General features: G+C 59.1%; 60 protein-coding genes, 2 tRNA genes and 1 other RNA gene (2 of these 63 running past the window's edge). 45 read left to right on the top strand and 18 right to left on the bottom strand.

Annotated features, from left to right (window positions below; all coding sequences use genetic code 11):
• Positions 1-131, bottom strand: partial view of a DUF5798 family protein gene (locus tag OOF89_RS12635; RefSeq protein ID WP_266076687.1) — the start only. 163 nt of this gene lie to the left of the window's left edge; the window shows 131 of its 294 coding nt (coding positions 1-131); the start codon lies at positions 129-131; its stop codon lies beyond the left edge, outside the window.
• A gap of 81 nt (positions 132-212) precedes the next feature.
• Here OOF89_RS12635 and OOF89_RS12630 point away from each other — a divergent pair, with 81 nt between their 5' ends.
• The 3 genes from OOF89_RS12630 (at position 213) to ffs (ending at position 1436) form a co-directional block, all read left to right on the top strand.
• Positions 213-617 carry a DUF7548 family protein gene (locus OOF89_RS12630; RefSeq protein WP_266076684.1) on the top strand — a complete coding sequence of 135 codons (405 nt, stop codon included), beginning with the start codon at positions 213-215 and terminating at the stop codon, positions 615-617.
• An 81-nt stretch (positions 618-698) separates the two neighbouring features.
• Positions 699-1028, top strand: coding sequence for a DUF5658 family protein (locus OOF89_RS12625; protein ID WP_266076681.1), 330 nt, complete (start codon positions 699-701; stop codon positions 1026-1028).
• A 96-nt stretch (positions 1029-1124) separates the two neighbouring features.
• Positions 1125-1436, top strand: an RNA gene (gene ffs / locus OOF89_RS12620) — signal recognition particle sRNA.
• 36 nt (positions 1437-1472) lie between these two features.
• On the opposite strand, the gene OOF89_RS12615 is transcribed toward ffs, so the two are convergent.
• The 3 genes from OOF89_RS12615 to OOF89_RS12605 all read right to left on the bottom strand — a co-directional run bounded on the left by OOF89_RS12615 (position 1473) and on the right by OOF89_RS12605 (position 3549).
• Positions 1473-2351 carry a succinylglutamate desuccinylase/aspartoacylase family protein gene (locus OOF89_RS12615; RefSeq protein WP_266076678.1) on the bottom strand — a complete coding sequence of 293 codons (879 nt, stop codon included), beginning with the start codon at positions 2349-2351 and terminating at the stop codon, positions 1473-1475.
• Between the two features lie 74 nt (positions 2352-2425).
• Positions 2426-3304 carry a mechanosensitive ion channel family protein gene (locus OOF89_RS12610; RefSeq protein WP_266076675.1) on the bottom strand — a complete coding sequence of 293 codons (879 nt, stop codon included), beginning with the start codon at positions 3302-3304 and terminating at the stop codon, positions 2426-2428.
• Positions 3304-3549: a YhbY family RNA-binding protein gene (locus OOF89_RS12605; RefSeq protein WP_266076672.1), complete on the bottom strand. Its 246-nt coding sequence runs from the start codon at positions 3547-3549 to the stop codon at positions 3304-3306. Before OOF89_RS12605 ends, OOF89_RS12610 begins: the two co-directional genes overlap by 1 nt.
• A 133-nt stretch (positions 3550-3682) precedes the next feature.
• Here OOF89_RS12605 and OOF89_RS12600 point away from each other — a divergent pair, with 133 nt between their 5' ends.
• Positions 3683-4846, top strand: coding sequence for an NAD(P)/FAD-dependent oxidoreductase (locus OOF89_RS12600; RefSeq protein WP_266076670.1), 1164 nt, complete (start codon positions 3683-3685; stop codon positions 4844-4846).
• 77 nt (positions 4847-4923) lie between these two features.
• Here OOF89_RS12600 and OOF89_RS12595 read toward each other — a convergent pair whose 3' ends face one another.
• The gene (locus tag OOF89_RS12595; RefSeq protein ID WP_266076668.1) at positions 4924-5655 is read right to left on the bottom strand and encodes a fumarylacetoacetate hydrolase family protein; all 732 of its coding nucleotides are present in this window, start codon (positions 5653-5655) and stop codon (positions 4924-4926) included.
• 104 nt (positions 5656-5759) lie between these two features.
• Here OOF89_RS12595 and OOF89_RS12590 point away from each other — a divergent pair, with 104 nt between their 5' ends.
• The 4 genes from OOF89_RS12590 (at position 5760) to OOF89_RS12575 (ending at position 7631) form a co-directional block, all read left to right on the top strand.
• The gene (locus OOF89_RS12590) at positions 5760-6497 is read left to right on the top strand and encodes a metal-dependent hydrolase (protein ID WP_266076667.1); all 738 of its coding nucleotides are present in this window, start codon (positions 5760-5762) and stop codon (positions 6495-6497) included.
• Positions 6498-6706: 209 nt separating this feature from the next.
• Complete coding sequence (locus OOF89_RS12585; protein WP_266076665.1) at positions 6707-7099, top strand: OsmC family protein; 393 nt, start codon at positions 6707-6709, stop codon at positions 7097-7099.
• Positions 7100-7184: 85 nt separating this feature from the next.
• On the top strand, positions 7185-7361 hold the full coding sequence (locus OOF89_RS12580) for an HVO_2753 family zinc finger protein (protein WP_007978781.1): 177 nt from the start codon (positions 7185-7187) through the stop codon (positions 7359-7361).
• Positions 7362-7364: 3 nt separating this feature from the next.
• Positions 7365-7631 (top strand): elongation factor 1-beta, encoded by a 267-nt coding sequence (locus OOF89_RS12575; RefSeq protein ID WP_266076663.1) that lies wholly within the window; start codon positions 7365-7367, stop codon positions 7629-7631.
• 108 nt (positions 7632-7739) lie between these two features.
• Here OOF89_RS12575 and OOF89_RS12570 read toward each other — a convergent pair whose 3' ends face one another.
• Entirely contained in the window at positions 7740-8906 is a 1167-nt protein-coding gene (locus OOF89_RS12570; RefSeq protein ID WP_266076661.1) for a cystathionine gamma-synthase, read from the bottom strand.
• 240 nt (positions 8907-9146) lie between these two features.
• Here OOF89_RS12570 and OOF89_RS12565 point away from each other — a divergent pair, with 240 nt between their 5' ends.
• Genes OOF89_RS12565 through OOF89_RS12555 form a run of 3 tightly spaced genes read left to right on the top strand, consistent with a single transcriptional unit; the run spans position 9147 to position 10413 of the window.
• Positions 9147-9437, top strand: coding sequence for a 50S ribosomal protein L21e (locus OOF89_RS12565; RefSeq protein WP_266076659.1), 291 nt, complete (start codon positions 9147-9149; stop codon positions 9435-9437).
• A gap of 3 nt (positions 9438-9440) precedes the next feature.
• Positions 9441-9797: an RNA polymerase Rpb4 family protein gene (locus tag OOF89_RS12560; RefSeq protein ID WP_266076655.1), complete on the top strand. Its 357-nt coding sequence runs from the start codon at positions 9441-9443 to the stop codon at positions 9795-9797.
• 43 nt (positions 9798-9840) lie between these two features.
• The gene (locus OOF89_RS12555; RefSeq protein WP_266076653.1) at positions 9841-10413 is read left to right on the top strand and encodes a DUF655 domain-containing protein; all 573 of its coding nucleotides are present in this window, start codon (positions 9841-9843) and stop codon (positions 10411-10413) included.
• Between the two features lie 5 nt (positions 10414-10418).
• Here the strand turns inward: OOF89_RS12555 and OOF89_RS12550 are convergent, their stop codons facing one another.
• Positions 10419-10616, bottom strand: a complete 198-nt coding sequence (locus OOF89_RS12550; protein WP_266076651.1) for a hypothetical protein — start codon at positions 10614-10616, stop codon at positions 10419-10421.
• Between OOF89_RS12550 and OOF89_RS12545 the strand changes: the two genes are divergently transcribed.
• The 5 genes from OOF89_RS12545 to OOF89_RS12525 all read left to right on the top strand — a co-directional run bounded on the left by OOF89_RS12545 (position 10601) and on the right by OOF89_RS12525 (position 15388).
• Entirely contained in the window at positions 10601-11485 is an 885-nt protein-coding gene (locus OOF89_RS12545; protein ID WP_266076648.1) for a 16S ribosomal RNA methyltransferase A, read from the top strand. The two genes, OOF89_RS12550 and OOF89_RS12545, sit on opposite strands and share 16 nt — an antisense overlap.
• Positions 11485-12681, top strand: a complete 1197-nt coding sequence (locus OOF89_RS12540; protein WP_266076646.1) for a mechanosensitive ion channel family protein — start codon at positions 11485-11487, stop codon at positions 12679-12681. Before OOF89_RS12545 ends, OOF89_RS12540 begins: the two co-directional genes overlap by 1 nt.
• On the top strand, positions 12678-13253 hold the full coding sequence (locus tag OOF89_RS12535) for a HemK2/MTQ2 family protein methyltransferase (protein WP_266076643.1): 576 nt from the start codon (positions 12678-12680) through the stop codon (positions 13251-13253). The genes OOF89_RS12540 and OOF89_RS12535 overlap by 4 nt, the downstream gene beginning before the upstream one ends.
• 63 nt (positions 13254-13316) lie before the next feature.
• Entirely contained in the window at positions 13317-14312 is a 996-nt protein-coding gene (locus OOF89_RS12530) for a 5-methyltetrahydropteroyltriglutamate--homocysteine methyltransferase (RefSeq protein ID WP_266076640.1), read from the top strand.
• Positions 14309-15388 carry a methionine synthase gene (locus OOF89_RS12525; protein ID WP_407661568.1) on the top strand — a complete coding sequence of 360 codons (1080 nt, stop codon included), beginning with the start codon at positions 14309-14311 and terminating at the stop codon, positions 15386-15388. The genes OOF89_RS12530 and OOF89_RS12525 overlap by 4 nt, the downstream gene beginning before the upstream one ends.
• A gap of 552 nt (positions 15389-15940) precedes the next feature.
• Here the strand turns inward: OOF89_RS12525 and OOF89_RS12520 are convergent.
• Positions 15941-16087, bottom strand: coding sequence for a hypothetical protein (locus OOF89_RS12520; protein ID WP_266076637.1), 147 nt, complete (start codon positions 16085-16087; stop codon positions 15941-15943).
• Positions 16088-16123: 36 nt separating this feature from the next.
• On the opposite strand from OOF89_RS12520, the gene OOF89_RS12515 reads away from it, so the two are divergent.
• Together OOF89_RS12515 and idsA3 are read left to right on the top strand one after the other, a co-directional pair.
• Positions 16124-17470 (top strand): ribonuclease J, encoded by a 1347-nt coding sequence (locus OOF89_RS12515; protein ID WP_266076635.1) that lies wholly within the window; start codon positions 16124-16126, stop codon positions 17468-17470.
• A 1-nt stretch (position 17471) separates the two neighbouring features.
• Positions 17472-18527, top strand: coding sequence for a geranylfarnesyl diphosphate synthase (idsA3, locus tag OOF89_RS12510; protein ID WP_266076634.1), 1056 nt, complete (start codon positions 17472-17474; stop codon positions 18525-18527).
• Positions 18528-18716: 189 nt separating this feature from the next.
• Here idsA3 and OOF89_RS12505 read toward each other — a convergent pair whose 3' ends face one another.
• Positions 18717-18851, bottom strand: coding sequence for a hypothetical protein (locus tag OOF89_RS12505; RefSeq protein ID WP_266076633.1), 135 nt, complete (start codon positions 18849-18851; stop codon positions 18717-18719).
• A 420-nt stretch (positions 18852-19271) separates the two neighbouring features.
• On the opposite strand from OOF89_RS12505, the gene OOF89_RS12500 reads away from it, so the two are divergent.
• The 4 genes from OOF89_RS12500 to OOF89_RS12485 all read left to right on the top strand — a co-directional run bounded on the left by OOF89_RS12500 (position 19272) and on the right by OOF89_RS12485 (position 22969).
• A complete protein-coding gene (locus tag OOF89_RS12500) occupies positions 19272-19598 on the top strand; it encodes a hypothetical protein (RefSeq protein WP_266076631.1) in 327 nt (108 codons plus the stop codon).
• Between the two features lie 125 nt (positions 19599-19723).
• Positions 19724-21442 (top strand): glutamate--tRNA ligase, encoded by a 1719-nt coding sequence (locus OOF89_RS12495; protein WP_266076629.1) that lies wholly within the window; start codon positions 19724-19726, stop codon positions 21440-21442.
• A gap of 517 nt (positions 21443-21959) precedes the next feature.
• Positions 21960-22247, top strand: a complete 288-nt coding sequence (locus tag OOF89_RS12490) for a HalOD1 output domain-containing protein (protein WP_266076627.1) — start codon at positions 21960-21962, stop codon at positions 22245-22247.
• 41 nt (positions 22248-22288) lie between these two features.
• Entirely contained in the window at positions 22289-22969 is a 681-nt protein-coding gene (locus OOF89_RS12485; RefSeq protein WP_266076624.1) for a helix-turn-helix domain-containing protein, read from the top strand.
• On the opposite strand, the gene tmcA is transcribed toward OOF89_RS12485, so the two are convergent.
• Both tmcA and OOF89_RS12475 read right to left on the bottom strand, forming a co-directional pair.
• Positions 22966-25242, bottom strand: coding sequence for a tRNA(Met) cytidine acetyltransferase TmcA (gene tmcA, locus OOF89_RS12480; protein ID WP_266076622.1), 2277 nt, complete (start codon positions 25240-25242; stop codon positions 22966-22968). The two genes, OOF89_RS12485 and tmcA, sit on opposite strands and share 4 nt — an antisense overlap.
• A 183-nt stretch (positions 25243-25425) precedes the next feature.
• On the bottom strand, positions 25426-26283 hold the full coding sequence (locus OOF89_RS12475) for a cytochrome c oxidase subunit 3 (RefSeq protein WP_266076619.1): 858 nt from the start codon (positions 26281-26283) through the stop codon (positions 25426-25428).
• Positions 26284-26759: 476 nt separating this feature from the next.
• On the opposite strand from OOF89_RS12475, the gene rpl7ae reads away from it, so the two are divergent.
• The 9 genes from rpl7ae (at position 26760) to OOF89_RS12430 (ending at position 33747) form a co-directional block, all read left to right on the top strand.
• Entirely contained in the window at positions 26760-27122 is a 363-nt protein-coding gene (gene rpl7ae, locus OOF89_RS12470; RefSeq protein ID WP_266076616.1) for a 50S ribosomal protein L7Ae, read from the top strand.
• A gap of 11 nt (positions 27123-27133) precedes the next feature.
• A complete protein-coding gene (locus OOF89_RS12465) occupies positions 27134-27361 on the top strand; it encodes a 30S ribosomal protein S28e (protein ID WP_049970866.1) in 228 nt (75 codons plus the stop codon).
• On the top strand, positions 27361-27552 hold the full coding sequence (locus OOF89_RS12460; protein ID WP_266076613.1) for a 50S ribosomal protein L24e: 192 nt from the start codon (positions 27361-27363) through the stop codon (positions 27550-27552). The genes OOF89_RS12465 and OOF89_RS12460 overlap by 1 nt, the downstream gene beginning before the upstream one ends.
• Positions 27549-28007, top strand: coding sequence for a nucleoside-diphosphate kinase (ndk, locus tag OOF89_RS12455; RefSeq protein ID WP_266076611.1), 459 nt, complete (start codon positions 27549-27551; stop codon positions 28005-28007). Before OOF89_RS12460 ends, ndk begins: the two co-directional genes overlap by 4 nt.
• A 170-nt stretch (positions 28008-28177) precedes the next feature.
• Positions 28178-29578 carry a selenium-binding protein SBP56-related protein gene (locus OOF89_RS12450; protein ID WP_266076609.1) on the top strand — a complete coding sequence of 467 codons (1401 nt, stop codon included), beginning with the start codon at positions 28178-28180 and terminating at the stop codon, positions 29576-29578.
• Positions 29575-29898: a 2Fe-2S iron-sulfur cluster-binding protein gene (locus OOF89_RS12445; protein WP_266076607.1), complete on the top strand. Its 324-nt coding sequence runs from the start codon at positions 29575-29577 to the stop codon at positions 29896-29898. The genes OOF89_RS12450 and OOF89_RS12445 overlap by 4 nt, the downstream gene beginning before the upstream one ends.
• 67 nt (positions 29899-29965) lie before the next feature.
• Entirely contained in the window at positions 29966-32341 is a 2376-nt protein-coding gene (locus tag OOF89_RS12440) for a penicillin acylase family protein (RefSeq protein WP_266076604.1), read from the top strand.
• Positions 32338-32667, top strand: a complete 330-nt coding sequence (locus tag OOF89_RS12435; protein ID WP_266076602.1) for a hypothetical protein — start codon at positions 32338-32340, stop codon at positions 32665-32667. The genes OOF89_RS12440 and OOF89_RS12435 overlap by 4 nt, the downstream gene beginning before the upstream one ends.
• A gap of 246 nt (positions 32668-32913) precedes the next feature.
• Positions 32914-33747 carry a class I SAM-dependent methyltransferase gene (locus OOF89_RS12430; protein WP_266076599.1) on the top strand — a complete coding sequence of 278 codons (834 nt, stop codon included), beginning with the start codon at positions 32914-32916 and terminating at the stop codon, positions 33745-33747.
• A gap of 27 nt (positions 33748-33774) precedes the next feature.
• Here the strand turns inward: OOF89_RS12430 and OOF89_RS12425 are convergent, their stop codons facing one another.
• The 5 genes from OOF89_RS12425 to OOF89_RS12405 all read right to left on the bottom strand — a co-directional run bounded on the left by OOF89_RS12425 (position 33775) and on the right by OOF89_RS12405 (position 38829).
• The gene (locus OOF89_RS12425) at positions 33775-34227 is read right to left on the bottom strand and encodes a hypothetical protein (RefSeq protein WP_266076596.1); all 453 of its coding nucleotides are present in this window, start codon (positions 34225-34227) and stop codon (positions 33775-33777) included.
• A 76-nt stretch (positions 34228-34303) separates the two neighbouring features.
• Positions 34304-34374, bottom strand: a tRNA-Gly gene (locus tag OOF89_RS12420).
• 34 nt (positions 34375-34408) lie between these two features.
• Entirely contained in the window at positions 34409-35050 is a 642-nt protein-coding gene (locus OOF89_RS12415; RefSeq protein ID WP_266076593.1) for a class I SAM-dependent methyltransferase, read from the bottom strand.
• A gap of 51 nt (positions 35051-35101) precedes the next feature.
• Positions 35102-37195: a type II secretion system F family protein gene (locus OOF89_RS12410; RefSeq protein WP_266076590.1), complete on the bottom strand. Its 2094-nt coding sequence runs from the start codon at positions 37193-37195 to the stop codon at positions 35102-35104.
• Entirely contained in the window at positions 37195-38829 is a 1635-nt protein-coding gene (locus OOF89_RS12405) for a type II/IV secretion system ATPase subunit (RefSeq protein ID WP_266076587.1), read from the bottom strand. The genes OOF89_RS12410 and OOF89_RS12405 overlap by 1 nt, the downstream gene beginning before the upstream one ends.
• 250 nt (positions 38830-39079) lie before the next feature.
• On the opposite strand from OOF89_RS12405, the gene OOF89_RS12400 reads away from it, so the two are divergent.
• Entirely contained in the window at positions 39080-39553 is a 474-nt protein-coding gene (locus OOF89_RS12400; RefSeq protein ID WP_266076585.1) for a DUF5793 family protein, read from the top strand.
• A 43-nt stretch (positions 39554-39596) separates the two neighbouring features.
• Here the strand turns inward: OOF89_RS12400 and OOF89_RS12395 are convergent, their stop codons facing one another.
• Positions 39597-39728: a hypothetical protein gene (locus OOF89_RS12395; protein ID WP_266076583.1), complete on the bottom strand. Its 132-nt coding sequence runs from the start codon at positions 39726-39728 to the stop codon at positions 39597-39599.
• Between the two features lie 91 nt (positions 39729-39819).
• On the opposite strand from OOF89_RS12395, the gene OOF89_RS12390 reads away from it, so the two are divergent.
• The 7 genes from OOF89_RS12390 (at position 39820) to OOF89_RS12360 (ending at position 47925) form a co-directional block, all read left to right on the top strand.
• Positions 39820-41181: a phosphohexomutase domain-containing protein gene (locus tag OOF89_RS12390; RefSeq protein WP_266076581.1), complete on the top strand. Its 1362-nt coding sequence runs from the start codon at positions 39820-39822 to the stop codon at positions 41179-41181.
• Between the two features lie 89 nt (positions 41182-41270).
• Positions 41271-42422: a BMP family lipoprotein gene (locus OOF89_RS12385; RefSeq protein WP_266076578.1), complete on the top strand. Its 1152-nt coding sequence runs from the start codon at positions 41271-41273 to the stop codon at positions 42420-42422.
• Between the two features lie 46 nt (positions 42423-42468).
• Positions 42469-44016, top strand: coding sequence for an ABC transporter ATP-binding protein (locus OOF89_RS12380; protein WP_266076576.1), 1548 nt, complete (start codon positions 42469-42471; stop codon positions 44014-44016).
• The gene (locus OOF89_RS12375; protein ID WP_266076574.1) at positions 44013-45332 is read left to right on the top strand and encodes an ABC transporter permease; all 1320 of its coding nucleotides are present in this window, start codon (positions 44013-44015) and stop codon (positions 45330-45332) included. The genes OOF89_RS12380 and OOF89_RS12375 overlap by 4 nt, the downstream gene beginning before the upstream one ends.
• Positions 45325-46377, top strand: coding sequence for an ABC transporter permease (locus tag OOF89_RS12370; protein WP_266076572.1), 1053 nt, complete (start codon positions 45325-45327; stop codon positions 46375-46377). Before OOF89_RS12375 ends, OOF89_RS12370 begins: the two co-directional genes overlap by 8 nt.
• Before the next feature lie 271 nt (positions 46378-46648).
• Positions 46649-47035, top strand: a complete 387-nt coding sequence (gene cdd, locus OOF89_RS12365; RefSeq protein ID WP_266076570.1) for a cytidine deaminase — start codon at positions 46649-46651, stop codon at positions 47033-47035.
• A 71-nt stretch (positions 47036-47106) separates the two neighbouring features.
• Complete coding sequence (locus tag OOF89_RS12360) at positions 47107-47925, top strand: nucleoside phosphorylase (RefSeq protein ID WP_266076568.1); 819 nt, start codon at positions 47107-47109, stop codon at positions 47923-47925.
• Here the strand turns inward: OOF89_RS12360 and OOF89_RS12355 are convergent.
• A complete protein-coding gene (locus tag OOF89_RS12355) occupies positions 47922-50255 on the bottom strand; it encodes a DUF2298 domain-containing protein (RefSeq protein ID WP_266076566.1) in 2334 nt (777 codons plus the stop codon). The two genes, OOF89_RS12360 and OOF89_RS12355, sit on opposite strands and share 4 nt — an antisense overlap.
• A gap of 150 nt (positions 50256-50405) precedes the next feature.
• Between OOF89_RS12355 and OOF89_RS12350 the strand changes: the two genes are divergently transcribed.
• The 6 genes from OOF89_RS12350 to OOF89_RS12325 all read left to right on the top strand — a co-directional run.
• Positions 50406-50480: transfer RNA gene (locus OOF89_RS12350), tRNA-Met, on the top strand.
• 136 nt (positions 50481-50616) lie between these two features.
• The gene (locus OOF89_RS12345; protein WP_266076564.1) at positions 50617-51300 is read left to right on the top strand and encodes a type 1 glutamine amidotransferase domain-containing protein; all 684 of its coding nucleotides are present in this window, start codon (positions 50617-50619) and stop codon (positions 51298-51300) included.
• A gap of 82 nt (positions 51301-51382) precedes the next feature.
• Positions 51383-51655: a hypothetical protein gene (locus tag OOF89_RS12340; protein ID WP_266076561.1), complete on the top strand. Its 273-nt coding sequence runs from the start codon at positions 51383-51385 to the stop codon at positions 51653-51655.
• 141 nt (positions 51656-51796) lie between these two features.
• Positions 51797-53836, top strand: a complete 2040-nt coding sequence (locus tag OOF89_RS12335; protein WP_266076558.1) for an ABC transporter substrate-binding protein — start codon at positions 51797-51799, stop codon at positions 53834-53836.
• A gap of 184 nt (positions 53837-54020) precedes the next feature.
• On the top strand, positions 54021-55010 hold the full coding sequence (locus OOF89_RS12330; protein ID WP_266076555.1) for an ABC transporter permease: 990 nt from the start codon (positions 54021-54023) through the stop codon (positions 55008-55010).
• Positions 55011-55228, top strand: partial view of an ABC transporter permease gene (locus OOF89_RS12325; RefSeq protein ID WP_266076552.1) — the 5' portion only. Its footprint extends 739 nt past the window's final position; the window shows 218 of its 957 coding nt (coding positions 1-218); its start codon is at positions 55011-55013; its stop codon lies off the right edge, out of view.

Here is a 55228-nt window from a genome sequence, read left to right as displayed (position 1 = left end):
CGCTCGTCCGTCGCCTCTAACGAATCGCGGATGGCGACCATTTGCTCACGGAGTTCGTTTAATTTTACGTACAGTTTTTCCGCCATGTCAGCGACTTTCTGAATCTTCTTGGCCGTACTTCCGAGTCCCATACCCACCCGTTTGTTCCGAAGTGATGTGATTTTTCCGACTCAAACGCGGCGTTTAACTCATCCCGGTGAGTGGCTTCGGGCATGAGTGAACGACTCGCGCCGAAAGTCGGAATCGTGTCGTGTCTGGCAGTACTTTTGCTTCTTTCACTCCCGTACTTTTTCGCACCGGCCACGGCGGTAAGCGTCTACTACGAAACGATTCCCGTTCCTGTTCATCTGCTCGACACGTTCTTCGCGCTCGTAGCACTCATTGCGTTCGGATCGGGGCTCCAGGACAGGAGCGACCGCGCGAGTGTCGCTGGCGTCACTCTCGTCCTTGGTATATTTATGGCTGTCATTACCCTATGGTGGGCGGTCGTGACGCCATCGGCCACGATCGTGGAAGCTGCTCGGATGGATTCGCTCTCCGGTCATCGCTGGGCGCTCGCATTCGTTACGCTCGGTGTCCCCGCAAGCGCCGGTTGGTACGCACGAAGCGTGCTGTAGTCGTCCCTTTTCGCTATACATCGAGTTGTTACTCCCAATCAGCCACCCTATAACAAAGTGACGTGGCGGTGGAGATGGGTTGTGCAATTCGACGATTCCCAACTGTGGTCACACGTTTCCCTGCCACTGTTAGTCGCCGTTCTCGGCGTGATGCTCGGAGACGTGGTGACGACCGGCGTGGGACTCGAACTCGGCCTCAAAGAAGGAAATCCCTTCGTCGCACACTTACTCAGGGAGATGGGGTTGTTCGGTCTGGTTCTCATCAAGGCGATCACCGTCGTGTTGCTCGTCGTTCTTTCGGGCTGGACACATCGCTCACGACGGACCTTCAGGCTCGGAAGTCTCGTCTACCTCGTCGTTGGACTGCTCGTCGTCGTCTCCAACGTCGTTGCTATTGCTACGGTTGCATGAATTCGGCACCCAATGGCCCGTTCGGGAACTCCGAGACGGGATTCGGACGACGGGGACGAAACCCGAAAGGCCCTTAAGGTGGTGTCGGTTAGTTGGAAATGGACTAGGTTGGGCAGTTAGGCCCTGCCCCTTGCCCGCGCTGTGGTCTTGAGCGGGAACCGAACACCGGACGAGTCCGGTCAGACCGGGCCGGGCCCCGGGAGCCAACGCAGAAGCCTCGTCCTGCGGGGCCAGCGGTCTGCGTCGAACACTCGCAGGGGTGTCTCGTCGCAGTTAATCGGTGGCAATCCGTCAGGCACGGAAGTGAGCAGCGGACCATCGGACATCTGTCGCTCGTAGGATCGCGGGGTGGAGGAGGCAACCGGGATTCCCCGGTCCGGAACGCCGGGCAACTTCGGCCGTCCACATTCATATCGTATTCTTCTCGTCGAGCGATAACGCTCGTTATTCGGTTTGCAACGGGCGGATACCCCACGTGTCGAGCATGCTGGCGACGAAGGCTTTCGACCACCGTGCTCGCTTTTCCGGCTTGACGTCGTCCTGTGTGACTTCGAACAGGCACGATGGAATATCGAGGTCGATTCGCGTCTTGTTGATGAGTATCGCCCCGGTCGCGTATTTCGTCTCGTCGATCGGCGTTTGGACGAAATCGTAAATCGGGTTGTAACCAGTAACGTACTCGTCGTTCAGCAGTTCGATCGCGGTATGTATACTCCGAGTGACGGCGTCGTGTCTCGACCGAAAGACGTTCTGTCCGACGCCGTCGTCGCCCCCTCGTCGGAGAATTCCTTTCGAACTGTGGAGGTCGATGAGTACATCGGGGTCGTGGCTCATGATCGAATTCCACATCTCGTTCGCGAGCGCGTTCTTCGGCGGTTCGCCGATCGGAAACTGTCGATTGAGATCCATCTCTCCGGGGCATTCACGACGATGTTCCTCGATTGCGGGACCGTTCGCCTCCGGGAGGACGACGAGCGTTCCGGCGTCGATCTTCCATGTCCGAATGTCACGAGCAGCCCAGTAACCGCTCTCCTCGTTACCGTGCATGCCCCCGATCACGTACGCGGTCGATCCGGGTTTTCCCGACTGAATCTCGTATACCGTCGTTTCCTGTTCCGTTCCGGCGCGTAGCTTCGATCTCGTGACGGTCCGTTTCGCTCGTCCTTCGCTCGTAGGTTTTGTCGTCGTTCCGACCTGTGTCGCCGTCGTCGTCCCTCCCTTCGCGTCCTGCAGGCTGTTTCCAGCACACCCCGCAAGCGCGACCGTTCCACCGACGGAGGCGATGCCGACGGTAGAGAGGAATGCACGCCTACTTTCATCCATAGACGGAAATGGCGGCCCGAACGACTTCAAGACTCTTTCAGAGAAATTGAAATAATAAGCTGACGCGACTACTTTCAGTCGCTGCTCAGTGCTTCCAACTCGGCGGCGTTGGCGACCTCGACACCACCCGTGAGTTGTCGGTGGGGGTACGGCATGTCGATACCTTCCTCGTCGAATCGTTCCTTAACGGCGGTGACGTACTCGCCGCGTGTCTTCACGAAGTCACCGCGTTTCGGGTCCGCAATCCAGAATCGCGATTTGAGACCCACGGCGGAGTCGCCGAGTTCGGTAAGCCGAACGGACGGTTCGGGTGTGTCCAGAATCTCCGGGTGGTTTTCGGCTTCCTCGACGATGATGTCCGTCGCCTGGTGGATGTCGTCGTCGTAGCCGATACCGAAGAGGAACTGAATGCGGAGTTTGTCCTTCGCGACGGGATTCTTGATGACGCCGTCGGTTAAGACGGAGTTTGGCACGGTTAGGAGTTCGTTGTCGAAGGTTCGAACGCGGGTTACGCGAAGGTCGATGTCCTCGACGACGCCGGAGTAACTTCCGCCGTCCCACTCGATCCAGTCGCCGATTTTGAACGGCTTGTCGGTGAAAATGAACACGCCTGCGACGAAGTTGGCGATGATGTCCTGCAACGCGAAACCGATCGCGAGTGTCGCTGCGGCGGCGACGGTTGCAAGTGCGGTGAGGAAATTACCGAGTTTGGCGAATCCAAACGCGAGGGCAACCGCCGTAAACAGGATGATGAAATTGGCGATTTTACCCAGAGGTTTCTTTACACTCTCGTCGTACCCACGACTGTCGAGTACTCGCTTGACGAGTGGTATGACGATAATTCGTCCAAGCAAGTAAAGCACGACGAACGAGACGACGAAGTAAATCGCCTGCGTTACGAGACCCGCTTGCTTACCAAAGATGTTTCCTAATCCCGGTAGGGGTTCGACCATCAGTGATATACCGCCGTATTGCCGCGTGTTTCGATGAGTTCGGCGTTCACCTCATCGGCGAGTTCGTCGGCGAGTTCGTCAGTCGAGGACTCGCCGCGGGCCGCCCGGAGGAACTTCACCTTCACGAGGTCCTCGTTTTTCAGTTGGTCCGCCAGTTCGTCGGTGACGGCACCGAGGCCACTCTTACCGACCCAGACGGTCACGTCGAGGTCGTGCGCTTGTTTCCGCAAGTCCTGCTTATCCATAGTAGCCGGGTATTTGGGGCGACAACCTTTAAACCTTGCAGCCGACAGATTTGGGACTACCGAGGGAGTGATTGTCATGCATCCTGCTGCGGGTTTCAACACCTTTGTATCGCATGACTCCTGAGATTCTGGTATGACTGCGAAGGTTGTCGTTCTCGGTGCTGGCTACGCTGGTGCCGGAGCGATACAGCAACTCGAAGCAGAACTCGATGACGCCGACATTACGTGGGTGTCGGACACAGATTACCACCTCGTGCTGCACGAATCCCACAGGGTGATTCGCGACCCACGGGTGAAGGACAAGATCACGCTCCCGATTCACGAGATCAAATCACCGAGCACCCGGTTCGTCCAGGACACCGTTGCGGGCATCGACACCGACGACCGGACCGTCGAACTCGAAGACGGAAACGACATCGACTACGACTACCTCCTCGTCGCTCTCGGAAGCGAGACCGCCTTCTACGGCATCCCCGGGATGGCGGAGAACGCGCTCACGCTGAAGGGACTCGACGACGCGCTCGAAATCCACGACCAAGTCAAGGAGGCCGCGAAAACCGCCTCGCGTAACGACCCCGCAAGGATCGTTATCGGCGGTGCCGGACTGTCGGGCATCCAGAGTGCGGGTGAAATCGCGGAGTACCGCGACAAACACCGTGCACCCATCGACATCTACCTCGTCGAGGCGATGGACGAAATCATGCCCGGACAGGACCCCGAACTGCAGGGAACGGTCAAAAAACACCTCCTGGAAAAGGACATCAACATCCTCACGGACGATCCGATTACGGAAGCCACGAACGAGGAGATTCAGTTCGACGAGGGCGACCCACTCGAATACGACGTGTTCGTCTGGACCGGCGGTGTCACCGGCCGAAAGGCAATGAGCGACTGCAACCTCGACAACCAGCACAACCGCGTCACCACGGAAGCCGACTTCCAGACCAGCGACGAACGCGTGTTCGCCATCGGCGACTGTGCAATCATCGACCAGGGCGAGAACCCTGCACCACCGACCGCACAGGCCGCGTGGCAGGCCGCCGAAGTCGTCGGCGAGAACATCGCCCGCGAAATCCGTGGACAACCGCTCAAAACGTGGACGTTCGACGACAAAGGAACCGTCATCTCCATCGGCGACGACGCCGTCGCACACGGTGTCAAGGCGGGAGGGATGGACTTCCCGATTAGCACCTTCAGTTCGGTTCCGGCGGAGGTTCTAAAGAAAGTGATTGCCGCACGGTGGATCGCGGACGTAACCTCGTGGAACCGCGCGTTCAAGGCGTGGGACTCGCTGTAATCCTCGGCGAACCGTTTTGGACCTCCTCCCGTTTCCGTTTTACCGGCAGCGACAGCGCTGGAAGGGGGTGCCCTTCCTCACGGAATCCGAACGTCGTGTGAAAGCGTTCCAATTCCCTCGATTTCGACCTCGACATCGTCACCGTCTTCGAGCGGTGCGACTCCCGCAGGGGTTCCAGTAATGATTACATCACCGACTTCGAGCGTGAGGTAGGTCGTGATTTCCGCGATGAGCTCCGGCACGGAGAAGATGAACTGATCGCGGGAGGATTCCTGTCGGAGTTCGCCGTTCACGCGGAGTCGAACTGCGGCGTCGTCGGGAACTTCGTCGGGCGTCGCCATGACCGGCCCGAGGGGGCAGGAGTTGTCGAAGGCCTTCCCGCGGACCCAGTTCTGCTCGCGGTCCTGGTCGTCGCGGTTCGAGATGTCGTCCGCGCATGTGAACCCGGCAACCACGTCCATCGCATCTTCCTCGGCGACGTTTCGGCACTGCTCGCCGATGACGATGCCGAGTTCGGCCTCGTGGTCGATGCGTTCCTTTCCAGCGGGAAGTGTAACGGTGTCGCCGTGCGAGGCGACTGCGTTCGGCGGTTTGAGAAAGAGGAGCGGGCGGTCGGGAACGTCCTTGTTTCGCTCCGCCGCGTGATCGGCGTAGTTCAGGCCGACACAGACGATTTTGGTCGGGTCGGTCGGTGCGAGGAGTTCGACTTCGTCGAAATCGTAGGTTTCGCCGCCGAATCGGACTTCATCGTCCGCCCATTCGCCGGTTCTGACTGAGCCTGCTGGGTCGCGGAATCGGACTCGCTTCATATCCGGTTGTCGTATTCGGGCGTCTAAATCGTTCGGACTCCGGTAACGCCTCACATATCGCCAACATCCTTTAAGACGACTTACGCACTACCTAAACCCGCACCATGGAACTCACTTGGCACGGACACTCGACGTGGCACGTAACGGTCGGCGACACTGACTTCCTCATCGACCCGTTCTTCGACAACCCGAAAACCGACTCCGACCCGGAAGAAATCGACCCGGATTACCTCCTTCTCACGCACGGGCACGCGGACCACATCGGTGATGTGGACCGCTACGAAGGAACGACGTTGGTTGCGACACCCGAACTCGTCGGCTACTGTAACGACGAGTTCGGCGAGTACAACGCCGTTGGCGGGATGGGAATGAACCTCGGTGGAACCGTCGAATGCGGTAACGCCTTCGTTACGATGGTTCGTGCGGACCACACGAACGGCATCGACACGGGATACGGTACCAGTGCCGGAATGCCCGGCGGGTTCGTCATCTCCGATACGAAACCGACACAGGTCAGCGACGAGGAGAGCGAGACGTTCTACCACGCGGGCGACACCTCGTTGATGGTCGAAATGCGCGAGGTCATCGCCCCGTATCTCGAACCCGATGCCGTCGCGGTTCCGATCGGCGATCATTTCACGATGGGACCGGCACAGGCGGCCATCGCCGTGGACTGGTTGGACGCCGACTTCGCGTTCCCGATGCACTACGATACGTTCCCGCCAATCGAGCAGGACCCTGAGGACTTCGCGAAGGAAGTCGATGCGGCCGGTAGCGACACCGACGTTCGAATCTTGGAGGGCGACGAGACGTTCGACCTCTCCGAAGAAATCTCGTACTGAGGGGTCAGCCTCGCCGGGATTCTTTTTCGGTGTCGTGTCCGATATCCGTTCGAGGGATGGTTTCTTCGAGTCAGCAACCACCCTCGACAAACCGAACGGATTCACTCCGAGGACAGGGACGAATCATCGCTCAAAGCGATACCGTCACTCCGTCAAACGAGGCCGGAAGAACAAACCTTAGGAGTGTCGCGCCAGATTTGTAAACTGCAATGCCAGAAGTCACTACCACGTCGGAAGCAGGCTACAGCGCAGAGAACGATGTTCGCGACTTTTCGCTCACCATCGACGCGACGGGTGAGGACGCACCCGACACGCTCGAAACACTGCTCGCGGCCTACGGGTCCTGCTACGTTCCCGCCCTCCGCGTCGGCGGCGAACAGCGCGGTGCTGGCGACCTCGGGAAGATCGAAATCACGGTAAACGGCGGTCTGAACGACGACGACAAACTCGACTCCGTCTCGTTCGACATCAAATGGGAAGCCGAGACCGACGACGAAACGGCCCAGAACGTCATCGACCGCGCGTTCGAACTCTGTAAGGTTCACGACGCAGTCAAAGACAGCCTCCACGCCGACACCACCGTCGAGACGGGCGCGTTCTAACGCGCCGTTCGAACGGTGTGGTCCGGACGACCGGGTTCGGAACGAGAAGGGAAGCGTTAAAAGCCGCGCGGCGGAACGTGGGGGTATGAGTCAGACGCAAAAGCAGGCGCGAAAATGCGTCTCGTGCGGGATTAACATCTCCGGCACGAACGCCGCGTCGTTCAAGTGCCCCGACTGCGGGCAGACCATCTACCGCTGTGCGAAGTGCCGAAAACAGAGCAACCTCTACGAGTGCCCCGACTGTGGGTTCCTCGGACCGTAAACCATGGGAAAAGTAGCCGCCAAAGTCAAGGTAATGCCGCAAAGCCCCGAGATCGATCTCGACGATCTCCAGGAGAAACTCGAAGACTCGCTCCCCGAGGGTGCGAAAATCAACGGCTTCGAGCGTGACGACGTCGCGTTCGGCCTCGTCGCGCTCCTGCCGACCGTCATCGTCCCCGACGATGCCGGTGGCACGGAAGCGGTCGAGGAATCGTTCTCGTCCGTCGAAGGCGTCGAGAGCGTCGACGTGCAGAACGTCGGCCGGATTTAATTCCGGTTATTTTTCGGTTTCGGAATTTCAATCGATGAGTGACCCCTCTATCCTTCGTTCGTCAGGATTTCTCCGCAGAAATAGTCCGGACGGACTCCGCCCGTTCGCTCAGTTCAGCACGGCGTCGAACGCCTGTTGAAGGTCTGCTTTCAAGTCATCAACGTGCTCGATACCGACGCTGGCGCGAATCAGGCCGTCCGATAGCCCCGCGGCCTGTCGCTCTTCCGCCGGAATCGCGGCGTGAGTCATCGTCGCGGGTTGCTCGATGAGCGATTCGACACCGCCGAGGCTTTCGGCGAGGGTGAATATATCCGTCTCGGCCACGACTTCTGCGGCCTCCTCGAGCGAGGCGTCGAGTTCGAAGCTGACCATACCGCCAAAGTCGTCCATCTGCTCCGCCGCGAGTTCGTGGTTCGGGTGTGATTCGAGGCCGGGGAAGTACACCGTCTCGACCGCCTCGTGGTCGTCCAACCAGTGGGCAATGTCGCGAGCGTTGTCGCAGTGGCGGTCCATTCGAACGCCGAGCGTTTTGGTTCCGCGCAGGACGAGAAAACAGTCGTGCGGGCCGGGGGTCGCGCCGACGCTGTTCTGATAGAACCCGAACTGTTCGTCCAGTTCCTCGTCGTCCGTGACGAGTGCACCGCCGACCACGTCGGAGTGGCCGCCGAGGTACTTCGTCAGCGAGTGCGAGACGATGTCCGCGCCGAGCTCGAGCGGGCGCTGGAGGTACGGCGTCGCGAAGGTGTTGTCCACTGCACAGAGGGCGTCGGCGTCTTCCGCGATATCAGCCATCGCTGCGATGTCCACGACGTTAAGCAGTGGGTTCGTCGGGGTTTCGACCCACAACAGTTCCGTGTTGTTCCGGACTGCGTCGGATACTTCGTCCGTGTCGGTCATGTCCACGAAGGAGAATTCGAGGCCGTAGTCCTCGTACACCTGTGTGAAGATGCGGTGGGTGCCGCCGTACACGTCCTCGCTGGCGATGACGTGGTCCCCCGAGGAAAGCAGGTTCAGAACGGTGTTGATAGCGCCCATCCCGCTGGAGAAGGCGCGGCCGAACTCGCCGCTTTCCAGACTGGCGAGGTTATCTTCGAGGTCGGTTCGCGTCGGGTTGCCCGTGCGCGAGTATTCGTAGCCGCGGTGGTCGCCGGGGCCGTCCTGCACGTAGGTCGAATTGGCGTAGATGGGCGTCATCAGCGCACCCGTCTCCTCGTCCGGTTCCTGCCCTGCGTGGATGGACCGCGTTTCGAACTGGAAATCGTCGCTATCGGTCATGCGCGATGGGACGTAGCGGGGGCAGGTTATTCTTCCCCTTCCGCGTCGGGGTATCTCTTTTCTGTACCGCTCCGCGATCTCCTATGCGACACACCTCCCTCGATTCCCCCACTTCCGAACCTGGTTGACTCTGTGATACACTCGCAAAGAACGACCCTCGTCTGAAGGAATTTCACCCCCTCTCCGTCGTCGTGGAACGGACGTTTTATAACGGTCACCGAACAAGAGCGTCATACGACTATGCCGAGTTCGCACGGACCTAACCACAGCACCCGCGAAAAGCTCTCGAACAACCCCCGAGAACGTGGCACCTCGCCACCACAGCGCGCCGTCCAGCAGTACGAGGAAGGACAGAAAGTCCACCTCAAAATCGACCCGAGCGTCCGCGAAGGACGTTTCCACCCACGATTCAACGGCCGGACGGGCGAAGTCGCTGGCAAACAGGGCCAAGCGTACAAGGTCCTCATCGTCGATGGCAACAAAGAGAAGACGCTCATCACCAAGCCAGCACACCTCCGCGCACAGGAGTAACGCATGACGATTTTCAAGGAAAAGCTGAGCGAGGATTATCTCACTACGGCAGAAGCCAAGGAACTGCTCGCGGAAATCGAGCGAGATCGCGCACTGGACGAAAGCCGTGAGATGCCGTACAACCTCTCCCGAGCCATCGAGCACGTAAATCGATTTGCGGCCCTCGACGAAGAGGAGTCCCGCGATCTGGTCGGTGAACTGCTCGAACTCGAAAAGGTGGACGAACCAACGGCGTACAAAATCACGGACCTCCTGCCGAAAGACCGCGACGAACTGCGTGCGATCTACGCTCAGCAACGCTTCGCGCTTTCGGGCGACGAGTTGGACGAAATCCTGAACGTCGTCGCGAAGTACGAGTGACTTCACCGATTCTTTAAGTTACTCGTCGCCGTACTGTCGGGCAATGAGTGAATCCGAGAGTGGCCGCGAAGCAGTGGCTGTGGTGCTCGACTTTCTCCCCCACGGACGGGCGGAAGATGATCGTCCCCAGTACCAGAAGGAACCGGTCGCCTATGCGTTGACCGAATCGGACTTCCATCTCCTCGAACTCACACTCGAAAAGGAAACGAGCGTCGGTATCGGCGACAGCATTCCAGTCGAGCCGCCGGAAGCCCGCGAAAACATCGATGAGCTCCACGAAGTCGGGTACGGCGACCTTACCTCCGCCGCCCAGTCGGAACTCGAACACGCCGTAGTCGATATCGTCGAACGTAACGAAAAGCGGTTCGTGGATTTCTACAACGATGCCCAGCCGATCACCCTCCGACTCCACCAGCTGAACCTGCTTCCGGGCATCGGGAAGAAACTACGTAACAACGTGCTCGAAGCGCGCAAGCGTCAACCCTTCGAGAGCTTCGACGACCTCGAGGAACGTGTCGCAGGACTGCACGACCCGGAAGGCGTGCTGGTCGAACGGATACTCGAGGAGATACGCGAAGACGACCTGAAATATCGGACGTTCGCCCGACGCGAGTGACTCGGTCACCCCGCGTAGTCGCGGCCGTGGCGAACACTCCCCGTATCGTACTGGGGTGAATTGCATCGAGGCATAGCCGAGGCTCCCTTCGTTCCGTCGGTAGCGTCGTTGATGTAGTACGTGCGCTGGTCGGACCCATCCTGACTCGGTGGGTTTACGCCACTCGCTCCGGTAAGCCAGTATAACGATGGGACGTTCGCCACGTGAGGAACACGGAACGAGAGACCCAGACGGTCTGATTCGAAGGGCAGGCGTCCGGGCCGACCCGAACAGCGACCAACATTTCCTCATCGACGACCGAGTCGTTGACCGAATTCCGGAGTACGCCGAGGAGATGGATCTCACGCACGTCCTCGAAATAGGGGGCGGACCGGGTGTTCTGACCGACCGACTACTGGCGACTGCGGACCGCGTAACGGTGGTCGAACGGGACCCGAAGTTCGCTGACTTCCTCCGACGGGAGTTCGCCGAGGACTGCCGGACGGGACGGTTGACCGTCGTAGAGGGGGACGCACTAAGTGTAGACCTTCCCGATTTCACCGCCTGCGTCGCCAACCTTCCGTACGGAATCTCCAGCGAGATCACGTTCCGACTGCTTCCGCTTGGAAAGCCGACGATACTCATGTTCCAACGGGAGTTCGCGGAGCGCATGGCTGGTGAGTCCGGAACCGACGACTACGGGCGACTCTCCGTCACGGCGCAGCACTACGCCGACGTGGAAGTCGTCGAGGTCGTTCCCCGCGAGGCGTTTTCGCCCGCGCCGGAGGTGTCGAGCGCGATCGTGCGCACGACGCCGCGGGATCCCGATTACGAGGTGGACGACGAGGCGTTTTTCCTGGACTTCGTGAAGGCCGTCTTCACCCAGCGTCGGAAGACGATTCGAAACGCGATCCGCAACACGGCGCACATCTCGGGACTGGACGACGCCGACGCGGTCGTGGACGCGCTCGAAGAGCCGGAACCGGACGTGTTGACTGACGACATCCTCAGAAAGCGCGCCGGAAACGTCACCCCCGCACAGTTCGCGGCGATGGCAGGGGTTGCGGATGAGTTCGGTCGAGGTGGTGGTTGATGGCGCAAGAACTCTTCCGGCAGGTAGGCCGGCTATCATGGCTTGATGTACGGGTGCTCATTACCGCCTTCGTCGTGTTCTCCGTACTCGCGGGTCTCCTCATCGCGTGGCGCGTTCGTCCGCACTTGCAGGAGAGGATGCCGGATGCGCTAGCAAACGTAATCGTGGTTGGTTCCCTCGCTATATTTCTCGTTCTCGCAGGTGTGACGATGCTGTTCCTCTGGAAAGTGGTCGATACGACGATCATCTTCACTGCAGATTGGGAGAAATTGTTAAGAAGCTTGATGGATGAATGGGCAGGTGTTAAAGTCACGTTAACGGTCGTAACACTCGCTGTGGCTTACATCGCCGCGGGAATTATCAAACAAGCCATCGAGCGCATGACCGGTCAACGAGATGTGTTCTCCAAACATCAGACGCAAGTGATGATTCGTGTCGCGCAGGTATCGGTGTACGTCGTCGCATTTGCGGCTGTCCTCGGATTTTGGAAAGTCGACCTCACCGGCCTGCTGGTCGGTGCCGGGTTCCTCGGCATCGTGGTCGGAATGGCGGCCCGCCAGACGCTCGGGTCGCTGTTGGCCGGATTTATGCTGATGTTTTCCCGCCCGTTCGAAATCGGCGACTGGGTGGAAATCGAGGAACGGGAAGGAATCGTGACCGACATCTCCATCGTCAACACACGAATACAGACGTTTGACGGCGAGTTCGTGATGATTCCGAACGAAGTGGTCGGTGGAAGCACGATTACCAATCGGAGTCGAAAGGGTCGCCTCCGACTGGAAATCGATGTGGGCGTCGATTACGACGTGGACGTGGAACGGGCGGCGGAACTCGCAGAATCGGCGATGAGTGAGGTGGACGATGCGCTGACGGTTCCGTCCCCGGAAGTCGTGACGAAGGAGTTCGGTGACTCGGCCATCGTCCTCGGCCTGCGATTTTGGATAGACAAGCCCAGTGCCCGTCGGAAATGGCGCGCCCGGACGAAGGTCATGGGTGCGGTCAAGGACGCATTCGAGCAGGAGGGAATCAAGATTCCGTTCCCACAGCGCGAACTCGCCGGCAGGCAGGAAACGGGTGGCTTTCAGGTCGCACGAACACGACAGCGTGAACTCGGTCCGACGGCCGATGGCGGTGAGGACATCGGGTCCCAATCCATCGATGGACGTGGCGAGAGCGATGACGGTGATGAGAAATGACTGATTTGGCGGAACGACGTGATATGGAGACGAAGGTGTACCAACCGGCGGAGGATTCCAATCTGCTCGCCGAAGTCGCGGCGGAAGACGTGCGAGAAGGGGACCTCGTACTGGAAGTCGGAACGGGGTCAGGATACGTCGCAGAGTTCGTCGCCGACGGGACGGGTGCTCGCGTTCTCGGCTCGGACGTAAATCCTCACGCGTGCAAGCGAGCGCGCGAGCGCGGCATCGAACCGGTTCGAGGAAACCTCCTCTCACCGTTTCGAGACGGGGTTTTCGACGCTGTGTTGTTCAATCCACCGTATCTTCCGACCGATCCGGACGAGGAACGCGACGATTGGATGGAGCGAGCGCTGTCGGGCGGTGAATCGGGTCGAGCGGTCATCGACCCGTTTCTCGATTCCGTCGGACGTGTACTCGCGCCCGGCGGTCGGGTGTATCTGCTGGTGAGTAGCCTGTCGGGCGTCGAGGAAGTCGTTGAAAGGGCAAGCGAGAACGGGTTCAGCACCGTCGCACTTCGGGACGAATCGTTCCCGTTCGAGACGCTATCGATCCTGAAGCTCGTCCGCTAATTACTGTTGGACATTTTCTGGAACGGAAAATATTAAACACCGGCATATCATAGGGTCGGGTACATGACTGAGCGCGTTGCAACTACACCGGGTGTCTTTCCGCTTCCGGACTGGGCGAAAGACGACCTTTCCGACCTGAAGGGCCATCAGAAAGACGATCTCATTTCCGGCGACGAAGGACCGGAGCTAACCGCAGTGTACGACAAAGCTCGCGAAGAAGTCGTTTCGGTACAGCGGAATGCAGGACTCGACCGAATCGTGGAAGGGCAACTGCGCTGGGATGACATGCTGGCGCACCCGCTTGCAGTCCACGATTCGGTCGAAACGCGTGGCATCGTGCGCTACTACGACAACAACAACTTCTATCGTGACCCCGTTGTCGTGGACGAACTCACCTTCGACGGTGACGTGGCCGCCGAACTGGAAACGACGACGGAACTCGCCGACAACGTGCAGGCCGTCCTCCCCGGTCCGTACTCGCTATCGGATTTGGCGACCGACGAGTTTTACGGCGATGATAAGGAGTTCCTCGCGGCAACCGCCGATTTCCTCGCTGGCGAAGTCGACGCGTTCCCGGATATCGAGACGCTGTTCCTTCTCGAGCCATCGCTCGTGGAAAACCCACCTGAAGACGGCGAAGATGTGCGGGCTAGCGAGGCCATCGACGCAGTAGCGGCCGCGACCGACGCCGAAGTCGTCGTCCAGCCATACTTCGGATCGTTAGACGAGAAAGTCCACGCACATCTGTTGGACGCCGACGTCGATGCCGTGGGATACGACCTCGTCAGCGACCACGACGGATGCCTATCCAACGTAAACGAATATGGAACGAAAGACTCCGTCTCGCTCGGACTCGTGAACGGCCAGAACACGCTCGTCGAGTCGCCCGAGACCGTCGCAGAGCGTGTCGATTGGTTCGAGGAGAACACGCCGGTCAACGAGTTCGACACGCTCTATCTGACGACGAACACCGAGACGTTCTACCTGCCGTATAACAAGTTTGAGGAAAAACTTATAGCACTGGCTGAAGCCGCGCAGTTGGAGGAGGTGAAAGCATGAGTGACGAGATTTCGGACGCACGAAACCAGTTCCGACCCGACGACCACGACAACGACCACTTCATCCTGACGACCGTCGTCGGAAGCTATCCGAAACCGAAGTGGGTGGATAGAGCGCGCGATTTGTACAACGACCCGGACGCGGATTTCGACGAGAAAGCGTGGCGAGAGGCGAAAGACGATGCATGCCGACTCATCACTGACGAACACGAGCGTGCAGGGTTGGACGTCGTGGTCGACGGCGAAATGCGGCGTAACGAGATGGTCGAGTTCTTCGCACACCGCATCGACGGCTACGAATTCAACGGCCCGGTGAAGGTATGGGGACACAACTGTTTCGACAAACCGAGCGTCGTAAACGAAGTCGAGTACGACGAATCGTGGCTCGTGGACGAGTACGAGTTCACCAGCGACGTTGCAGAGCGCCCCGTTAAGGTACCGATTACCGGCCCGTACACGCTGGCAAGTTGGAGCTTCAACGAAGCCTACGAGGACGAGGCGTCACTGGCGTACGACCTCGCGGACCTCGTCAACGAGGAAATCGAGAAGTTGGTCAATGCCGGCGCGCGCTACATCCAAATCGACGAACCCGCGCTGGCGACGACGCCGGACGACCACGCCATCGTCGGCGAGTGTTTGGAACGAATCGCCGACGGAATCCCCGAGGACGTCTACCTTGGTCTGCACGTCTGTTACGGCGACTACTCGCGTATCTACCCCGAAATTCTCGACTTCCCCGTTGACGAATTCGACCTCGAACTGGCCAACGGCGACTACGACCAGTTGGACGTGTTCCGCGACCCGGAGTTCACCGCGAACCTCGCGCTCGGCGTGACCGACGCCCACACCGCCGAAGTGGAGACCGTGGAGGAGATCAAGGCGAACATCCGGAAAGGGCTGGAAATCGTCCCGCCGGAGCAGTTGACGGTGAGTCCGGACTGCGGCTTGAAACTGCTCCCGCGTGACGTGGCCTACGGCAAGATGAAAAACATGGTCGAGGCAGCGCGCGAACTCGAATCCGACTTGGATTCGGGTGAAATCGAGGTTCAGAGCGCCCCCGTCAGCGCCGACGACTAACGGGAATACACCCGCTGGTCCGGCATCGCGGGACCACATTTTGAATCGGTAGGAACGTCGATAGCGTGGGGGAACCGCAGTGACCGGAAAGCATGAACAGCGGATTGCGATTGTGGCAGAGATATATGGCAAAAAGCCCTACGTTGTGGGGCTGTTCGTGTTACTGACCGGGTTTTGCTGTTGTTTGGCCATACAAAACGGAGGGTTAGAAGAGCACCCTGACTCGATAGGGTGTCGTAGATCCCCGTCGGATATCGAACCTGCCACGTGGAAAGTGACGGCTCCCGCGTTTCCGGGTCACTATTTTCATCGTGGGGCTTCTGAGGTTCTTTCTCGAATAGCTTCTATTCCCGATCGTGCGTGCACTATCCAATCTATGCGGATCCCTTTTTCATGAACTGCTCCAAGGACGACTGACACCGCGGAATCGAAAATCGTTCAAAAAATACGGATCGTCCTCGTGGCTCACATTTCACGACGCCAATCACTCAGAACTCAAATCAAATTCTGTCTGGTATTCGCTCCCGACGAACACAATCCCGGCAGTTTTTATTACCGGGGCGCGTAGGTGCGCTCAGACTGGGCAACTCGCGGGCGAGCGGCCACGCCGCGCGCGAGTGCCAGACCGACGTGCTGTAAGACGCCGGGGTCTGACGCTCGCGGCCCCGCGAGGATTTCAGTGAGCAACGCAACCGCCACGTCGTGTGGCGTTTCAATGCTTGAGGAAAAGCAACTATGGAAATCGAAATTGCAACCATTGGCGGATACGAAGAAGTTGGACGGCAGATGACTGCCGTGCGCGCGGGAGACGACGTCGTCATCTTCGACATGGGACTGAACCTGTCGAAGGTGCTGCTTCACGACAACGTTGAGACCGAAAAACTACACAGCCTCGACCTCATCGACATGGGCGCGATCCCGGACGACCGGGTCATGTCCGACCTCGAAGGCGACGTGAAGGCGATCGTCCCGACACACGGTCACTTGGACCATATCGGTGCCATCAGTAAGTTGGCCCACCGATACAACGCACCCATCGTCGCCTCGCCGTTCACCATCGAACTGGTGAAACAGCAGATTCAGGGCGAGGAGAAGTTCGGGGTCGAAAACGACCTCATGAAGATGGAAGCTGGCGAAACGATGCAGTTGAGCGACGAGGTCGAACTCGAGTTCGTCAACGTCACACACTCCATCATCGACGCTATCAACCCCGTGGTTCACACCCCAGAGGGGGCAATCGTCTACGGCCTCGACAAACGGATGGACCACTCGCCGGTTCTCGGCGACCCCATCGATATGAAGCGGTTCCGTGAAATCGGACGCGAAGGTAACGGCGTCCTCGCTTACATCGAGGACTGTACGAACGCGGGTCGAAAAGGACGTACGCCGAGCGAAGCAGTCGCTCGCCGTCACCTGAAAGACGTGCTGTACAGCATTCAGGACTACGACGGCGGTATCGTGGCCACGACGTTCTCCAGCCACATCGCCCGTGTGAAGAGCCTCGTCGAGTTCGCGGACGACATCGGTCGAACCCCCGTCCTGCTCGGACGTTCGATGGAGAAATACTCCGGTACCGCGGAACGCCTGAACTTCGTGGACTTCCCCGAAGATATGGGTATGTTCGGCCACCGGAAGTCGGTCGATCGGACGTTCAAACGCATCATGAAGGAGGGGAAGGAGAACTACCTGCCCATCGTCACCGGCCACCAAGGGGAGCCACGCGCCATGCTGACCCGAATGGGTCGCGGCGAGACGCCGTACCAGTTGGAGGACGGCGACAAGGTCGTCTTCTCGGCACGCGTCATTCCGGAGCCGACGAACGAGGGACAGCGCTACCAGTCCGAGCGGCTCCTGAAGATGCAGGGCGCGCGGATTTTCGACGACGTTCACGTTTCCGGCCACCTCCGCGAGGAAGGTCACTACGAGATGCTCGACGCGCTCCAACCACAGAACGTCATTCCGGCCCACCAGAACATGAAGGGCTACGCGCCGTACGTGGATCTCTGTGAGAGTCAAGGGTATCGCCTTGGCCGAGATCTCCACGCGACACGAAACGGCAACCTCATCCAGCTTGTCGATTGATATGACTGACGCGAGCACGGAATCACGCGAAGAACTCGTCATGCAGACGGTCGAACAGCGACGCGAGTTGGTCAACGACGCCATCGAGGAGGACCTCCCAATCGTCGAGCCCGAACGGCTGTACGAGGCATCGCGATACCTGCTCGACGCGGGTGGGAAACGACTCCGACCGACTGTGCTGTTGTTGGTCGCTGATGCGCTGGCCGATGTCGAACCCATGTCGGAAGCCTACCGCAAGTTTCCGGCCCTCGATGGCTCCGAGATGGACATCATGGCCGCCGCGGTAAGCATCGAAGTCATCCAGTCGTTCACGCTGATCCACGACGACATCATGGACGACGACGATCTGCGCCGAGGCGTCCCGGCCGTCCACCAGGCCTACGACACCGAAACGGCGATTCTGGCTGGCGATACGCTCTACTCGAAGGCGTTCGAAATCATGCTGGATACGGACGCCGCGCCGGAACGCTGCGTGGGCGCCCTCGACGTGCTCGCATCCACCTGTACGAAAATCTGTGAGGGACAGGCACTCGACGTGGCGTTCGAAGAACGACCTGACGTACTCCCGGAGGAGTACCTGGAGATGATCGAGAACAAAACCGCCGTCCTCTACGGGGCGGCGGCGAAAGTTCCGGCGGTGCTCCTCGGCGCCGATGACGAAGTAGTCGAAGAACTCTATCAGTACGGCATCGACGTCGGCCGAGCCTTCCAGATTCAGGACGATGTGCTCGACCTCACGGTGCCGAGCGAGAAACTCGGCAAACAACGCGGAAGCGACCTCGTCGAAAACAAACAAACCATCATCACGCTTCACGCCCGCAATCAAGGCGTGGACGTTGACGGCCTGGTCGAAACCGACGATGTCGGCGAAGTGACCGAGGCCGAAATCGACGCGGCGGTCGCGGAACTCGAAGACGCCGGAAGCATCGACTACGCGCGAGAGAAAGCACAAGAACTCGTTCAACGAGGCAAAGACCGCCTCAACGTCCTTCCGGACAACGAGTCGCGGTATCTGCTCGAAGAGATCGCGGACTACCTCATCGAGCGCGGCTACTGATCCGCGAACTGCTGACGATTTTTCCACCGAGCGAAGACGACTCGTCTTCGCTCGATTCGTGCTCCGACACCCTCTTCACATGGATAGCTCACGGTGTGGCATGCCGTCCTCGATGACTTTCGATTCCGATTCGAGATGACGATACCACTCGATTCGTTCGGCAACGTTCACCGATTGAAACAGTCCTTTCTAAGTCACGTCGGTCGGGAGCGGGAGTGTTCCTTCCTCGTCGTTGATGCGAGAGTAGTTGGTCTCGTTCGCTTTATCGACGGTGTATCCGTGACTATCGGAACCCGCCGCGTTGTTGCTCCGAATCGCTTCCACCACCGGAACGCCCGACGAGGCCGAGTAGTATCGTGACCAGTATCGCAGGGACGTACTCGTACACGCTAGGAAAATATCAGCTGATGTGGGGTAGTAGTGAAGGTCCAACGTCCAGTTTATTCTTGCAACGGGTCCGAAACGGTTCAAGAAAGTGTGAATTTCGACGACAATCACGCTGTGTCGTACTATCACATATGTGGGGTGATGATCGGGTTTTCGTACTGGATTTTCACCCCCAATTTCGATGACAAATCCAATCAAGAACTATTCTATCGCCATATTGGACTGTTCGGAGAGGACAAAACCCCATTAACAATGGGCTGGGTTAAAGTACAACTCGGTTGCCAACACCGTTGGATAGTTCGGAAAACGAGCTGTCCACGGAGAACTATGAAAAAGACACTACGATACCTACTGGTAGTGGCAACTGTCGCGGCACTCATCACGAGTGTCGGCGTAACATCGGTCGCGGCGACCAGTGACCATCCGGGATGTAACGATTACAACAAGGACAAGAACAAACACTGTGATTCCGACGACAAGGACATTCCTGACAAGAAAGGTGGCGACAAGAACGTCGCTCGCGGCGGTGACGGCGGGGACGGTGGCACTGTAGAGGATAATGCCGGAAACGGGCCGGACGACCAAAACAAGATCATCTGCCCTCACGGAGACTGTGATAACAATAACCAGGACACAAACGACGCGAGCGGTGGGGATGGCGGTGACGCGACGGCCAGCAGCTAGACGAGTTTCTAGCGGGAAATGAGACGATTCGCAGTTCTTTTTCCACGTTCGTATCGACGCTTCCCGACGAGCGAGTCGGTTCGGAAGAGCGAGATTTTTCACCTCGACCCTCAAAACATTCGCCAATGGACGACGACTTGCGCGCTCGAGTCGAAATCGAGGCGGAGAAACACGCGCTGTTCAACGCGCTGAAACACGAAAGCGACGCGGATGTCGGTGCCATCATGGGATCGCTGATGGGCGAAAATCCCGAGTTCCGGGAGCACGGAAACGAGGTTCCGGGCGTCGCCGGAAAGGCAGTCGCGCAGGTGAATCAGTTGGATACCGAGGGAAAGCGCGAACGTCTCGCTGAATTGGATGCCGACCTCGTCGAGGAACTCGACGCCGAGGACGAGGAGGACGACCAAGTACTTCCGGACCTCCCGAACGCCGAGGAGTACGAGCAGATACGGATGCGCTGTGCGCCGAATCCGAACGGTCCGTGGCATATGGGTCACGGACGAATGCCCGCCGTCATCGGGACGTACAAAGACCTCTATGACGGATGGATGCTGGTCCGGTTCGACGACACCGACCCCGAGACGAAGCGCCCCGACATGGACGCTTATGACGACATCTTGGACGATGTCGAGTATCTCGGCTTCGAACCGGACGAGGTGATGAAGGCATCGGACCGCCTCGAAATCTACTACGACCACGCTCACGACCTCATCGAGAAGGGCGGCGCGTACACCTGCTCCTGTTCCGGCGAAGAGTTCTCGAACCTGAAAAACGACGCCAAACCGTGCCCACACCGCGACAAGGATATCGAGACGACGATGGCCGAGTTCGAGGACATGGTCGCCGGGGAGTACGAATCGGGCGAGATGGTACTTCGCGTGAAGACGGACATCGAGCACAAAAACCCCGCCCTGCGTGACTGGGTCGCCTTCCGAATGATAGACACGCCGCATCCGCGAGAGGAGGCCGAGCAGTACCGATGTTGGCCCCTGCTCGACTTCCAGTCCGGTATCGATGACCACCGCAAAGGTATCACGCACATCATCCGGGGTATCGACTTACAGGACTCCGCAAAGCGCCAGCAGTTCCTCTACGACTACTTCGGCTGGGAGTATCCCGAAGTCATCCACTGGGGTCACGTGCAGGTTGACGAGTACGACATCAAGATGTCCACCTCGACCATCGGTGAACTGATCGAAAAAGGCGAACTCGACGGTTGGGACGACCCTCGCGCACCCACGCTCCAGAGCGTCCGTCGCCGTGGAATCCGTGGCGAGGCGATCACGGATGCAATGGTTCGACTCGGCACCTCCACGAGTAACGTCGATTTGGCGATGAGCACCATCTACGCCAACAACCGTAAATTGGTAGACGACGATGCTCCGCGATTCTTCTTCGTCCGCGACGGTGTCGAATATCCACTCATCGGCGAGTTTCCCTCGGTTGCCGAACCGCCGGTGCACCCGGACCACGAGGACAGAGGTACGCGGACCATTCCGGTGGACGGGGCAGTTCGGATCGAATCCGGAGACATTCCTGACCACGGCGACCGAATCTGGCTGAAGGGACTCGGTTGTTTCCAGCACACTCGCGACGCTCTCCAGTACACGGGCGACGACATCAGTGCCGTCCGTGACGACGGCGTAGATGTGATTCACTGGGTGCCCGCTGCCGAAAACGTCACGGTTCGAATGCGAACCATGGACGGCGACGACACCGGATTTGCGGAACCCGACTTCGCCGACACGAGCGTGGACGACATCGTGCAGTTCGAGCGCGTCGGATTCGCGCGAGTCGATAGTCACGATGCCGACGAAACAGTGACCTACTTCACGCACGACTGAGCGGACGTCGCTGTCGGTTCGTCGAATGTCTTTTCTTCCGAGTGGCCATCGAGACTGGGTCTGCGAGCTTGTTCCAACGATGAATACTGACCGACCGACCGGTATCGAGGGCCGAAGTATATCGTTTCCACGCCCGCAATCGTTCACGACTCGCTCCGCTCGTCGTTCTCCGGTGGACGCCGGAGAACGACAGCCATCGTCCCCCACCGACTATCATTTCGATGGGACAAACGAATCGTACTCCCGTTTCTCGCTACTGCCAGTCCACGTCCTCTAACGGTTCGGCGACGATGCCATCCTGTCGGGCCAACACTCGTGCATGGCCGGTGCAGACGACTCGATCGTCGGTTCACGGAATGTGGAGACGGACCCCCGCCTCGTTCGTACAGTCGTCTTCAGTACACTCCATCGATCAGCAGTACGGGTTCGAGTCTATTCGGCATCACGGTTCGATGTGTTTTAAACTGGTTTCGAGAATAACCCCGTGCTTCAGGGCGGTTGGGAAACTTCGTTGCTCATGGACACGAATGAGATGATGGAACACGCCGAATACGCCTACGAAATGGACGGTGAACGAAACGTCACCGACGGCGTCGTCACTGCGGTTAGAGACGCGACCGACATGACGATGACCGAGATGACACCGCTTCACGAGCGCATCGATGTCGATGCGTTAAACGAATTGTTCTCCGATAGTTACAGCGGCACGCCGCGGAGCGATGGGCGGATTAGATTTACGTACTGTGGGTGTGAAGTAGTGGTTTTCAGTAGTGGTCGGGTTCTCGTGAAACCCGACGAAAACTGAATGTCCCCGGGGTTCGCCCGGACTGGAGGGTTCGTGACAAGATGACCATAATCGCCGAGCTAACGATTCCGACGGACGAGGTTGGGCTTTCGGACACGTTCGAATCGATTCCCGGACTGATCGTCGAACTGGAACGCATGGTAGTGCAACCCGCAAGTCGAATCATGCCCTACATCTGGGCAGTGGGTAGTGAAAGCACGGCGGTTCACCGAGCGTTACAGGACGATCCGACCATCACGACAGTGACGAAACTCAGCGAGTTAGATGGTGGGTCGCTCTATAGCGTTCGGTGGTCGGAGAAGACGGAATCGACCATCGAGCAGGTGCTAAAAGCCGACCCGGTTATCCTCAGTGGAACGGCCGTTCGACAGGGGTGGGATTTCCAAATCAGGTTTGACTGTCCGGAAAACCTCTCGACGCTCCAGACCAACCTGAACGATCGAAACGTATCGGTCGAACTGAAACGGTTGTACGCACCCGAAGCGCCGACGGTGGATGGACAGTTCATGTTGACGTCGAAACAGCGAATCGCGCTGATGGTTGCACTCGATGCGGGCTATTTCGACGTCCCTCGAAAAGCGAACCTCACCGAACTGGCGGAAGAGCTCGATATAACGCCACAAGCTCTCTCGAAACGACTACGGCGAGCACACAAGACCATGAGCAGGTACGTGATTACAAGGAATCCGAAAACGACGAATCGCGACACACGCCTGGATTAGTCAGTGTATCGTCGTCGTTCTTCTTGTGCGGACTCGCTTCCGTATTGCTCTACGAGGGGTCGAAAGCTTTTGCCCAGCGCACGCATCGCTTCGCCCGTCGAATGAAAACCGAGTTCGTCGGCGACGTCAACCCACTCACGCGCTTGTAGCACTTTTCGAACCAACAGACGCTCCTGCCGTGGTGTGAGTACGTCGGTGTTAGCGTTTTCGGGGTCGATGAGATGTTTGATGACCACGCGCCGAAACGGAGCAGGATCGTGGTTAAAATGTCCGGGGCCGAACGCACTCGCCGCAACCAGTCGCCATTCCCAGTCCGAAAGCGAGAGTGATATTTCGGACTCGGTCGATCGGAGTGCCGCCCGTACCACATCGGAGTCCATATCGGCCAATGCATCCGAGAGCACCGACGCGATTCGTTTCGAGAAGCCCCGGGCATGGCGGTCGTACAGGTCGTAACCTGCGTCGGAAAGCGGGTCGAGCATGAGTGCGGAATACTCACCGCTCGCGTCGTTTCGTGTGGTCGAAAGCTGAACCGTCCGATACCCGTTCCGTTGCCAAAATCGGATCAGTTCGGGCGTCGCACCGAATCCCGTCCCTAACCAATCGAGGTGCGAGAACTCCCGACGAATTTCACGGAGGAGTCGTGACCCTAATCCCGTCGAGCGAACGGCATGGTGCGTGGCTATTCGCATGACTCGCAGGCCATTTGGAACCGCTGCCTCGAAATCCCGAAGTTGCGTCGTGAGCACGTCGGGGAGCATGTTACCCTTCACTCGCTTGCCGTCGTACATCCGCTCGCGCAGGTCGGGAGGGAGGTTCCCTTCGCGAGCAAGTAGGGCGACGCTGACGACGTAGCCATCCCAGCAGAGCGCCCGTACTTCGACGTTCGGTGCATCGAGCAGGCGGGCGAGGTCTGCCGGTTCAGTTCGGTAGTGTGCCAAAACGAGCAACCCGAACGTTTCTCGAAGCAAGTTCTCGTCGGCGAGCAGATCCGCCGCATCGATCCGTCGATACTCCGTCTCGTCGGGTACTGCATCCTCCACGAGCGGATCAACCGCGGGACGGGCATCGAGTGCGAGCGCCCGAAACGCCCACACTTCCACGGGGTCACCCGGCGCGTATCGAATCGGTTCGGTCATGTTCACGTCGGTAACCTCGTGGTCGCTTCCGGCGAGTCGGTCGCGGAAGCGAACTGAGAAGCCGCGTCCCGCACCTTCGTAGCCGTGAACGGTCGTCGTGAAGGCGACACGCGGGAAATCGAGAAACTGCTCCAATAGACCGACGGAGAGCGAAGCGGCCTCGTCCACGATTACTACGTCGGCTTCCTCCTCGACTGCCGTTGTTGGTTTCTCGAATCGGACGACGCCACCCGTTTTCGATTCGATTCGCGTCAGTGGGTCGTGATCGGTGGTGGCGAGTTCGTCCAGTTCGTCCAGCACTGCTCTTGCACGGACGAACACCTCGCGGGCGTTCCGATAGTTCCGTGCAGTTACGAGCACGTCGTCGCCTGTGGCGACGAGACACCCAACCGCTATTCCTCCAGCACTCGATTTGCCACGTCCACGGTCGGCCTGCACCACGACTGCCCGATTCGACTTACGGAGCGATTCGAGCGCGTTTACTGCCGACCGCTGGTCCTTGGTGAGACACGCGTCGTAGGCAACAGCGGGGAAATCCCGTGGCTTTCGAGCGGCGGAAGTGTCGTCCTGATTTCGGTCGGGGGCCGAGCATGCCGGAGCCCCAATTCTCGGTGCGGGGTGGGTCAATCCGTCCGCTTGGACGGTTTCGGTATCCACATCTACGATGGCAACCCCCCGGTGAGAACGGAGCGTTGCGACGAAGCGCGCCCGGAAATGTCCTGAGACGTCTTCTACGTCGAACGGTTCGACCGCGAGCATCCTATCGAACTCGTCGCGTCGGTTCGCCCACGAATCGAGGGACGGTGTCAGTAAGACGAACAGACCGCCACCATTCACCGCACCGACGACCCGTCCCAGTGCATTCGGTTGGAGTTCGTCGTGGGCGTCGAAGACGAGCGCTTCGTGGGTCGTCCCGAGCAAACTGCCAGCACGGTTCTGCGACACCCGTTCGCAGTCGAGCAAACGCCGTGGGCCGATCTGCACCGTCTTCCGTGGTGGAATACCTGTCGCATCGAGTACGGTCTCAACAAGGCCATATCCCGCGTCGCGGTCACCGGCGAGGACGAGAACCCGTCGCTCGTTCGACTGTCGAGCCTCGTCGTACAGAGCTGTCGCCACTGACGAGACGTCCATACTGTCGCTTTGCCCGACCAGTGCAAGGATGTTTCTCTTCGCTCGTATCGTAAGGTCAGGAGCAGAGAGGCGAGGTGGGGTTAGGTGATGGCGCCAACCCGCTCGCGCTGATGCGGGGACCTCGCCAAATCCACTGTGTACATCATTGAATAAATGCTTTGTGATGGTGTCAAAACTCCGAACTCAGCCAGAAAGCGATGCCCCGGCGTAGATGGACACGACAAGGAAGATCCAAACCGCGTCTACGAAGTGCCAATACATCGAAACGGTGCTGATGGAGGTGTCTCGGTCGGCGTTGTACTGCCCGATGAGGGCGCGACCGAGCAGAATCGTCATGAGAACGATTCCGAGCGAGACGTGAAGGCCGTGAAGGCCGGTCAGGCCGAAGAACGCGCTCCCGAAAACGCCCGAGGTAAGCGTGAACCCCTCGTGAGTGATGTACTCGTAATATTCGAACGCTTGACCGCCGATGAAGACGATGGACAAGACGACTGTCAGAGTCAGCAAACCGACGAACTGCCGCCGTTTGCCTCGGTGGAGCGCGACGTGTGAAAAGTGAAGCGTGACACTGCTCGTAACGAGGATGAGTGTGTTGATGAGTACGAGCGAGTTCACTAACGGTGGAATCGTTTGACCGGTCGGCGGCCACGTTCCTGCACGGATGAAAAAGTAGTAGACGAAGCCCGCGCCGAAGGTTGCAACCTCCGTGATGAGGAACAGCACCATCGCCCAGCGAAGTTTCGTCCCGCCCGCCCCCTCGTAACTCCAGTAGCGGTCCACGAACCCGTGATACAGCCAGCCGTACAGACCGATGAGGAAAACTACCGTCCCGGCGACGAAGACGGCCGCACTCGACAACGGCGAGACGTAGTCGTTTCCGCCGTGGCTCAAAACGTACAGTCCCGCACCGACGTACAGCCCTGCGACACCGAACGCCGAAACGAACGGCCACCACGACGCTTCACCGAACCCCCGCGGCCAGTCTTCGGGTGCCGGGTGGTGATGCGGTTCGTGCTCCTCTCCGACGTTTCCCCCACTCATGATTCCAGTACGAATACGTACCGAATCCTCAAAACCCTCATTCGGATTCGTCTGAGAGGTTTCGTACCGTATTTTGTGTTTCAGCACATGAATTGAAGTCCTTGTCAGTAGTGACATCGTTCTGGGTATGGCTGGCCCAGTCTTTCGTTCCGACGACCGAGTCGAACGAGTATGACTCATGGAAGAAGGCCGACTCGGAGACCACGCATTCTCCGGTGGTGCGTATCAGGTCGCGCTTTTTTACGGTCGATTCCGTGTCGAGCGGTCGAACGGTTTCGCCGCGGAGTAATAATCCTCCGAAATCGCCGCCACGACCGCATGTGCAAGCGTGTCACTCCGTCATTCATTTGAAAGCGTTTTTATGGGGGCATCATCAACTCAAGGGTACAACCTACGCGGGGTTGATGATGCTCCTAGCCGCACAGGATTCATCCGGCAGGGGAGCCTGAGCCAGCGCGTAGGAAAGGTGAACAACCATGCCAGTATACGTCAACTACGACGTCCCAGCCGACCTCCAAGACCGAGCACTCGATACGCTCGAGGTCGCACGGGACACCGGAACCGTAAAGAAAGGAACGAACGAGACGACCAAGGCTGTCGAGCGCGGTAACGCCGACCTCATCTACGTCGCCGAAGACGTCCAGCCGGAAGAAATCGTCATGCACCTGCCAGAACTCGCCGACGAGAAGGGAATCCCCTTCATCTTCGTCGAGACGCAGGACGATGTCGGTCACGCGGCTGGCCTCGAAGTCGGCAGCGCCGCCGCCGCCATCGTGGACGCTGGCGAAGCCAGCGACGACGTGGACGACATCGCCTCGAAGGTCGAGGAACTTCGGTGAGGTGGTAGACGATGAGTGCTGAAGAGACCGGACAGGAGGACTCCACCTCCGCCGAGGTCATCGAAATCGTCGGTAAGACGGGGATGCACGGCGAGGCCATGCAGGTCAAATGCCGCATCCGCGAGGGAGAGAATCAAGGGCGTATCATTACGCGCAACTGTCTCGGCCCCGTCCGAGAGGGCGACGTGCTGCAGCTGCGCGAGACCGCACGCGAGGCAGACTCCATCGGAGGACAATAATGCCACAAACGCGAGAGTGTGACTACTGCGGCGACGACATCGAACCCGGAACGGGAACGATGTTCGTCCGCACGGACGGATCGACCATCCACTACTGCTCCAGCAAATGTGAGAAGAACGCCGACCTCGGTCGCGAACCACGCGACCTCGAATGGACGGCGGATGGCCAAGCAGAGAGTGGGAACGAATGAGCGAGCGAACGTTCGTAATGGTCAAGCCCGACGGCGTTCAGCGCGGCCTCATCGGTGAGATCGTCTCCCGATTCGAGGACCGCGGTCTGAAGATGGTCGGCGGCAAGTTCATGCAGATAAGCGAGGAACTCGCCCACGACCACTACGGTGAACACGAGGGCAAGCCGTTCTTCGACGGCCTCGTCGAGTTCATCACCTCCGGACCCGTCTTCGCGATGGTTTGGGAGGGACAGGACGCGACACAGCAGGTTCGCCGCATGATGGGCGAAACCGACCCCGCCGAATCCGCCCCGGGCACCATCCGTGGCGACTTCGGACTCGACCTCGGCCGGAACGTTATCCACGGTTCGGATCACGAGGACGAGGGCGCGAACGAGCGCGAAATCGACCTGTTCTTCGACGAGGGCGAACTGGTCGATTACGAGAAGATCGACGCCGAGTGGCTGTACGAGTAAGCCACAACTGACTTCGATTCTGCTTCATTTCTGTGGATACTGAAGATTTCGCCTGTAGCGGTAGCTACCCGAGGAGGTGACTCGCTCGACACCCTTTTTGAGGCAATTATTGCCGCAACCCGCCGCATCACACCCTTCGATATCGTACCCCAATTCTGGGGGAAGGGAGCATGAGCGATACCGAATCATCCGAAAGCGAAGCGCACGAACAGCACGAACACCACGACGTAGAGGGGCCGGGCTATGCGACGCCGCAGGCCGCCATCGAGCAGGCCGAGCGCGAGCAAATCGCGTACGTACCATCGCTGTACGTCGGCACCGACGTCGACGCGCCGGACTTTCTGTCGGTCGTGGATATCAACCCGGATTCGAACACGTACTGTGAAGTCATCGACAGGGTGGAGATGCCGAACAAAGGCGACGAGCTACACCACTTCGGCTGGAACGCCTGTTCGTCGTCCTGTCACGTCGAAGGTTTGGAGCGGCGGCATCTCGTCGTTCCGGGCCAGCGGTCGTCCCGATTGCACATCATCGATACGAAAGACCGGGAGAGCCCGGAAATCGTGAAGGTCATCGAACCGGAGGAAGTGTACGAGTACGACCTTTCTGCTCCGCACACGGTCCACTGCATTCCGGATGGCGAGATTCTCGTTTCCATGCTTGGGAACAAGGACGGCGACCTACCGGGTGGCTTCCTCGAACTGAACGACGATTTCGAAATCGAAGGACGCTGGGACCCGCCGGGCGAAATCGAGATGAACTACGACTTCTGGTATCAACCTCGGCACAACGTGATGGTTTCCTCGGAGTGGGCCGCACCGAAAACCTACTATCCAGGCTTCGGCTTGGACGACGTGGAAGCAGGAAACTACGGCCACAAACTCCACGTCTGGGACTGGACGGACCGGACGGTCGAACAGACGCTCGATTTGGGCGAGGAAGGTATGATTCCACTGGAAGTACGATTCCTGCACAGTCCCGAAGCGGTGCACGGCTACGTCGGTGCGGCGTTGTCCTCGAACGTCTTCCACTTCTACGAGCGCGAAAAGGAGTGGTTCGCGGAGAAGGTGATCGACGTAGAACCGCGCGAACACGAGGACTGGGACATGCCCGTCCCGGGCCTCATCACCGACCTCCTCGTTTCGATGGACGACCGCTACCTGTTCTTCTCGAACTGGCTCCACGGCGACGTTCGTATGTACGACGTGAGCGACCCGGCGAACCCGCGTCTCGCGGACCAACTCTGGGCTGGTGGCCTCTTCGGCCCGCGACATCCGACGGGTGAAGACGACCGACCGGTCATCGCCGGGCCACAGATGCTTCAGCTGTCCATCGACGGCGAGCGACTGTACTGGACGACTTCGCTGTTCTCGACGTGGGACAATCAGTTCTATCCGGAGGAAGCGGAACGCGGTTCCGTGATGCTCAAGGCCGACGTGAACCCTCGAAAAGGGACGATGACGTTGGATGAGGATTTCCTGGTCGATTTCGGCGAGATGCCGAACGGCCCGGCTCGTGCACACGAAATCAGGTGGCCGGACGGCGACTGCACGAGCGACGTGTGGCAGTGAGGGATCGCCATAGAATCGAACTCCGGTGGCGTGATGGGCGAACGGAAACCGTCCACGGAACCGAGGATGAGTCGGTTCTCGATGCCGCGGAACGGGCCGGAGTCGGCCTCCCCTTTGGCTGTCGAACCGGCGCGTGTGCGACGTGCACCGGCCGAATGATCGAGGGGGAAATCGAACACGCACGACCGCCACGAGGACTGAAACGCGAGTTCGAGCAGGGCGGATACGTCCTGCTCTGTATCGCACGGGCGAGGACGGATTGCCGGATCGAAGTCGGCAGTGACGTACAAACCGATCTCGTGACGAATCCGTGGAAATGAAAAGCCGAGCACGACTCGTCTCGACCGGTATACGGTCATTTATATCGGCTCGCTCACAGTTCGATACATGGACACGGATACCACGCGGCGGGCGCTCGTCGGTGCGATTCTCGGCGGAACCGTCGCCGGGAGCGCACTTTCGCCGGTTCGGAGCTATCTTCGACGGTTCGCTCCCCTGAGTGGGGCGGCATGGGACGGGGCGACGGACCGACCCGACTCCCGCGTCGAAAGTCCCTATGGCTCCGCAAAACTTCGGTACGACGCGGACGGCGTTCCGAACATCACGGCGGACAGCGAGGAAGCCCTCTATTTTGCGGTCGGATATGCACAGGCCCGGGATCGGCTCTTTCAACTCGACCTTCAGCGCCGGTTGATGCGGGGCGAAGTCGCGGCCGTCGTCGGCGAAGCAGCGATTTCGACCGATGAGTTCCACGTTCAGATGGACTTCGCGGGCGCGGCGGAAGCGACCTGGAACCACGTCGCGAACACCGACACTGGCGCTCTCGTGCGTGCCTTTTCGGACGGCGTTAACGATTACATCGAGAACGAACCGCTTCCGCTCGAATTCTCCCTGCTGGAGTACGAACCCGACCCGTGGAACCCCGCGGACACGATGCTGATGGAGAAACAGATCTCGTGGAATCTGACGGGGAGTTTTCTGACGCTACGGCGGGCAAAGGTCGCCAAAATGCTCGGGCGGGAAGCGGCCGAGGACCTCTATCCCGCACGGCTCGACCACGATTCACCCATCATCCGAAACGATGGGAGCGATAACGAGGACTCGCCAAACGAGGGAGTGTCGCTCGACGGCACTACCGCCGAGGACCCGGCGGTGGATTCGGTCGGTACCGCGCTTCTCGATTGGCTGGGCGAGTTCGAGCGCGACCATGGAATCGGGTCGAACAGTTGGGTCGTCTCCGGCAAGCACACGAAAAGCGGCCAGCCGATCGTAGCGAACGACCCGCATCTCAGCCTGATGGCCCCGCCGGTTTGGTACGAGATGAACCTCGAAGTCGGCGAGACGCGCGTTCGCGGGGTTACGTTCCCAGGCGTTCCGTTCGTCGTCATCGGCCGGAATCACGCCGGGGCGTGGGGATTTACGAACACCGGCGCGGACGTCATCGACTTCTATCGGTACGAGACGGATGGCGACCGGTATCGATACGAGGGCGAATGGCGCGATTTCGACACCGAACGGCGTGAAATCGAGGTTGCGGATGGCGAAAGTCGGTCGGTAACTGTTCGGAAGACGGTTCACGGGCCGATGCTGGAACGCGAGGGTCATCGTGTCGGTGTCTCGTGGACTGGTCACACTGCGACCGAAACGACACTGGCGATTCATCGGTACAGCGGGAGTGGAGGGATGCAAGACGTCCTGTCCGCGACGCGGCAGTTCGACCTGCCGACGCAGAACCTCGTGTATGCGGACGAGTCGGGGAACACGCTCTACTACGTCACGGGGCGGATTCCGCGGCGGATGGCGGACGGCGAGGAGGTCCGAGGGAATCGAATCTTCGACGGGTCCGCCGGGGAGGGCGAATGGAAAGGGTTCGAACCGTTCGGCGTCTCGTCGTGGAACGGCTTCGTTCCCTTCGAGGAGAAACCGCATGTCGTCAACCCGGACGTGTTGGCCACGGCAAACCAGCGAGTGACGGACGACCGATTTCCCTCGGAAGGCTACTCCAGTCCGTATCGAGGGAAGCGAATCTACGAACTGTTGGACCAAGCGGCCGAATCCGAAGCGATCGATGTAGCGACGATGAAGAAGATACAGGACGATACGCGGGATTTGCGGGCTGAACGGCTCGTACCGGAACTCCTCGATTCGGCACGGGGAAAGGACGGCCTCCAGTCGGCGATCGAGACGCTGTCGAATTGGAACTACCGCATGGAACGCGACTCCCGGGGTGCTCTGTTGTTCGTCCACTGGTTCGACGCGTTTCGGAAGGAAACGTTCGATGACGAGTTCAAACGTGCTGGATTGGACGAGGACTATTACCCTCGCGACTGGGTGCTGGCAAACCTCGAAGCGGAACGCTGGTTCGGCGGCGACGGGAGGAAGGCGGTGATGGTTCGTGCCCTTCGAAACGCTATCGAGACTATCGACGAGGAAGGATACGACACGTTCGGCGATTACAACACGACCCGTACGATCACTCACCCGTTCGACCAGTCGTTTTTGAACTATCCCGAACTGCCGACGGACGGAGCAAGTCACACAGTAAACAACTATCGAGTCGAGTCCGCGGTTGGCAGCAGTTGGCGGATGATATGCCCAATGGGTGGCGATTCGGAGGCGATTCTGCCGGGTGGCAACTCGGGAGAGTACTTCTCCGACCACTACCGTGACCAACTGGAAGCGTGGGCGAACACGGAGTACAAACCGATGTCACTCGAAATCCGTGGCGAAGTTGCGGTCACGTTCCACGGAGGCGAGCGATGATTCGGTTCGACGACATTCGATCAGACCCGACCCTGCGCTCGCTTACCGTTGGTTTCGCAGTCGCCGTCGGTCTCGGCATCGCTTGGATGCATTGGGCCGGTCTACTGGTCGGCGGCGCGCTGGTCAGCCTCCCGACGAAAAACTGGAAGCGTGGAATTCTCGCCGGGTTTGGATTCGGCGTCCTTTCACTCCTCGTCTTCGCAGGACTGCTCGTATATTATGGGTCGTTCGTCCCGGCGCTCGAAATGGGGCGGGTTACCGCTCTGATGGTCGCGATTCCACTCGTTTTGGGGACGATTGGTGGGCTCGCTCGTGTTTTGGTTTGAACTCGGAACCGAGGCAGTTGAACGGATCACGAAGGCGTATTTGCACGGGGTGAGGGCTTCGTCGTTCGAGAATCGAATCAGGTAAGTGTGGTTGTTTCGAAGCGATGCGGTTTGACCGAAGTCGGCAAGACTGACCGGTACTGTACGACAACCGCATCGATTTCGCGGGCACCGTAGTACCGACATAAGCCACGTCTCATCCGCTCGTATCCGAACGGTTTTGCGCTCTCGAACGGATAGAGCGGTATGTCAGACGACTCTATCGCTTCGACCGACGACCTTCTACGAACGAATCGAAACCGATGGGACGAACTCGCCGAACACCACCCGGACACCGAATTCTACGATATCGAACGATTCCTCGACGGCGGTTCGACCCTTCGACCGCTGGAACTGGATGAACTGGGCGAAATACGTGGACAATCCCTGTTGCACCTGCAGTGCCATTTCGGACTCGACACGCTGTCGTGGGCCCGCGAAGGAGCAACCGTAACCGGGGTTGACTTTTCGGGGACGGCCATCGAGATGGCCCGCGAACTCGCCGACGAAGCGGACTTGGATGCCGAGTTCGTCCGAGCGAACATCTATGACCTGCCCGACGAACTCGATGGCGACTTCGATGTGGTGTTTACCTCCTACGGCGTCCTTGCGTGGTTGCCCGACCTCGAAAGTTGGGCCGACGTAATCGAGGAAACCCTCGTTCCCGGCGGCACGTTCTACATGGCGGAAATCCACCCCCTTGGAACGACCTTCGCTGACCTTCGACCGGACGGAACCGCGAATATCGAGCACTCATACTTCGAGGACGGTGCGACGCGCTACGAAGTGGAAGGAACCTATGCGGACTGGGACGCGGACATCGAGAACACGACCGCAGTGGAATGGCAACACGGTCTCGGCGAAGTCGTGACTGCGCTTGCTTCGGCGGGATTGAAAATCGAGTTCGTCCACGAGTTTCCGTTCTCCTGCTACCAGCAGTTTCCCGCGATGGAACAGGGCGAAGACGGTTGGTGGCGTGTTCCTGACGCGGAAGAACACGTTCCGTTCACCTTCTCCGTGAAAGCGAAAAAGGCGGATTGAGTTCGGCTCACCGGTACTGGCGTTCTTTCAGCCTAATTCTGTAACCAGCAGGTAGCCCAACAGCACGAGCAGTGCGAACTCCGAAGCGAGTGCGAGCGATTCCACCGGTCCGGCGAAGAGATGGTCGATCAAAAACGGGAGGAGTGGACCACGGTGAAGGTGTCCTGCTCCGAACAGAAGCAGTGGTCGGTGACCGGTGAGATGCCACGCGAAGTAGCCGAAGATATAGCCGGCCATCAGAACGATTCCGCCAGCGTACAGCGGCCTTCGGTATCGTCCTGCCGCGGCGAGAAACAGGCCGAGAACGATCAACAACCCTGTCAGAACGAATACCGGCCATCGAAGGTCACGGGGAATGATGAATCCGGCACGCGCCCACCGAATCCAGTTCAGGACGCCCAACGACAGATGAATCACCGCAACGACGATTGCCAGTTGGGCCGCGACGAAACCGACCGGCGAAATAGAGTCAGCGTCCATCGATGCGACTAGATGTGTCCGAGAAAGAAACAAGTAGCGCAAACCCAGTCGCTCACCGATTCCTTCGAAGTGAAAATGCACCGGACGGGACTTGAACCCGTGCCATGAGCTTGGAAGGCTCAGGTCCTACCACTAGACCACCGGTGCGCATTACCGAATTGTGCATCCCGGTTTAAGGGTGTTACTGTTTCCGTCCACGAACCACGGCATAGCAGTTGCCGCTCGAAATCGACACGTCGTCGGGAACGAGCGCGCTTTCGGCGACGTCCTCGCGGAACTCCTCGGGCGAGTAGATGTGGTAGAATCTCGGAACCGTCTCGCCGCCCGGGAGCGTCCAATCGACTGTCGTGTCGAAAGCATCCTCTTGATCGAACTTATCGTGTGCCGTGCTCCACGCGCTGATCAGTGCGGTTCCGTCGGGGGAGAGTACCCGCGCCAGTTCGTCCAAACTATCGATGCGTGCATCACGAGTCGGGAGGTGGTGAAGCGTGGCGACGTACACCGCAAGGTCGATACTGTTCGCTGATAGCGGAATCCGTGCCGCATCACACTGGACGAGTTCGACGTCGAAGTTCCGGTCCCGAGCGCGGGCGCTGGCTTCCGCCAGCAAGCCCGCGCTCACGTCCGCGCCGACGACGCGCTCCGCGTGCGAGGTCAGCAGTTCCGCGTGCCGTCCGTTGCCACAACCGAGGTCGAGCGCGGTGTCGGCGTTCCGTCCGTGGAGGAACGATTCGACTTCGGGCCATGCGTACTCCCGCGTTTTGGCGAAATGCGCCGCGATTCGATCGTAGGTGGCCTGCACGTCACCCCTGTTTGGCTCCATATCCGAACTCTCGCGCCGGGAGGGAAATGTCCTGCGGGAACGAACTCCGACCTACGGCAGCAGGAGAAAGACTAGATATGCGATGGCGAGCATGGCCGTCGCGTGTTTCGCTCCGTCTCTCGTCTTGCCTTCACCCATTTTCCCCGCGACGAATCCCGAGCAGACGGCCTGCATCAACGCGGTGTGGAAAAACACCAGCGTGTAGGCGTCGATATCGACCGATTCGAGGGTGCCGAGACCTCCGAGGCTCCCGCCCGTCGAAGCCCCATCGTGCGCGCTCGCTCCGGGGAGGTTTTCCAGCGCGGGAACGAGAATGCTGTTCAACGACCCGATGATGACGAGGAAGACGAAGAACGAGAGGTAGATAATGATGAGATACGTCATCATCTCCTGTGCGCGTTGTCGCTTCAGTCGGCGGGACGCCTGTGCGTCGTCGGCCGCGATTCGGAGAACGCGGCCGACATCCCCGCTGGCGTGCATCGCGTTCGTCACGAGCGTCACGACACGCGTAACTGTGGGTGTATCGACTCGATTTTCGAACCGTCGGAGCGCAATCGCGGTATCGGTTCCCCATTCGATGTCGCGCCACACGCGTTGAAGTTCCACGTTCAGCACACCGTGGTCGCTGTCAGCGACTCGGCGAAAGCTCTCGACGACGGTCATCCCCGCCTCGTTGACGCTGGCGAGTCGGTCGAGCAGGTCGGGTATCGCGGCCTCGATCGCCGACAGTCGGCGTCGATTCCTCTCCTGGACGACGGCGAACGTCGCCAAGACACACAGGGCAGCCTGTACCACCACGTCGTCCGCGGACGCAAGCGTGACCGTTCCGGTCGCGATATCGGATCCGAGGCGAACGAGTACCGAGAGAACTGCGAGCGGCATCGTCACGAAGAGGATGGTCTCCGGCTTTTCGCGGACGACCCGAAACGGGTCGGACAGTGCGTTTCGAACGCCTTCGAACCGGTCAAACGCCCTCAGCCGCTCGACGTTAGGGGTCGAAACTCCCCCGTCGCTGACGGCACGCCCGGCATCCGGGTCGTTCGCCCGCCGAACGTCGAACCGAGTCGAGTCGAGCAGTTCCCTCGTTTCTTTGTCCACACGGAGCGATTCGGTGATGCTGTCCAGATAGACGACGAACCCCGCGTTACCGAGCGGGATGACCAGATACGCCATCACGTGAAGAATCGTACGTGTGTCCGTAACGCCCATCAGACCGATGACGACGAGGATGGTAATGAGGAGAAGCGGACCGACCACGAACAAGGAGACGTACCCCTCCGCCAACGTCGCCAGCAGTTCCAAAAACGCCTCCTGTTGGACTTTCGCGTCCTTTTGGTAGCGTTCGTACTGGTCGTGGAGATAGGATGGGAGGCTCTGGCCGCTTTGGAGAACGCTCGCCAAGTTGTCGCCGAACTCCTCGAACTTCTCGCTCGGCGACTGGCGTGCCATCTGTCGGATCGCAGTCAGCATGTCGAGGCCGAACAGGTCCATCGCTTTCACGCCGACCGCGATTTCTTCCGCGGTTTCGCCGTATACGTCCCGGTTTCGTGCCAAAGTCCGCATGATTTCCGGAAACGCCATTCCGCTCCGAGAGAGGGCGTAGATAAACGCGACAGTGCGTGCGAGACTCGCGTCGATCTGTCGGGCACGGGCACGGCCGCGGTGAGACGGCGTTTCCCAGCGAAGCCAGTACGTCGTGACGCCACCGAGCAGACCGACCGTCGCACTGCTGAACAACAGCAACACGAACAGTTCCCCAAGCGTCAGTTGGGGAACCGAGAAGAGATCCGTGAGAAATGCTAACCGTGCGGGAAGCGATTCACGAACTGCTTCGGGAGATACCGAAAGTACGGCCAACAGCAATCCGACGAGATAGACGCCGATGATGCTTCCGGATACCGCCGCCAGTGCCGAATATACCCATGTCTTCGACGCGTACAGCCGATAGGTTTCGCCGACGTGAGCAGACCGTAGAATCTCCGACCGTTTCGAGCGTCGCCGACCGCTCTCCCGGACGTAGGTTCCGAACGTCTTGAGCGAGAATCGGGTGACGCTCCGGTATGCTGTCCGACTGACGGGTGACGACGCGACGGGTGCGAGCAAGAGCAGTGCAAAAACGAGCGGAACGAAGTTGAGCAGTCCCATCAATCGAACTCCGAAACCCGTCCCTCGACGTTCCGTTCGACTTTCTCGACCACTCGTTGGGGGGCCGCGTAATACTCGTTTACCATCGCGGTGAATCGGCGGTAGTCGGTCACGTCGTTCTCGCGGAGATACTGGAGGACGAGCTTTCTGTCGCGCAGTTCGGAGAGCAGTTCGGAGCGTGACCAGCCGTGATTTTCCTGAATTTCGACGAGAACGTTGCTGTCGCGGTTGTGGACGGTGTCGGTCGCGGCATCCCACGAAAATGCGGTCGAGTAGTCCAAGTCGCCGGTGCGCTGGTCGATTCCGTTGATTTCGGCGAGGGTTCGGTTTCGACGAACGCGCTCCTCATCGACGTAGGTGAGCGTCTGAATGGAGAGGATATCGAGCGACTGAATCATTGCTCGCGGTACGTTGATGGGTTCGTTTTCGAGGCGATTGATGACGGTCTGGACGCTGTCCGCGTGCATCGTGGAGTAGGTCGTGTGACCGGTGTTCATCGCCTGAAACAGCGTCATCGCTTCCTGTCCACGAACCTCACCCACCGCGATGTATTCGGGCCGGTGACGAAGGGCGGAGCGAAGCAGGTCATACATCGTGATATCTGCCCCGTCGTCCAATCTGTCGCGGGTCACTGACGAAAGCCAGTTGTCGTGATAGAGGGTCAACTCCCGCGTATCCTCGATGGTAAGAACCTTGGAACGTGGCGGAATGAACATCGAAATCGCGTTCATCGAGGTGGTCTTCCCGGAGGCAGTCCCGCCCGCAAAAATGAGCGATTTGTTGTTTTCGATGGCCAACCAGAGGTACGCCATCTGGTCGAGCGAAAACGTGCCATTGTTCACCAAATCAACGGGAGTGAACGGGTCGTCGGCGTATTTTCGAATGGTAAACGCCGACCCGCGCGGCGTGACCTCTTCGCCGAGCGCGTGTTCGGCACGGCTGCCGTCGGGCAGAGTGGCCTCCACGACGGGTTCGCCGACGCTGACGTGCTGTCCGGACTGTTGGGCGAGACGAACGACCAGGCTGTCGAGTTCGCCCTCGGCGTAGACGACGTTCGATTCGATGTCGTTGTACTCGTCGTGATAGACGAACAGCGGTAGGTCATACCCGTCACAGGAGATATCCTCGATATGTGGATCGTGCATGAGGGGGTCGAGTCTACCGAATCCGCGAAACGCGCGGAAGAGATAGTAAAAGAGGCGGTAAAACGTGGCTTCCCCGACCTCGACACCGTACACCGCTAGAAGTTCGCGGAGCTCGTCGCGAAGAACGCCCTCAGCCGTCTTACCGCCCATCTCCCGACGATAGATGAGCGATTCGCGCAAATCCGAAAAGAGCCGGTCGAGTAGTTCAGCCTCGAACTCGTTCAACTCCGGTTCGACCACGTAATACAGGTTCTCGTTGGCTTGTGGGTCGTGGTTGATCGAAACGAACGCGAACGGTGCGTTCACCCAGTAACGGTCAATTTCCTGATAGCCCGGTACCCCGGTGTACGTGATCAGCGACCCGTGTACATCGGGGCTGTACTCGCCAACCGACAGCGTCGAACCCTGAATCATCTCGGCGGCACGGCGAATCGTTCGCCGGAACTCTCGGACGCGCTCGATTAGTCCCATAATCTCCATTTCGGACATGTTATCTCAGTGTCCGCTATACGACGTTCCCGGAGAAGGCAATTGATTTTTCATCATCGGTAAAGTGATACGTTTGTTTCGTCACGGTCATCGGAGCGGGAGTACTTAAAACGATGGCCGAGTACCGGTACTATCGATATTGGTTCATCAGTCGTCAGTTTGCAGTGCAACCGTTCGGGAAATGGTCACGTGCCGTACCGTCGCATGGCGTTACGTTCATGAGACGCGAGAACGTAGGCGAGCGTACGGAATGAGGCGCGACTACTTCACACTGGACGTCGAAAATATCGATTGGGTTGATACGGACGGAACACCCCGTAAGCCGACGGTAATCATCGATTTCGAGGGGCCGTCATCGACGCTCCGCGAGCGCCTCACAGGTCTCGATGGAGAACTACTCGAAGCGGACGAAACGGACGTAACGTTCCGTTTACAGGCCAGCCTGGACGACGCCGACGCGACGGGCGTGGTGAGCGTGACGGACCGGACGACCGGGGATTTCATCCTCGAACTCAACCAGGATGCCGAGAACGTGCTGAAATTCATCCGAGCTGCCCGCGCGTACGGGGACGAAACCGACGAATCGGATGGCCGATATCACGTCGATATCGCCATCAACGGCGACCACGAAGTCGAGTACGACAAGAGCACGTTCCTCGTCTATAACCGCGAAGGAAATCTTCTCCGACAGCACAGTCTCATCCCGAGCGGCGTCGAACTGTAACCCGCTACTGCGACCAACTGGCCGATGTCCCGGTTTTATGGTTTCAAAACCACGGAGCGATGACGCCAGCGGCAACCGCGACGATGTACAACCCGGCGAGAGCAGCGAGAACGATGATAAGTCCGAGAATATAGTCGAACACTCCCCGTGGCGTCGTCAGCTTTGGTACGTTCATGTCAACCACTACGACGGAGGGATGCATATCGTTACTGGAGCGGGAGATGAAAATCGAGGGGACCTAAGTAGCCGCGAGCAAATCCCCTCGTATGAACCTGTTCGGAACCGCGGGAATCCGCGGCAACGTCGTCTCGCGCGTGACGCCCGAACTCGCGCTCGCTGTCGGGCGGTCCGCGGGCGGACCGGGCGAAACGTTCGTAGTTGCCCGCGATGGGCGCGAAACTGGTGCCGCACTCGCCGCGGCGATGGAGGCTGGACTGGAGAGCGCCGGTGCGGACGTTCGCCGGGCGGGACAACTTCCGACCCCCACTTTGGCGTTCGCTTCACAGGGGCGAAACGGCGTCATGCTCACAGCGAGTCACAACCCACCAACTGACAACGGTATCAAACTGTTCGACGACGGACAGGAGTACGACCGTGACGCCGAGCGGGGAGTCGATGCGGGTGTCGAAGACGAAACGCCGCCCCTCCCGTGGGACGAGTGGGGCGACAGTACGCACGTGGATGTCCTCGACAGCTATCGGGATGCAGTCATCGAATACGCCAGAGAGTACGGCGCACCCCTCGATGGAGTTCGCATCGCGGTGGACTGTGGAAACGGAATGGGGAGCGTCGCAACTCCGCAAGTTCTTCGGGCACTCGGTGCACGAGTCGTTACGCTCAACGCGAACGTGGATGGACATTTCCCCGGTCGGCCGAGCAAGCCGACGCCGGAGACGTTGACGGACCTGCGCTCGTTTACCGCGGACGGGGATTTCGCCTTCGGACTCGCCCACGACGGCGACGCGGACCGACTCGTTCTCGTCAACGGTGACGGCGATATCGTCCACGAGGATACGGTCGTCGCCGTCCTCGCGGAGCATTACACGAGGGAAAGCGACGCCATCGACCCAGTCGTCGTGACGACGCCGAACGCCTCCGCGAGGATCGATGAACGCGTTCGGGATGCAGGTGGACGCGTCGAGCGCGTACGCCTCGGCGCGCTTCACGAGGGTATCGCATCGGCACTCGAGGACGGTAGCGACGATACCGAAGTCGTCTTCGCCGCCGAACCGTGGAAGCACATCCACACCCAGTTCGGCGGATGGATCGACGGTGTCGCAAGCGCAGCGGTTCTCGCCCGACTCGTCGGCGACGCCGGCGGTATCGAGGCGCTCAGGGCCGAGGTGAGCGAGCGACCGTACCGAAAGGTAAGCATCGACTGTCCCGACGCCGCGAAGGTCGGGACGATGGAACGGTTGAAAACGACCGTTCCCGAACGATTTCCGGAAGCGAACGTGCAGACCGAACACGGCGTTCGGGCTGAGCTTGCTGACGGTTCGTGGGTCCTCGTTCGACCCAGTGGAACGGAACCGTACGTCAGAATTTACGCCGAGAGCGAGGACGTGGACGGACTGGTCGCCGAGGCGAAGGACCTCGTTACGTCGGCCGTTTCCGCGACGAAAAAGTAGCAGACAACACCAGTCTACCCCTTAATTTTCGCGGTTTCGCGCGTGAAGCGACGCGTTTATCACAAATAACTTGTCTGAATTACTCATAGATGACGAACATTGACAAACAGCGCCGTAAATTGATGATAACTGGCGGTGCGGTCGGAGTCGCCGGTCTCGCTGGCTGTATCAGCAGCCCCAACGACGGCGGGGGCGGAAATACGGACAAAACCTCGACCGGGGACGGAACAAAAGACGGCTCGGGCAGCAAAAGCGACACACATGTCGGCATGGTGTACGCGACCGGCGGACTCGGCGACAACTCGTTCAACGACATGGCTCATGCAGGCATCAAGAAGGCGAAACAGAAGCTCGGCGTTCAGTTCCGGAACGCGGAGCCGAGTTCGCCGAGCGACGTGGAAAACTTACAGCGGCAGTTCGCACAATCCCAAAGTCCGGCCTACAACCTCATCTGCTGTATCGGGTTCGTACAGACGAACTCCCTGCTGAAGAACGCACAGCAGTTCCCCGAACAGAACTTCATGCTCGTGGACAGCGTCGCCGAGAAGGAAAACGGCGACCTCGTGCAGAACGTCGCGAACTATGTGTTCAAGGAACAGCAGGGTTCGTTCCAGGTCGGCTACCTCGCCGGCCTGCTCACGCAGCAGGAGTTTAGCGCGGGCAAGGGTGCGACGAACCCCGGCGAGAAAACCGTCGGATTCGTCGGCGGCAAGGAAGTTCCGCTCATCAAGAAGTTCGAAGCAGGGTACAAAGCGGGTGTCGCGCACGCGAGCGAGGACATCAACGTCAACACAGCGTACGTCGGCGCGTGGAACGACCCCGTCGCGGGGAAGGAGGCCGCCGTCTCGATGTACGACGATGGCGCGGACATCGTCTACCACGCCGCCGGTGGGTCCGGCACTGGCGTGTTCAAAGCGGCCCAGCAGAAGGGCCGGTTCGCTATCGGTGTGGACAGCGACCAGTCGAAGGCGGCGGGAACGGCGAAGTTCAGCGACGTTATCCTCGCCAGTATGGTCAAGCACGTCAACGAAGCCGTCTTCCAATCGACCAAGAACGTCACGGAGGACAGCTTCAAAGGCGGCGAAGTCAACTCGCTCGGCCTGAAAGAAGATGGTGTCCAGGCAGTGTACGGTGCGGACCTCGGTTCTGAGATTCCTGACGGCGTAAAGTCGAAGGTCGATAAATCACGGAAGGCCATCATCGACGGCGACATCGAAGTGCCGACGACGGTAGAGCAATAAGCGTAAAACCACGTGTTTAAACCGGTAGAATGGAAATCCAGATTCAATGAGCCGGGCGGTATATCTCGACGGCATTACGAAACGATTCCCGGGAGTCATCGCCAACGATGACGTTGATCTGCCCGTGGAATCGGGGTCAATCCACGCACTTTTAGGGGAGAACGGCGCCGGAAAAACGACGCTGATGAACGTCCTGTACGGGTTGTATCAACCGACCGAAGGACAGGTCGTCGTCGGCGGCGAACCCCGCGAGTTCGACTCACCCCGAGACGCAATCGCGGCAGGTATCGGGATGATTCACCAGCACTTCATGCTGGTCGATACTCTCACGATTGCGGAGAACATCGTTCTCGGGAACGAACCCCGAAAGTGGGGTGGGCTGGCGATGGACAAGGACCGTGCCGTCCGCGAAGTTCGCGAACTGAGTGAGAAATACGGGTTCGATGTGGATCCGAACGCACTCGTCGAAGACGTGAGCGTCGGTGTTCAACAGCGCGTCGAAATTCTCAAAGCACTATATCGCGGCGCAGATGTGCTCATTCTCGACGAACCGACTGCCGTGCTCACACCGCAAGAAATCGATGACCTGCTCTCAGTTCTCGATGAACTCACGGCACAGGGGAAGAGCATTATCTTCATCACGCACAAACTCGGCGAGGCGATGGACGCCGCCGATCGGATTACCGTCCTCAGGGACGGCAAAAACGTCGGGTCGGTCGATACCGACGGCACCACCCGCGAAGAACTGGCGGAACTCATGGTCGGACGTGAGGTGCTCCTCGAGGCGAATAAAACGGAGAGCGACCCCGGAAGCACCGTCCTCTCCGTATCCGACCTCCGGATGACCGACGAACGAGACGTCGTGCAGGTAGACGACGTCGGGTTCGAGATTCGAGAAGGCGAAGTGTTCGGGATCGCCGGTGTTGACGGTAACGGCCAGTCGGAAGTCATCCAAAGCATCACCGGCCTCAAATCGCCGGATGAAGGGCGAATCGAGTTCCTCGGAACGGACGTCACCGAAACGAGCCGTCGAGAGCGCATCGATTCGGGAATGGCGTACATTCCGGAAGACCGCCACGAACAGGGGCTGGTAATGGAGTTCGACCTCGTGGAGAACGGACTCCTCGGCAGTCAACGCACGCGGCCCTTTTCGAACGAGGGTCGTATCGACTGGGACCGAACACGAACGCACGCGGAGGATATCATCGAAGCGTACGACGTTCGCCCGCCGAACGCCGACGCGACTGCGGAGTCACTTTCCGGCGGAAACCAACAGAAGTTCATCGTCGGCAGGGAGTTCGCCCGCGACCCGTCCCTCGTCGTCGCAGCCCATCCGACGCGTGGTGTGGACGTCGGTAGTATCGAGTTCATTCACGACCGACTGCTCGATCTGCGCGCCGACGGAAAGGCCATCCTCCTCGTCTCGTCGAAACTGGACGAGGTGCAGCAGTTATCGGACCGACTGGCAGTTATGTACGAAGGCGAAATCATGGACGTCGTAGACCCCGACCGCGTAACCGAAGAGGAACTCGGCCTGCTGATGGCTGGTGAACGACCGGAAAGCGCCCCGAGCATCGGAGGTGAAGCGAAATGAGTACGTGGCGGGAGCGAGCTGAACGCACCCTCGGCAGGCTCGTCGAGGCATCGGCGGCGGAACGTATTTTCATCAGTCTCGCCGCGCTCGCTATGTCGATATTCGTCGGCGGATTCGTCATTCTCGTGTCAGGATTCGTCGCCACGTGTTCCGAACCCTTCCTCACACGGGCGATGCTCGTCACCATCCCCGGAAGTGGCGGTTGGGGAATCGCAATTCCGCTTCCGGGATCGTTCTGTTACAACCCGATACAGGTGTACAAATATCTCTTTATCGGCGCGTTCGCCGATCCTCAGCAGTTCTCCCTAGTTCCGTTCAACCCCGCAATCGACCAGTACAGTCTCGCGGGAACGCTCAGAGAAACATCGATGCTTCTATTCACGGGATTGGCTGTCGCGGTCGCGTTCCGGGCCGGGATGTTCAACATCGGAACACAGGGTCAGTTGGTGTTGGGCGCGCTCGGTTCGGTGCTGTCCGTCCTCTGGACCGCACCCTACGTTCCGAGCGGAATCGTCGGTGGCATCATCCTGATTCCAGTCGGATTGGTCGCTGGGGCGGCCGTGGGCGGTGCATACGGTGCGATTCCCGGTGCGATGAAAGCATACGCGGATACAAACGAGGTCATCACGACCATCATGCTGAACTTCATCGCCACGGGGATCGCCTTCGTCCTCGTTTCCGAATATTTCAAAAAGCCCGGCAGTGGGAACGTCGAAACGCGAGCGATCCCCGGTTACGCGGCACTTTCGCCATCACTTTTCCCTCGCGGATCGTCGTTTTCACTCCTCGTCCTCGTCGGTGCCCTCGTCCTCACAGTCGGCATCTACCTGCTTTTGCATCGAACCGCGTTCGGATACGACCTCCGAACGAGCGGCATCCAACCGGAAGCGGCCGAGTACGGCGGCGTTAACGCGAAGAAGACCATGGTGTCCAGCATGGCGTTGTCAGGTGCTATCGGCGGTATCGGCGGCGCGATTTACGTGCTGATGATTCTCAACCGATGGCAAACGGGTGTTCCATCGTACGGGTTCGACGGCATCACGGTGACGATTCTGGCCGGCAACAATCCGCTCGGTGTCCCCCTCGCGGCACTGCTCTTCGGCATGCTCAAAAGCGGTAGTCTCACGATCGATTTTGCACTCGGTGTTCCCAAGCAACTCGTCGGCGTCCTCCGTGGCCTCATCATCCTGTTCGTCGCGATGCCGGAGTTCTTCCGCATGCTCGGCAAGCGCTGGGTGACGCCCGGAGCGCAGGGCGAAAACGCTGTGGCTACGGATGGCGGTACCCCGACCGAGGGAGGTGAGAGCGATGAATAGCCGCATTCGAATCGCCGGACTCTCCATCGGTTCGGTCGTCGTCCTCGGCCTCCTCGGTCTCCTTTTCCCGGGGAGTGCGGTCGGCCGACTCGTCGGCACCATTGATGTGAGTTACGCGAGCGCGGCACTCCGATTTACGGTTCCGATCGCCTTCGCCGCGCTCGGCGGCATCTTCGCGGAGAAAAGCGGGGTGATCAATATCGGATTGGAAGGGCTCCTCATAATCTCCGCGTTCACCGGTGTCGCGGTTGCCGACGCCATGGCAGGCCCGGCCGGTGCATCGCAAACGACGCTCTGGCTGGGCTTTTTCGCTGCGGTAGCGGCGAGCACACTCTTCGCACTCCTGTTCGCTATCGTCTGCATCGAGTTCAAGGCTGACCAGATCATCGCCGGGCTCGCGGTGTGGCTCATCGCACTCGGACTCGCACCCTTCGCCAGCAAGGTCATCTGGGGTCGGGTTAATAGTCCCAGCGTCGGCACTCTCAACGACTGGCAGATCCCGCTTTTCGCGGACATCCCGGTCGTCGGGCCGATATTCTTCGACGCCAACCCGACGGTGTACATGCTCCTCGCTGCCGTACCACTCTCGTGGTTCGTGTTGAACGAAACGGCGTTCGGCCGGTGGGTGCGGTCCAGCGGTGAGAACCCGATGGCACTCGACACGGTCGGCGTCGATGTGCGACGCGTTCGCTACGCGAGCGTCCTTCTCTCCGGATTCCTCGCCGGTATCGGTGGTGCGGGATTGTCGCTGGGTCAGGCCGGACTGTTCAACGGAAGTGGCACCACGATGGTCGATGGCCGTGGCTGGATCGGCATTACGGCGTACTTGTTCGGGAACTACAACCCGCTCGGTGCGTTCGGTGCGTCGTTCCTCTTCGCCGGTCTCGATGCGCTCCAGATCCGACTCCAGCAGGCCGGTTTCCAGCTTCCGAACGAACTCATCGGCATCATCCCCTACGTAACGGTCATCGTCGTGTTGGCGTTCGTCGGACGAACCCGCACCCCGAGTGCGGCTGGCGAACATTACGAATCCGGTGAGGAGTAGGGCAGCGGGCGGTCCATCGGTGGGGTTGATTTTTGATCCGGTTCAGTTCGTCTACGAAACACGACGGATTTGGTTCCGTTTTGGTATAAAAAGATTCGCGAACCTTTCGCGTGGTGTGACTTTCGGACCATCACTCACTTCGTCCACGACGACCTCGCGCGACCGAACCTACGGTTGTTCGTCGCACGCCGGAACGCGACCGAAGTCGAACGTCTCGATTGCGAGTCCACCTTCGGATTTTATTTGAACAGTCGTCACGAACTTGTTCATCATGGACGAACTCGTCGCGCAGGCGCGCGAAGTACAAGCACAAGCACACGTTCCTTACTCCGACTATCCGGTCGGGGCAGCACTCAGAACCGTCGATGGGACCGTATTTGTCGGCTGTAACATCGAGAACGCGAATTACAGTAACTCGCTTCACGCCGAAGAGGTCGCGATTGCAGAAGCCATCAAGCAGGGCCACCGGGAGTTCGACCGATTGGTCGTCAGTTCCGCACGACGGGACGGCGTGACTCCCTGTGGAATGTGCCGCCAGACGCTCGCGGAATTCTGCGACGATTCGCTGGAGGTCGTCTGCGACGAGGGTGACACCGTGACAGCGTATACCCTCGGAGAGCTGCTCCCGAACACGATTTCGGAGGAGATGCTGGAGTAAGCGGTCGAGACGACGACGTTTGACGCGGCCACGACGAAGCATCTATTTTTCCGGCGACGAACTCCACTGATATGGATGACAGCGAAGACCCGAACGCGGAGGTACAGTACCATATCGAAGTGGGCGACGGTGATGTTGCGGATGCAGTCCTCCTCCCCGGTAATCCGGAGCGTGTCGATAAGATAACGCAGTTCTGGGATACAGCGGAAGAGATGGCATACCATCGTGAATACCGAACCGCGACCGGCACGTACGACGACGCGCCCATCAGCGTCACTTCGACCGGTATCGGCAGTCCTTCGGCCGCGATCGCAGTCGAGGAACTCGCCCGGATCGGTGCGGACACGTTCATTCGTGTCGGGTCGTGTGGTGCGATTCAACCCGACATGAACGTCGGAGACCTCGTCATCACGACCGGCGGCGTGCGACAGGAAGGAACGAGCGACGAGTACGTCCGCGAGGATTTCCCGGCAGTCGCGGATTACGAAGTCGTCGCCGCGCTCGTCGCAGCCGCTGAACGACTCGACTACGACTACCACACCGGCATTACGATGAGTGCGGACAGCTTCTACGCGGGCCAGGGTCGCCCCGGTTTCGAAGGCTTCAGCGCTGAAGGTGGCGACGAGTTAGTCGAACAGTTGAAAAACGCGAACGTAAAGAACATCGAGATGGAGGCGAGCGCGATTCTGACGATTGCGAACGTTTACGGCCTCCGTGCGGGCGCAGTCTGTTCGGTGTATGCCAACCGGGAAACCGGCGAGTTCCGAACCGAGGGCGAATCGCGTGCTGCTGAGACAGCCACCCTCGCGGTGAAACTGCTCGCACGAATGGACGAACAAAAAGCGGCGGCCGGAGTGGAACGCTGGCATCCGGGATTGTCACTCGATTAGGCCGAGACGCTGGGTTGATTCTCGATGATCGTCTGGTTCACGCGATAAATCGACACCGACCCCGAGCGGTGGACGGGCTCGATGCCAGGATATTTTGAAAACGACGTCCGTCCGTATCGTTGGCGCTCTTGAGGTCCGTAGTAGATGTATCGGACGTCGTATTTGGCCAGTTTGCCCGCACGAGTGCTCCACCCGGTGTTCGGACTGAAGATCAACTCGACGTCCCGTTTTCGTTCCTCGTAGGCTGGTGCGCCGCGGTAGATCCGTTCCTGATACCAACCGACCACGGTCGGCAGACCCGTGAGCGACGAAGCCGGACTCCCCCACTGATAGGGTTTTCCCGGCGCAGAAACGATGTGTGGTCGTCCTTCTTTTGCGTCCAGCCACTCGATTGCACGGGCCTCGTCCCCGTGTGCCGTCCAAATGAACGCCATTCCGTCGAGCGTCGGGTCGTCCGTGCGATGGATCGACTTGTCCGTCGAGACGTGTTCGCTGAGGGCAAATGCACCGTATACGGACGTCGTGAGGAGGAGCATGACGGTAAAGACGGCCACTCCGGTCCGTCGCGAAACCGGTACGCTCGGCGACGCTTCGGAACGCTCTGATGGGTCGGACGTTTCGGATTTCGTGGACGCTTCGGGTGACACATCCGCGGTGTAGCCGGGAACGGAATCCGTCAACAGCCGCATCAGCACGACGCCGACGCTGACGGACCAGAACGCCCACACTTGCATGTACACCTTGAACACGGTGTTGAACCGTCCGGCAATCGCGTTGTCCTGTACGTAAACGAACTCGACGAGCAAGACGAGGCCCGCACCTGCGACCAGCAAAACCGTCTCGAAACCGAGGTCGGAATCGGCCCGGAGGAGCAACCAGCCGACGACGAGGAGCGGTGCGACTACCACGACCACCGCGAACCCACCTTGCCACCCCAAAACGAGGAGGAGTCCCCCCAGCACGCCGACCTGCGTGGCGTCTCGCTCGTGCCACCGGACGTGGGTTCCGAGGTACAACGCGAACGGAAGAAGGAACGCACCGTGGACGATGAGTAGTTCCACTAAGCTGGTTCGGTCCGGGAAGAAACCGATACTTCGAGTGGTTGCCGACCCGAACAGGATGTTTACCACGAACGGCCCTGCCCAAAGGAGTGCGAGTAGTCCAACGACGATCGCGATCGCCATCGCGGTAGCCGTTCGGACGAGTTCGTCAGCGAACCCGGACCGTTCCTCCATCAATCGTTTTCCGCCGGGAATCAGCGTGGCTGGATGGTCTTCGGCGAAGGTAACGGCGAGCCAAACGATACCGAGTGCCGTCGGGAAACTCCAGAAGCTGATGGTTCCCAGAAACGCGACGGCAGGTGGGAGCGCCCCCCAGACGAGAACTTTCCGCCACCGTATCTCGGTATGGGAACGATACACCGCGTAGCTGAGTGCGGTGACGAAAAGCAAGAACGGTTGCCCCATCATGTGGGCGTGAAGGTCACCGTTGATGTAGGCAAAGAGGGGAAACTCGTTTATCGTCCCGACCATTACGCGGCTAGCGTCCCAGTACCAGAAATCGAGGGGTTCGAGCGGGAAACTTCCGGGCTCCATCTCCAACGGCGTTGCCACGATTTCGACCAGCGGCCGGGGGAGGACGTTCGCCAGTAATCGGATGGTAGTGAACGTGTTTCCGGCAAACCCGACGAAAAACGCGGCGAAAAGCCCAGCGAGTCGGGACGGAGCGTCGTATCGGATGGCGATAGCTCGCGCCAACCCGTAGGCGGTGCTGACGAGCATTCCGTAGAATCCCGCGAGTGCGAGATTGTAGCTAAATCTCGGTGCCGTCCCCGTGAGTTTCGTCAGAATTGCGGCGATGAGGTGGCCACCGTAGTAATACCGAACCGGTTCACCTGCGAACCACATGTCTTCGGGCGGGAGCGCGGGCGCGCGCATGAGGGACTTCAGGAGGCCGAAATCGAGAAACTTCTCCCCACCGGTTGCGACGATTGCGGGGTCGATGGCGCGGACGAAGACGAGAAACGAGAACGCGGCGGTGAAGACGACCATCGCTTCAGCGTAGCCGCGACGGTCGATCTCGAGGCCGCCCCTCGCGAGGAGCGTGAAGAGGGCCGCAAAGACGACGACCGCCGCGGTAACGGTGACCGTGGTAAACGCGAACTGGCCCAACCAATACGTGACGATGGTTATGACGGTCAGCGAAATCGGGAGTGCAAACGTCGCTCCGCGGTCGGGAAATCGCGGAAAGAGGGCGCTAGAAGCGGGAAGTCCGACGAGTGCGAGTAGATAGTAGACGATCAGCCAGAGACCGATAAGCGCGAACTCCATCTTTGCCTCTGTGCGTGCGCCGAAGAGATATACGTCTTGGGGTCGTGAAAAAGAATAGATATTTTCAGACCGGCCGTGAAATCACGGTACAAAACCGCATACGGCAGGTGAATCACAACCCTTAACTATCGGACGGCAGTACGTGAATACAGCGGGATGGGATAGCCAGGAGATTCCGGCGGGCTCATAACCCGCAGATCGGTAGTTCAAATCTACCTCCCGCTATTTTTGAGAAACAATCGTCGTAGCGAGTCGTTTGTCCTTCCTACGAAACGCTGTCGAAGCAGTCATCAACGCCGCGAAAGGGGCGCGTTCTTCCGCGGCCCCCTCGCTTATTGACGCTGAAGCGCTAGTCCGTCGTATGACATCAGCACTGTTCGTCGTGAGTGAGGAAGGGTATTGGGCAGAGGAGTGCATAGAGCCCCTGCAGACGCTATCCGATGCGGGCGTGGAGATAACCGTCGCGACACCGAGCGGATCGAAACCGGTCGTGGACGAACGCTCCACCGACCCGGAAAACGTCGGCGAGGAGACCGCAGAACGGGTTCGGGATGCACACGAGAACGACCCACGACTGCAAAACCCCGAACCGCTCGCAACGATCGATGCGGGTGATTACGACGCCGTGGTGTTCCCCGGCGGACACGGTACGGAGTGGGATGTCAATCAGGACCGGGATGCCCGCCGACTGCTTCGTGATGCCGTCGAGAACGAAGGGACGAAAGCACTCGTCGTCTGTCACGCCGTGGGGCTGCTGGCGTTCACGCGTGACAGCGATGATGGATTCCTCGTTGCGGGACGCGACGTAACTGGATTTCCGAACGAGTGGGAGGAAGACATCGTCGACGACTACGACCGAATGCCGGATGGGCGAAAGCTTCCGTACTGGGTGGAAGACGAGGTTCGAGCGGTCGGTGCGAACTGGGATGCGCAGCTGGATGCGGACGCAAGTGTTCGGACGGATGGTGACCTACTCACTGCGCGAGGACCGGAATCGTCCCACGCGGCGGCGAAAGCGCTCCTCGATGCGCTCGGTGTCGAGTAGATACCGACGGATGGGCGACGAGCAAGTGAAGTGTCAGCATGAAGCGTTCCATTTATACGGTTCTCGTTCGCAGTAGAACGAGATGGTAGGAACGCGCGGCGTGCTGGCGGTGATGGCGGGAATTACGATGGTTGCCGCCCTCGTCGCTCTACGTACCGGACGGAAACCGTTGGGTCTCTGGTTGCTGACGGCAGGATTCGTCATTGCTAGCCTTTGGTCGGGACTGAGTTTCGTCTGGACACGGGAGAACGCTGGTGCGGTCTCGTCGGACTCACATCTTCTGTTGGGGTCGACAGCGGTTGCGGGAGCGGTTTATTATGGCATGCTCGCCAAGGAATCTAATAGTAAACAATAATTATGAATTAGTATCGGACACGTCTTCTAATTATAAAATTATCAGACTAGTTTAGACGCGCTTTCCCCTTCTATGAAGCCCGGAAAACTAAAAGCTTCTGCCAACCAGTAGTTTTAAATACATCTTCTACAAGTCTTTGGTATGCCACGGCGACGCAACCGAAGTGGTACCGAAGACAGCCGAAGGAACTTCCTGAAGGCGAGTGGGGCTGGCGCAGTCACTCTCTCCCTTGCTGGCTGTTCTGGGAAAAATGACAAAAACGACAATAACGGACCCGACAACCCCGGTAACGAAACGACGGAAGGGGCTGGAACCGTCGATGTCAATCCTGAGAACATCAAACCGGGCGGGACGCTCCGTTATGGTCTACCTGAGGCCCCGGACAGCCCGAACATTATGCTGGCCGGTAGTGTGTACTCCGCCGTCGGACTGAGTCCAGTGTATGACTACGGTACGGCGCAAGACCCGGTCACGTTCGAAGTCAAACCCAGCGTTTTCACTGACTGGGAACTGAAGAACGCCGACAAGGAGAAGCCGGATATCTACTTTAACGCTCGAAAGGATGGTCTGGAGTGGAACGACGGTGAGAAGTTCAAGACGGAGGATATCCTGTATTCCTATCAGTTCATGCTCGACAACGAACCGGGCGAGTTCTCGGTTTGGAACGACTTCGAGAAGATCGAGGAGGCCAGCAACGACTGGGACTTCCACATCAAGCTATCCCGGCCCGTTGGGACGTGGGACTATACGGTTCTCGGTGGCGCCCCGATCATTCCAAAACACAAGTGGGAGGGTGTCGATTACGAAAACTACGACCCGACGGAAGCGAACGAGGAAGGCCCCGTCGGTACTGGTCCGGGCAAACTGGTCAAGTTCAACCCGGACACCTCGATGCAGGTCAAATTCCGACGTGACTATATCGAGAACACGTACGCGCTCAACCAGCTTCAGTGGAAGAAAGACCACAAGTCGCTCATCCACGGCGGACCGTTCCTCGACGCCGTGAACTTCAAGGTGTACGGAGGGGAGGCGCCGATGACGCAGGCGTTCCTGCGCGGCGAAATCGACACTCACTACGGAAGTCTCAAATCCTCGAAAATCCAGAAAGCCAAGGACAAGGAAGGAATCGACGTCGTCAAGGGATTCGACAGCGGTTTTTCCTACTACGGCTTCAACTGTCGCCGAGCACCGCTCGACGACGTCTCCTTCCGACAGGCGATGTCGTTCATGTACGACGACCTGTTCTGGGTTCAGGAACTCAAAGGCGGCTACGTCATCAAGGGCGACTACGCACAGTCCCCCGGATACAAAGGTGTCCGACCGGAGAGCGTCCACGGTGGCGAACTGCTGACCGCACCGGAGACGGAAGCGTTCAACTTCCGTGGTGTGAACGGTGGGAAGAAACCCGATGTGGAAGCGGTTAGGAAGTTCTTGACCGACGGGCAGGTCGTCAGCGGTAAGGGAACCTACGCCGGGAAGGAGTTCCCCGGAACGTTCTCCGGCGTCAAATCCAGTCAGTCGAAATCGAAGTACAACTATACGTTCGGCTCCGTCAAGTCGCAGTCGCTCAAGGAGGCAGGCGTCGACAAGGAGATTCGTGTCGACGGCCAGACCGTCCCGGAGATGATGGACGGCAACGCGATTACCCTTCTCATCGACCCACCGAGCGAACAACCCGCCGAGGCGAAAGCAATCGACCAGTGGAAGAAGAACCTTCAAAAGGTCGGAATCCCGGTTCGAACGGAACCGATCGCGTTCAACACGATGACTGGCAAAGTATACGAGACCGAGGAGTTCGACGTCTATCCGATGGGATGGGGTGGAACCAGTCCGTACGGTACGTCGCTCCACTCGTTCTTCCACTCCGAGAATGCGGGCGAGGACACGGAGAAGTTCGCCTACAACTCCACCGGCTACGGAGTCTCTGGGGGCAGCTCCGACAAACTACTCTCGGACGCGTACAGCGAGACGGACCCGGAAAAGCGCGCGAAGAAGTTCGCGAAGGCGATGGAGAAGATCTACCTCGACATGCCGTACATGCTCCGTGACTACTCGAAGTTCCGCTGGCCGATGAACACGGCCAAATTCGGTGGCGTCGTCTCGGGTATCGTCGATCCGGCGTACGCGAACTGGGACGTCGAGTACGGAAACATGTATCTCAAAGAAAACTTGAAGAAGTAACGACGAGGCTCGTACCCTCGATGCTGGTTTTTTGCGATCAGTAGGGGGGAAACTGATGGTTGGATTTAGTACTCAATTGGGATGAGAATCACCACATTGATAATGAATGTGTGCCATGCATGGCATGGATACGCAAGAGTAAGCGATATGGTAAACAGGATACTGAAATCAAGGAATATAGACAATGAGTAGGATTAGCACCCGCTATCTCGCAAAGCGGCTTGTCGTCTCCTATCTGACCCTACTGGTAATAATGACGATTCTGTTCGTGCTCATTCGGAGCATGCCGGGGTCGTTCATTTCCACCATGATCACGCCGGAGATGAAGCCGCCACAGATCGAACGGCTCCGGGAGACGTGGGGGCTCAACAAACCGCTGTGGGAACAGTATATGAGTTTCATGGTCAACTATCAGGTCGGCGAGTTCGGCCGTTCGCCGACCCACAAGGAACCCGTGTGGGACCTCCTTGTTCGACGGTTCCCGCGCACGATCATTCTATTCGGTGCCGGATTCGTCGTCGCGTACACCGTCGGCCCGCTCGTCGGAATGTATCTCGGCTGGTGGCGCGGCACCCTGAAGGATAAGACGACGTACGTTACGGGACTGACGATGTACTCCATGCCGGCGTTTTGGATCGCATGGCTGTTCATCTGGTTGTTCAACTACAAACTGGGTTGGTTGAAAAGCGAGTTCATGGTCGATCAGTTCGGAATCGCGAATTGGACGCCGTGGTTGGCGATGACGAACATCTTACACCACATCGCGCTCCCGTTGTTCAGCATTTCCTTCGTCGGTTGGGTCGGGGCGATGCTCGTCATGCGTCCGTCCATGAACAACGTCACCGGGGAGGATTACGTCTTCCTCGCGCGGGCGAAGGGCCTCAGCGAACGTACCGTGATGATGAAACACGCGGCCCGCAACGCGCTGATTCCGGTTGCGACGCAGGCGATCGTCGGACTGGCGTTTCTCATAGACGGCAGTATCATCATCGAAAACGTGTTCAGTTGGCCCGGTATCGGGAAACTGATCGTGAACGCGGTAATGAGACACGACTACCCCGTCACGCAGGCGGCGTTCTTCCTACTCGCCGTCCTCATCATCGTGATGCGGTTGGTGACGGACGTCGCGTACACGTATCTCGATCCACGGATCAAGTTCGGGGGGAAACAATAGATGTCGACACAATCAGAAAGCACGTCCGCTATCAGTTCGCTTCAAGAACGCTGGGAACCGCGCATCGAACGCTTCCGGCGGGGATGGAGCCGATATACACAGCACAAGATGGGCGTCCTCGGGATACTCATCCTGCTCATGTACATCCTCTGGGCGCTCTTCCCATCATGGTTCGCTCCCCACGACTTGCAGTGGGGGGCGTTCATCGGGAACGATCA

The organism is Haladaptatus caseinilyticus (genome assembly GCF_026248685.1).
GTDB lineage: Archaea > Halobacteriota > Halobacteria > Halobacteriales > Haladaptataceae > Haladaptatus > Haladaptatus caseinilyticus.
This window is presented reverse-complemented; position numbering and strand designations above follow the sequence as displayed.

What these genes read in the sequence shown, in the direction of transcription:
- OOF89_RS12630 (WP_266076684.1), top strand. Translation starts at nt 213, where the DNA reads ATGAGTGAACGACTCGCGCCGAAAGTCGGAATCGTGTCGTGTCTGGCA.
- OOF89_RS12615 (WP_266076678.1), bottom strand. Translation starts at nt 2,351, where the DNA reads ATGGATGAAAGTAGGCGTGCATTCCTCTCTACCGTCGGCATCGCCTCC.
- OOF89_RS12610 (WP_266076675.1), bottom strand. Translation starts at nt 3,304, where the DNA reads ATGGTCGAACCCCTACCGGGATTAGGAAACATCTTTGGTAAGCAAGCG.
- OOF89_RS12605 (WP_266076672.1), bottom strand. Translation starts at nt 3,549, where the DNA reads ATGGATAAGCAGGACTTGCGGAAACAAGCGCACGACCTCGACGTGACC.
- OOF89_RS12600 (WP_266076670.1), top strand. Translation starts at nt 3,683, where the DNA reads ATGACTGCGAAGGTTGTCGTTCTCGGTGCTGGCTACGCTGGTGCCGGA.
- OOF89_RS12595 (WP_266076668.1), bottom strand. Translation starts at nt 5,655, where the DNA reads ATGAAGCGAGTCCGATTCCGCGACCCAGCAGGCTCAGTCAGAACCGGC.
- OOF89_RS12590 (WP_266076667.1), top strand. Translation starts at nt 5,760, where the DNA reads ATGGAACTCACTTGGCACGGACACTCGACGTGGCACGTAACGGTCGGC.
- OOF89_RS12585 (WP_266076665.1), top strand. Translation starts at nt 6,707, where the DNA reads ATGCCAGAAGTCACTACCACGTCGGAAGCAGGCTACAGCGCAGAGAAC.
- OOF89_RS12580 (WP_007978781.1), top strand. Translation starts at nt 7,185, where the DNA reads ATGAGTCAGACGCAAAAGCAGGCGCGAAAATGCGTCTCGTGCGGGATT.
- OOF89_RS12575 (WP_266076663.1), top strand. Translation starts at nt 7,365, where the DNA reads ATGGGAAAAGTAGCCGCCAAAGTCAAGGTAATGCCGCAAAGCCCCGAG.
- OOF89_RS12570 (WP_266076661.1), bottom strand. Translation starts at nt 8,906, where the DNA reads ATGACCGATAGCGACGATTTCCAGTTCGAAACGCGGTCCATCCACGCA.
- OOF89_RS12565 (WP_266076659.1), top strand. Translation starts at nt 9,147, where the DNA reads ATGCCGAGTTCGCACGGACCTAACCACAGCACCCGCGAAAAGCTCTCG.
- OOF89_RS12560 (WP_266076655.1), top strand. Translation starts at nt 9,441, where the DNA reads ATGACGATTTTCAAGGAAAAGCTGAGCGAGGATTATCTCACTACGGCA.
- OOF89_RS12555 (WP_266076653.1), top strand. Translation starts at nt 9,841, where the DNA reads ATGAGTGAATCCGAGAGTGGCCGCGAAGCAGTGGCTGTGGTGCTCGAC.
- OOF89_RS12545 (WP_266076648.1), top strand. Translation starts at nt 10,601, where the DNA reads ATGGGACGTTCGCCACGTGAGGAACACGGAACGAGAGACCCAGACGGT.
- OOF89_RS12540 (WP_266076646.1), top strand. Translation starts at nt 11,485, where the DNA reads ATGGCGCAAGAACTCTTCCGGCAGGTAGGCCGGCTATCATGGCTTGAT.
- OOF89_RS12535 (WP_266076643.1), top strand. Translation starts at nt 12,678, where the DNA reads ATGACTGATTTGGCGGAACGACGTGATATGGAGACGAAGGTGTACCAA.
- OOF89_RS12530 (WP_266076640.1), top strand. Translation starts at nt 13,317, where the DNA reads ATGACTGAGCGCGTTGCAACTACACCGGGTGTCTTTCCGCTTCCGGAC.
- OOF89_RS12525 (WP_407661568.1), top strand. Translation starts at nt 14,309, where the DNA reads ATGAGTGACGAGATTTCGGACGCACGAAACCAGTTCCGACCCGACGAC.
- OOF89_RS12515 (WP_266076635.1), top strand. Translation starts at nt 16,124, where the DNA reads ATGGAAATCGAAATTGCAACCATTGGCGGATACGAAGAAGTTGGACGG.
- idsA3 (WP_266076634.1), top strand. Translation starts at nt 17,472, where the DNA reads ATGACTGACGCGAGCACGGAATCACGCGAAGAACTCGTCATGCAGACG.
- OOF89_RS12495 (WP_266076629.1), top strand. Translation starts at nt 19,724, where the DNA reads ATGGACGACGACTTGCGCGCTCGAGTCGAAATCGAGGCGGAGAAACAC.
- OOF89_RS12490 (WP_266076627.1), top strand. Translation starts at nt 21,960, where the DNA reads ATGGACACGAATGAGATGATGGAACACGCCGAATACGCCTACGAAATG.
- OOF89_RS12485 (WP_266076624.1), top strand. Translation starts at nt 22,289, where the DNA reads ATGACCATAATCGCCGAGCTAACGATTCCGACGGACGAGGTTGGGCTT.
- tmcA (WP_266076622.1), bottom strand. Translation starts at nt 25,242, where the DNA reads ATGGACGTCTCGTCAGTGGCGACAGCTCTGTACGACGAGGCTCGACAG.
- OOF89_RS12475 (WP_266076619.1), bottom strand. Translation starts at nt 26,283, where the DNA reads ATGAGTGGGGGAAACGTCGGAGAGGAGCACGAACCGCATCACCACCCG.
- rpl7ae (WP_266076616.1), top strand. Translation starts at nt 26,760, where the DNA reads ATGCCAGTATACGTCAACTACGACGTCCCAGCCGACCTCCAAGACCGA.
- OOF89_RS12465 (WP_049970866.1), top strand. Translation starts at nt 27,134, where the DNA reads ATGAGTGCTGAAGAGACCGGACAGGAGGACTCCACCTCCGCCGAGGTC.
- OOF89_RS12460 (WP_266076613.1), top strand. Translation starts at nt 27,361, where the DNA reads ATGCCACAAACGCGAGAGTGTGACTACTGCGGCGACGACATCGAACCC.
- ndk (WP_266076611.1), top strand. Translation starts at nt 27,549, where the DNA reads ATGAGCGAGCGAACGTTCGTAATGGTCAAGCCCGACGGCGTTCAGCGC.
- OOF89_RS12450 (WP_266076609.1), top strand. Translation starts at nt 28,178, where the DNA reads ATGAGCGATACCGAATCATCCGAAAGCGAAGCGCACGAACAGCACGAA.
- OOF89_RS12440 (WP_266076604.1), top strand. Translation starts at nt 29,966, where the DNA reads ATGGACACGGATACCACGCGGCGGGCGCTCGTCGGTGCGATTCTCGGC.
- OOF89_RS12435 (WP_266076602.1), top strand. Translation starts at nt 32,338, where the DNA reads ATGATTCGGTTCGACGACATTCGATCAGACCCGACCCTGCGCTCGCTT.
- OOF89_RS12430 (WP_266076599.1), top strand. Translation starts at nt 32,914, where the DNA reads ATGTCAGACGACTCTATCGCTTCGACCGACGACCTTCTACGAACGAAT.
- OOF89_RS12425 (WP_266076596.1), bottom strand. Translation starts at nt 34,227, where the DNA reads ATGGACGCTGACTCTATTTCGCCGGTCGGTTTCGTCGCGGCCCAACTG.
- OOF89_RS12415 (WP_266076593.1), bottom strand. Translation starts at nt 35,050, where the DNA reads ATGGAGCCAAACAGGGGTGACGTGCAGGCCACCTACGATCGAATCGCG.
- OOF89_RS12410 (WP_266076590.1), bottom strand. Translation starts at nt 37,195, where the DNA reads ATGGGACTGCTCAACTTCGTTCCGCTCGTTTTTGCACTGCTCTTGCTC.
- OOF89_RS12405 (WP_266076587.1), bottom strand. Translation starts at nt 38,829, where the DNA reads ATGTCCGAAATGGAGATTATGGGACTAATCGAGCGCGTCCGAGAGTTC.
- OOF89_RS12400 (WP_266076585.1), top strand. Translation starts at nt 39,080, where the DNA reads ATGAGGCGCGACTACTTCACACTGGACGTCGAAAATATCGATTGGGTT.
- OOF89_RS12395 (WP_266076583.1), bottom strand. Translation starts at nt 39,728, where the DNA reads ATGAACGTACCAAAGCTGACGACGCCACGGGGAGTGTTCGACTATATT.
- OOF89_RS12390 (WP_266076581.1), top strand. Translation starts at nt 39,820, where the DNA reads ATGAACCTGTTCGGAACCGCGGGAATCCGCGGCAACGTCGTCTCGCGC.
- OOF89_RS12385 (WP_266076578.1), top strand. Translation starts at nt 41,271, where the DNA reads ATGACGAACATTGACAAACAGCGCCGTAAATTGATGATAACTGGCGGT.
- OOF89_RS12380 (WP_266076576.1), top strand. Translation starts at nt 42,469, where the DNA reads ATGAGCCGGGCGGTATATCTCGACGGCATTACGAAACGATTCCCGGGA.
- OOF89_RS12375 (WP_266076574.1), top strand. Translation starts at nt 44,013, where the DNA reads ATGAGTACGTGGCGGGAGCGAGCTGAACGCACCCTCGGCAGGCTCGTC.
- OOF89_RS12370 (WP_266076572.1), top strand. Translation starts at nt 45,325, where the DNA reads ATGAATAGCCGCATTCGAATCGCCGGACTCTCCATCGGTTCGGTCGTC.
- cdd (WP_266076570.1), top strand. Translation starts at nt 46,649, where the DNA reads ATGGACGAACTCGTCGCGCAGGCGCGCGAAGTACAAGCACAAGCACAC.
- OOF89_RS12360 (WP_266076568.1), top strand. Translation starts at nt 47,107, where the DNA reads ATGGATGACAGCGAAGACCCGAACGCGGAGGTACAGTACCATATCGAA.
- OOF89_RS12355 (WP_266076566.1), bottom strand. Translation starts at nt 50,255, where the DNA reads ATGGAGTTCGCGCTTATCGGTCTCTGGCTGATCGTCTACTATCTACTC.
- OOF89_RS12345 (WP_266076564.1), top strand. Translation starts at nt 50,617, where the DNA reads ATGACATCAGCACTGTTCGTCGTGAGTGAGGAAGGGTATTGGGCAGAG.
- OOF89_RS12340 (WP_266076561.1), top strand. Translation starts at nt 51,383, where the DNA reads ATGGTAGGAACGCGCGGCGTGCTGGCGGTGATGGCGGGAATTACGATG.
- OOF89_RS12335 (WP_266076558.1), top strand. Translation starts at nt 51,797, where the DNA reads ATGCCACGGCGACGCAACCGAAGTGGTACCGAAGACAGCCGAAGGAAC.
- OOF89_RS12330 (WP_266076555.1), top strand. Translation starts at nt 54,021, where the DNA reads ATGAGTAGGATTAGCACCCGCTATCTCGCAAAGCGGCTTGTCGTCTCC.